The following is a 54,389-nucleotide window of genomic DNA, read 5'->3' on the forward strand; positions in this document are numbered from 1 at the left end:
CGCCCTAGCTCCTGAGTACTCGTCCTCACTACTCCTAGGGGTGGTCAAGGAAGTCACCCTCTGGGAACTCTCTGACCACCCTCCCGGGTGGTCAGAGACGTCACCCAAGAGGGTGGTCGCAGGATTCGCCCTCTCATCGAGCACCTTCGCTGAGAGGGTGGTCGGAGACGTCACCCTCTTTGAGAAGGTCAGGAGATACCGCTGGCGGGTCCCGATCTGGGCTCGGTGGCCGTCTGGGACTCGGATCAGGCCGGCTGTGGTGATCTCCTTGACCGCGCGGGAGACGTTTCGGCGGATCGACCGGCGCCGCTTCTCGGCTTCGGGATCGTTCCGGTCTGGGAGGTCGTAGCCCAGCGTGAGCGCGAGGGGCTCCCAGCCCGCCCAGTAGGCGGGTTGGGAGTCGTTGTCTTTCGCGCTGAGGGCCATGCGGATGAGTACGAGCTTCGCGCTGTGCGAGAGATCCTTGCCGATGACGATGGCCTCGGCGATCAGACTCGCTCCCATTCCGCACCTCCCTTCGCTCGCGTGAGCAGGTTCAGCCCCTCGCCTGCGTCAGGCGGCCGTGCTCGCCGACTCGGCGCCGTGCGGACCGCTGGATCGACCGCATCACGTCCTTGCGGTCCCGGACGATGAAGGCGTCGGCGTCGGCGTACCCGCGCGCGTAGCCCAGGACGGCTCGTTGGTCAGCGATCTCGCGCCGTCGGTCCCGCCCGTGGCGGCGGTCGAGGTCACCGTGGACGTATGCGACGATGAACGGGTCATCGCCAAAGGGCTGCGCGTTGACGGTGTCGGTGGTGTCGTGGACGATGGTGTTCATGTCCTTCTCCTTGATGGGGGTTGGAACGTTGCCCTCGACGCCCTGGCCGGCGTCGGGGGCGTTCTTCTTGGTGCGGGTCTGCGTTGCCATCACGCGCTCGCCTTTCGCGCCTCGGCCTCGAACTGCGCCGAGATCCACGCCTCGAGCTCCGCGCGACGGAACATCCGGCGCCGACCGAGCTTCGCCGACGGCGCGAACCGGCCGACGCTGATGAGCCACCGAACGGTGGCCGGGCTGAGGCGCGTGATCTCCGCAGCCTCCTCGACTGTCACAAGGTCGCTCATCGCCGATCGGTCCTCCCTTGAAATCCCAGAATGTGCCGCTGTAGCCGTATGAACGAGAATACACGGCAAATCCCGAGACGCAAGGCACGTGCTGAACGTTGTGGGATACGCTGGTTCCTATGGACGCAGACGAAGCCACGAGGCGCATCCCGCAGCCAACACCCGAGGAGCACTTCAGAGGCGAGATGAAGCGCCTGCGGGAGGTGCAGGGCATCAACCAGACTGACCTCGCGCGGGCGCTCCGCGATGCGGGTCTGTCGTTCCATCAATCCACGGTGGCGAAGATCGAGACCGGCGAACGGCCGGTGCGGCTAGAGGAGGCGTACGCGATAGCCCGCGCCCTCGGCAGCCACGTTGACTCGATGGTTAGGGGCCGCGGTGAGGCGCTCTGGCTGTTGGAGCAGTCACACAGGGACGTGCAGCAGGCCTACGAGGACATCAAAGACGCGGTGGTGCGCTTCGAGGGCGGGCGCGAGGGTCTCAAGTTCGAGATCGAGCAAGCGTTGCAGTCCGGAAGGATCGACGAGGGTTCCGCTGGGATCTACGGCGCCATCGTCGACGCGACACCGGTAGCCGCGCTGGAAGAAGCGCTCTCGCAACTCGAGGCGGACCTCGATCACGAGCGACACCTTGAGCACAACCGGCCATCCTGGGGATTGATCGATCGAGTCGAGGAGCGGATCGCCCGATTCCGCGAGAGCGCCGACAAGTACGTCGACGGGGCGGCGGACGATTCGGATGCTGGTGGTGACGCCGATGGCAAGCATCCAGAAGCGTGACAACGGCCGCTGGCGGGCCCGGTACCGGGACGCCGCCGGTCGCGAGCACGCGCGGCACTTCGACCGGAAGGCCGACGCTCAGGGGTGGCTCGACGAGGTCACCGCGTCGATCGTGACCGGCACGTACACGGACCCGTCGAAGGCGAAGGTGACCGTGGGGGAGTGGTGCGATTCCTGGCTCGAGGGTTACAGCGTGAAGAAGGCCTCGACGGTGAGGCAGGCGCGCACGCACATCGCGCAGATCAAGGCCGGGCTTGGTGGCCACCGGCTTCAAGGGCTGCGGGCGTCGCACGTGAAGACGTGGGTGGCGTCGTTGAAGGACGGAGGAGCGGCTCAGTCCTACGTGTACGCGCTGCACGCCCGCCTATCTCAGATCCTCACGGACGCGGTGCACGACGGGATGATCCCGCGGAACCCGTGCTCGCGGCGGACGGCGCCGCCGGCGGGGAAGCAGCGGGCATTCATCGCGTCGACGGAGCAGGTGTGGGCGCTGCACGACGCGATGCCGGTCGAGCTGCGTCCGGCGGTCCTCCTGGGTGCGTTCGTGGGGTTGCGGACGGCGGAGGTGTGCGGGCTGCGAGTCGTCGACATCGACTTCATGCGCGGCGTCATCTCGCCGACGGTCCAGTACCCAGCTGAGCCGCTCAAGACGGACGAGTCGAAGAACCCGCTACCGATCGCACGCGAGCTCGCCCTCGAGCTGGCGTCGCACCTCAAGGAGCATCCGTCGGACGGGACGTTCCTGACCACCGAGCTACAGGAGCAGGTCGGTCCGTGGCAGCTCACTCGTGCCGTGCGTGACGCCCGTGTCGCGGCCGGGCTGCCGGCCGTGTTCCGGTTCCACGACCTGCGGCACTACTACGCGTCGCTGCTCATCGCGGCGGGTGCGGACGTAAAGGTGGTGCAGGCGCGGCTACGGCACGCGTCCGCGAAGACGACGCTCGACACCTACGCCCACCTGTGGCCGGACACAGAAGAGTCCACACGAGCCGCCGTTGGTGCAGTGTTGGCGGCTCGTGCGGACTCTCTGCGGACTGCAGCATCGTCCGGCTAGCGTCTGCGCAGGTCAGACGCAGAGTGCCGATCAGATGTCGTAGTAGAGCTCGAACTCGTGGGGGTGCGGGCGCAGGCGGATCGGGTCGATCTCGTTGGTGCGCTTGTAGTCGATCCACGTCTGGATGAGGTCCGGCGTGAACACGTCGCCCTGCGTGAGGAACTCGTGGTCGGCCTCGAGGTTGTCCAGCGCCTCGGCGAGCGAGCCGGGGACCTGCTGGATCTGCGCGTGCTCCTCGGGCGGCAGCTCGTACAGGTCCTTGTCGATCGGCTCCGGCGGCTCGATGCGGTTCTTGATGCCGTCGATGCCGGCGAGGAGCTGCGCGGCGAACGCGAGGTACGGGTTGGCCGACGGGTCCGGCACGCGGAACTCGACGCGCTTCGCGGCGGCGGACGAGCCGGTCACCGGGATGCGGATGCACGCGGAGCGGTTGCGGGCCGAGTAGACCAGGTTGACCGGGGCCTCGTAGCCCGGGACCAGGCGGTGGTAGGAGTTCACCGACGGGTTCGTGAACGCGAGGAGCGACGGGGCGTGCTTGAGCAGGCCGCCGATGTACCAGCGCGCGAGGTCGGAGAGACCGCCGTAGCCCTTCTCGTCGAAGAACAGCGGCTTGCCGTCCTTCCAGAGGGACTGGTGGGAGTGCATGCCCGAGCCGTTGTCGCCGAAGATCGGCTTCGGCATGAACGTGACGGACTTGCCGGCCTCGAACGCCTCGTTGCGGATGACGTACTTGAACTTCATCAGGTCGTCGGCCGCGTGCAGCAGCGTGTTGAAGCGGTAGTTGATCTCCTGCTGGCCCGCGGTGCCCACCTCGTGGTGCGCGCGCTCGACCTCGAGGCCCACCTGCTCCAGCGTCGCGCACATGTCGTCGCGCAGGTCCGCGAAGCGGTCGGACGGGGAGACGGGGAAGTAGCCGCCCTTGTAGCGCGTCTTGTACGCGAGGTTGCCACCCTCCTCCTCGCGGCCCGTGTTCCACGCGGCCTCGATCGAGTCGAGGTAGTAGAAGCTCGAGTGCTGGTTCGTCGCGAAGCGCGCCTCGTCGAAGAGGTAGAACTCGGCCTCGGGCGCGAAGAACGCGGTGTCGGCGATGCCGGTGGAGCGCAGGTACGCCTCGGCCTTGGCCGCGATGTTGCGGGGGTCGCGCGAGTACGGCTCACCCGTGAACGGGTCGACGATCGAGAAGTTCACGACCAGCGTCTTGCGCTTGCGGAACGGGTCCACGAACGCGGTCTTGACGTCCGGCACGAGCTTCATGTCCGACTCGTGGATCGCCTGGAAGCCGCGGATCGACGACCCGTCGAACATCAGGCCGTCCTCGAACGCCTTCTCGTCGAACTGCGAGACGGGGATGTTGAAGTGCTGCATGATGCCGGGCAGGTCGCAGAACCGGACGTCGACGAACTCGACGCCCTCGTTCCGCGTGAAGGCGATTGCCTCCTCCGCGTTGTTGAACATCCGTTGCTCCTTGATCGGGTGGTGCCGTCGGGCTGCGCGGCGAACCTGCCGCTGACGTGGCGCCCACGAACCTAGGCCGAGGCGGTTTCCCCGCCGTGTACCCATTGTTTCGGTCGTGTTACGTCCCGCGTCCCCGTGTGACGTTCGTGCTACACGAGGGCACGCGGCAGCCGCCGGCGGGCGGTGTGCCGTTCGGCACGATACCGCCGTGCGCCCCCGAACCGTCGAGGCCGTCCACCGACCGGCACGTACCCTGGTCCCGTGGTTTCACGCGAGGACATGGGTTCGTGGCTCGAGGGCACCCCGGGCGGTCAGCAGGACGGTCGCGGCGCGCGGCTCGGGCTACCGCCGGACGGACCGGGTTCGCTCGCGACCCTGGGGCGGCGCGTCGTCGCGCTCGTCATCGACTGGGTGCTCGCGACGCTCGTCGCGTTCCTCTTCTTCCGGCCCGCCGTGCCGGGCTTCTTCGAGGGCATCTCGGCTCTGCCGGTCTGGTCGCAGCCGCTGGTCTTCGCGATCGAGAACGTCCTGCTGGTCAGCACGCTGGGCTTCACGGTCGGGCACCGCGTCATGGGAATGCGGGTCCGTCGACTGGCCGAGCCCGCACGCATGGTCGGCATCGGCCGCGGCGTGCTGCGCACGGTGCTGCTGTGCCTCGTCATCCCCGCGGTGGTGTGGGACGCCGACGGGCGCGGGCTCCACGACCGTGCGGCCGGCACCGTCCTGGTCCGCACCTGACGCTGGTCCGACCACGGCTGGTCCGCGACCAGCGTCCCGCCGCAGAGTCCTCCGGACGACGACGCCCGGCCGGTGAGGAGCGATCCTCGCCCGGCCGGGCGTCGTCGTGCAGCAGGAGAGGGTCGGTCAGCGACCCTTGAGGCCCTTGCGGTCCGGGCGCGCACGCGTCGGGTCGATGCCCTTGGGGATCGGCAGGCGCGAGACTCCCAGGGCGCGCAGTCGCTTGGACACCTCGGCCGTCTCCGGCTTGGTGAGCGACGGCTTGAGCTTCTGGACGGCGCGCGGGAGCTTGGGGAGCGCGACCTGCCCCTCCTCGTCGCCGACCTGGATCGTCGTGATCGGCACGTTCGGCAGCACGCGCGCGACGCGCTTGCGCTCGGCGTCGAGCTGACGCTTCGCGCGGTGCGCCGGGCCCTCGCTCACGAGGACGACGCCGGCCCGGCCGACGCCGCGGAACACGAGGTCCTGCGTGCGCGGGTCGATCGCGACGGGCTCCTCGTCGAACGTCCAGCCTCGGCGGATCGTCCCGAGCGCAGCGCGCGCCGCGCCGGGCTGACCCTCGATCTGCTGGTACGCCGCGCGCTCGGCGCGGCGCGTGAGGACGAACATCGCGCCCAGCGCGGCGAACGGGATACCGACGATGAGCGTGTAGACCCACTGGCCCCACCACAGGCCGATGCCCAGAGCGACGGCGAGGATGCCGACGAACACGCCGAGCATGACCCACGTGACCGCGGGGTCCTGCTTGCGCGTCATCTGGTACGCGGCCCACACCTGGTGGTACCAGCGCTGCTTCTTGGGCTTCTTCTGCTTCGCGACCTGCTCGCCGGCGGCGGGCGCGCCGGTGCTGTCCGAGTTCTTGCGGGCCATGCGGGTCAGTCTAGTGGGGCGAGCGGGCCAGCAGGCTCGCGGCCTCCTGGCGGGACGTCGTCGGCTCGGCGAGGTGCGCGAGCGCCGCGGGGATCTCCATGCCGCGGCGCGTCATGGCCTGGCCCCACAGGCGTCCCGCGCGGTACGACGACCGCACGAGCGGGCCGGACATGACGCCGAGGAAGCCGATCTCCTCCGCGGCGTCCGACAGCTCGACGAACTCCTCGGGCTTGACCCACCGGTCCACCGGGTGGTGGCGCAGCGACGGGCGCAGGTACTGGGTGATCGTCACGAGGTCGCAGCCGGCGTCGTGCAGGTCCTGGAGCGCGTCCTTGGCCTCGTCGATCGTCTCGCCCATGCCGAGGATGATGTTCGACTTGGTCACCAGGCCGGCCTCGCGCGCCCGCGTGAGCACGGACAGCGAGCGCTCGTAGCGGAAGCCGGGACGGATCTGCTTGAAGATGCGCGGCACGGTCTCGAGGTTGTGCGCGAGCACCTCGGGGCGCGACGCGTTCACCTCGTCGAGCAGCTCGGGGATCGCGTTGAAGTCGGGGATGAGCAGCTCGACGCCCGTGCCCGGGTTGAGCTGGTGGATCTGGCGGACGGTCTCCGCGTAGAGCCACGCGCCGCCGTCGGGCAGGTCGTCACGCGCGACGCCTGTGATCGTCGAGTAGCGCAGGCCCATCGCCTGGACGGACTCCGCGACGCGACGCGGCTCGTCGGCGTCGAAGTCGGCCGGCTTGCCCGTGTCGATCTGGCAGAAGTCGCACCGCCGCGTGCACTGGTCGCCGCCGATGAGGAACGTCGCCTCGCGGTCCTCCCAGCACTCGAAGATGTTGGGACAGCCCGCCTCCTCACAGACCGTGTGGAGACCTTCGCGCTTCACGAGCCCCTTGAGCTCGGAGTACTCCGGGCCCATGGTCGCGCGGGTCTTGATCCACTCGGGCTTCTTCTCGATCGGCGTCGCGGCGTTGCGGGCCTCGACCCGCAGCATGCGCCGTCCTTCAGGTGCGATCGTCACGGGTGTCTCCCGGTCGTCGTGGCGAGTGAGTGCCGACGTCGCGCCGAGCAGGCAGGTGGGCGGCGCACCGTTCGGGTGCGCGTGCCCTGGTACGACGCCGGACTCCGGTCAGACTACGCGCTCGCGCTCGTCGTCTCCCGCGCGTTGCTCACCCTGTGGACGTGACGTCAACGACACCCCGGTCACGACGAGCAGGACCGCCGCGACGACGGGCAGCGAGAAGGCGGTCGTCGTCGAGACGGCGTCGGCGAGCGCGCCGCCCCCCGACGCGCCCATCGCGACGCCGACGACGTTCGCGCTCGCCACGAGCGTCATGGCCGACGCCGTCCTCCCGGCGGGCGCGCGCTCGCCGGCGACGGTGAACACCGTGACCATGACGGGCCCGACGAACAGTCCGGTCGCGGCGACCGCGACGACGACCGCCGTCAGCGAGCCGCTCGCGGCGGCGAGGACAAGGCTGAGCGTGCCCGCCACGAGCCCGGTGGCGAACGTGATCCACCGGCTGCGCAGGCCCCAGCGACGGGGGAGCGCGACGACCGACAGGGCAGTGACGGCCGAGCCCACGCCCATCACGGCGTAGACGAGGCCCGCGCTCCCGGGCACGCCCGCGTCGCGGGTCAGTGCGGTGAGCGCGGCCTGGGTCCCGCCGAAGAGCAGGCCCATCGCGAGCATGCCGACGAGCACGACGGCCTCGCGCCGCACGAGCGCGAGCGTCCCGCCGTCGCCCGTGGCCGCGCTCGTCGTGCCCGTTCCCGTGTCGGACGAGGTGGCGGAGGCGTGGAGGGTCGCGCGCGCCGTCGGGTGGAGGGCGAACGCGGTGCCGAAGACGGCGATGCCTCCCGCCGCGACGAGGACCGCCACCTGGGGCGAGCCGGCCGAGGCGAGCACCCCGACGAGCGCGGGCCCGAGCACGAAGCTCACCTCGTCGGCGGTGCTCTCGTAGCTCATCGCGGCCTCGACGGTGCGCGGCTCGTCGGCGGCGAGCCGGAGCCAGCGCACGCGCGCGAGCGGACCGACCTGCGGTGCGCTCGCTCCCGTCACCGCCGCGGCGGCCAGGACCGCCGCCGTCGCGCCGGGCGCGGAGGCGGCGAGCACGAGGCCGAGCACGGCGAGCGTCGCGACGGGGACGGCGACGAGCAGGACCGGGCGCTGACCGACGCGGTCGGCGAGCGCGCCCTGGGTCGGGCCGCCGAGCGCCGTGCCCAGCGCGGTCGCCGCCGAGGCGAGCCCGCCGAGCGCGACGGACCCCGTCGTCGACGACACGAGGAGCAGGGTCCCGATGGTGAGCATCGAGAAGGGGAGCCGGGCGAGGAACGCCACGGGGAGGAACGCTCGGCCCGCGAGCTGGGGCAGGCGGGCGTAGCCGCTGCGTGTCGGCGCGCCGGGGCGGGGTGGCGCAGGGAGAGGTGAGGTGGTGCGGGCGCGCGACGTCGGGCGCGCGGGGGTGGTGGTCATGCGGTCCAGGTCCTCGGGGTACGTCCTACCGCGCGCCGACCCACCCGTACTCCGGCGCGCGAGGATTCCCTGGAGTACCCAGCCTAGCCCGCGAGCGCGTCCTGCGGGACGGCGAGGTGGGCGGTGCCCGACGCGGTCGCGGCGAGCAGCGGCGCGAGCGATTCCTCCAGCGCGGCGACGAGCAGCGGCGCGACCTCGGCGAGCGTGACCTCGCGCCCGAGCTCGGCGGTGAGCGACGTCACGTCGGCGTCCTCGATGCCGCAGGGGACGATCCGGTCGAAGCGGGAGAGGTCGGGGACGCAGTTGAGGGCGAGCCCGTGCATCGTCACGCCCTTGGCGACGCGAACGCCGATCGCGCAGACCTTGCGCTCGCGGCGGGTCTCGTCGGCCGCGACCCACACTCCGCTGCGCCCCTCGACGCGCATCGTCACGAGGCCGAGCTGCGCGCACACGCCCATGACGGCCTCCTCGAGCGCGCGCACGTACGCGACGACGTCGACCGGCTCGGCGAGCCGCACGATCGGGTAGGCGACCTGCTGGCCCGGGCCGTGCCACGTGATCTTGCCACCGCGGTCGACGTCCACGACGGGCGTGCCGTCGTCGGGCCGCTCGTCACGGCGCGTGCGGCGGCCGGCGGTATAGACGGAGGGGTGCTCGACGAGGATCAGGGTGTCCGGGCGGGTGGTCGCGACGACGTCGTCGTGCACCGCGCGCTGGAGGTCCCAGGCCTCGTGGTACTCCGTGATCCCCGGCAGCGCGAGCAGGTCCATCGGCCCAGGCTAACCCTCCTCCTGGGGTGAGCGGGGGAGCGTCTTGAGGAGCGCGAGCAGGGCCTCGCGCAGCGCGACGACCTGCGCGTCGTCGAGCCCGCGCGTCGCGAGGTCCTCGGCGGGCCGGCGACGCGCCGCGGCGAGCCCGGCGTCGCGCCCGGCCGCGGTGATCGCGACGGCACGGCGGCGCCGGTCGGCGGGGTCGTCCGTGCGCGTCACGTACCCGGAGCGCTCGAGCCTCGCCACGACCCGGCTCATCGTCTGCTCGGTCACGCCCGACTCCTCGGCGAGCACGCGCTGCGAGCGCGGGCCGGCGAGCAGGTGCATGAGCACGGGGAAGCCCGCATGGTTGAGGTCCCACTTCCCGAGGTGGGCGTTCCACTCCCGCTCGATCCGGCGCGCGACGGCGAACAGGAGGCGGCCGGTGGCCCACTCCTCGGGATCTGTAGGGGTGGGGTCGCCGACGTCCGGGTCGGCGAACGGCCCGGTGCGGTCCCTCGGTGAGTGCTCCAACGTGCATTCCTCCCTCCACCATGGCACCATTCCTCAGCATGCTGAGCAATCGGACGGGCGGGTTCCTCCGCGGACTGATCATTGTCGCAGTCATCGGTCTGTGGATGGCGATCGGCGCACTGGGCGGCCAGGCGCAGGGTCAACTGAGCAGCGTGCAGACCAACGACGCCGCGGCGTTCCTCCCCGCGAGCGCCGAGTCGACGCGCGCCGCCGAGGTCGCGCAGGAGTTCACCGACTCCGAGACGCTGCCCGCGCTCGTCGTCGCGACCACGGGCGACGGCAGCGCTCTGACGCCCGACGACCTCGCCGCGCTCGACGCCTACGCGCAGGCCGTGCCAGGTGCGCCGCTCGAGGGCACGTCGGGCGACGAGCCCGCGACCGTGGGCGACGTCTCCGTCGCCGACCCCGTCGTCGTGCCGTCCGAGGACGGAGAGGCGGCGCTCGTCGTCGTCTCGCTGGACGCCTCCGTGGCGTCCGACCGGATCGGCGCCGACGAGGACAGCGTGAGCGAGCTCGCGGTCGGCGCGCTGCGCGACCTCGCCGCCGCGGACGCGTCCGAGGGCGGGCTCGCGGGCACCTCGCTCGACGTCTGGGTCACGGGGCCGGCCGGGTTCGTGGCCGACCTCGTCACCGCGTTCGGCGGGATCGACACCGTGCTCCTGCTCGTCGCGCTCGGCGCCGTGCTCGTGATCCTCGCGATCGTCTACCGGTCGCCGATCCTGCCGTTCCTCGTCATCCTCACGGCCGTGCTCGCGCTCACGCTGGCGGGCCTCGTCGTCTACCACCTCGCCGCGGCCGACATCCTCACGCTCAACGGGCAGTCGCAGGGCATCCTCTCGATCCTCGTCGTCGGCGCCGCCGTCGACTACTCGTTGCTCGTCGTCGCGCGGTACCGGGAGGAGCTGCGCCTCGTCCGCTCGACCACGACGGCGCTGCGCCGCGCCGTGCGCGCGTCCGTCGAGCCGATCGCGGCGAGCGCCGGGACGGTGATCGCGGGCCTGCTGTGCCTCCTGCTCTCCGACCTGTCGTCGAACCGCAGCCTGGGTCCCGTCGCTGCGATCGGCATCGCCGCGGCGTTCGTCGCCGCGCTCACCCTCCTCCCCGCGCTCCTGCTCGTCGCGGGTCAGCGGTCGCGCGCGCTGTTCTGGCCGCGCATGCCCCGGTACGAGGGCACGCACGCGGAGCACGAGGGCGGCGCGGCGGACGCGCAGACCCCCGAGAGCGACGACGCGGTGAGTGTCGAGGGGCACGGCGTGTGGTCGCGCGTCGCGAGCTTCGTGGGACGGCACGACCGGCGCGTGTGGGTCGTCACGGCGCTCGTGCTCGCCGCGTGCGCGGCGTTCGTCCCGACGCTCGACGCCGAGGGCACCGGCGACTCGGAGGTGTTCCTCGCGGACGTCGACTCCGTCGCCGGCGAGGAGGCGCTCACCGAGCACTTCGAGGGGGTCTCCGCCCAGCCCGCGATCGTCGTCGCCCCGGAGGCGGACCTCGACGCGGTCGTCGCGGCGGCCGAGGGCACGGAGGGCGTCGCCGCGGCGACCCCCGTCACGGACCAGCCCGCCGTCGCCCCCGGCGCGCCCGCGCAGGGCGACCCGGTCGTGGTCGACGGGCAGGTGCGCGTCGACGTCACCACGGACGCGCCGTCCGACAGCCAGGAGGCCGTCGAGACGGTCTCGGCGCTCCGCGACGCCGTGCACGACGTCTCGCCCGAGGCCGTCGTCGGCGGCGCGGCTGCCGAGCGCCTCGACACCCAGCTCGCGGGCCAGCGCGACCTGCGGATCATCGTGCCGGTCGTCCTCGCCGTGATCCTGCTCATCCTCGTCCTGCTGCTGCGGTCGATCGTCGCGCCGGTCCTGCTCATGCTCGCCAACGTGCTGTCGTTCGGCGCCGCGCTCGGCGTCGCCGCGATCGTCTTCAACCACGTGCTCGACTTCCCGGGCGCCGACCCGGCCGTCCCCCTCTACGCGTTCTGCTTCCTCGTCGCGCTCGGGGTCGACTACTCGATCTTCCTCATGACGCGCGTGCGGGAGGAGAGCCTGCGTGTCGGGACGCGGCGCGGAGTGCTGCGCGGTCTCGCGGTCACCGGGTCGGTCATCACGTCCGCGGGCGTCGTCCTCGCGACGACGTTCGCCGCGCTCGGCATCATCCCGCTCCTGTTCCTCGCCCAGCTCGCGTTCATCGTCGCGTTCGGCGTCCTCGTCGACACGCTCGTCGTGCGGTCGCTGCTCGTACCCGCGCTCGTGCACGACGTCGGCCGCCGGGCCTGGTGGCCGAGCGCGCTCGGGCGCACCGACCGGGGGCCCCGGGAGCAGGGTCAGCCTGCGGGGACGGGCTCGGGTCAGCCTGCGGGGACGGGCTCGGCCGGGCAGTCCTCGAGCACGCGCGCCATCGCCTCGGACTCCGACGGCGTCACAGAGAGCTCGTAGACCGTCTTCACCGCGATCTGCCGCGCCACGTACGGGCAGCGGAACGCGTGGTTCGGGGGCAGCCACGCCGACGCGTCGCGCGCGCCCTTGGACTGGTTCGCGGGGCCGTCGGACGCGAGCAGGTTGAGCGGGTCGTTGGCGAACTGCCGGCGCGTCTCGTCGTCCCAGGCTCGCGCCCCCTTGCGCCACGCGTCCATCAGCGGGACCACGTGGTCGATCTGGACGGCCATGCTCGTCGCGTTGCCGCGGCGGAAGTCGATGGTCTCGCCGGTGTACGGGTCCTGGAACGTGCCCGTCCGCACCTCGCAGACCTCGCCCCGCGTCGAGAAGGTGAGGTCGGTGAGGTCGCGGGCGAGGATGTCGTTGCGGGTGTCGCACCCGTTGCCGTCGACGTCCGCCCACGCGGGACCGAAGAGCTCCCGCTCGTAGCCCGTGTCCGGGCCGGGACCCTTGACCTCGAGCCGCGCCAGCGCCTCGAGCGCGCTGCCCGGGGCGGGGTCAGGCTCGTCGTCGGCGGCGACCGACTGCTGGTTGATGACGTTCGCGACCACGATGGCGATCGCCAGCGCGATCAGGACGTAGCGCAGGACGCTCCGACGAGGGACGCGACGGCTCGTGGTGCTCAAGGGACGACCTTCCCGAAACCGATTCTCGGCCCGACCCGCGCGAGACGGTACGCAGCGCTCCATACCGGACCAACGCGCACATTCTGCCAGGTTGCGAAGAGTGCTCGGACCACTCCGCAGGGCCCCGTCGGTACCGGCCGGCGGCACGGCTAGATTGGTCGGCATGGACACCGCCGCGCGCACGCTCAGGGTCGGGATCGTCGGGTACGGAGGAGCGGGTCGCGGCATCCACGCGCGCCTCGTCCGCGAGGCCGGGCACGTCGTCACGGCGGTCGTCGTCCGGTCGCCCGAGCGCCGCGCCGCCGCGGCCGAGGACTGGCCCGACGTGCACCTGCACGACGACCTCGACGCGCTCCTCGCCGACCGGACGGCCTACGACGTCGTGGTCGTCGCGAGCCCGTCCGCCCTGCACGCCGACCACGCCACCGCGCTCGCCCGGGCCGGCGTGCCGGTCGTCGTCGACAAGCCGCTCGCGCTCGGCGCCGCGGCGTCCCGCGCCGTCGTGGACGCGGCCGAGGCAGCGGGTGCGCCCCTCACCGTCTTCCAGAACCGCCGTTGGGACCCCGAGCAGCTCACGCTGCGCTCCGTGCTCGAGCGCGGCGAGATCGGTCGCATCCACACGTTCGAGCGCCGGTGGGAGCGGTGGCGCCCCGTGCCCCAGCAGCGCTGGAAGGAGAACGACCTCGTCGGAGGCGGCCTCCTGCTCGACCTCGGGCCGCACCTCGTCGACTCCGCGACCCAGCTCTTCGGGCGCGTCACGGGCGTGTGGGCCGAGCTGCGCTCGCACACCACCCCGACCGAGGACGACGTGTTCCTCGTGCTCCACCACGAGCCCGACGCCGACGGGAACGCGGTCGTGAGCCGCCTCTGGGCCGGCTCCGTCGTCGGCGCCCCGGGGCCCCGCACGCGCGTGCTCGGCACGGCCGGCGCGTTCGTCGTCACGACGTTCGAGAACGACGCCTCGCCGTTCGAGGTCTTCGACGACGCCGCGCCCGAGGGCACGCTCGGCTGGGTCACGCGCGGGCGCGAGCGCGAGCCCGTCGCGCAGGCCCCGGGCGGTCACGCCGACTTCTACCGTGCCGTCGCGGCCTGGATCCTCGACGGGGGCCCCGTCCCCGTCGACCCGCACGACGCCGTCCGCACCGCCGAGGTCCTCGACGCCGCCCGCCGCAGCGCCCGCGAGGGTCGCCTCCTCGACGTCTGACGGCGCTCGGGAGAGCCCTGCTCGGCCGAGACAGAACCGTGGCCGCGCGAGGTAGAACCGTGGTTCCTGTGCGCGACGGCGTCCGACGGACCACGGTCCCGCCTCGGCCGACCTGGGTCCTCCCTCGGTGGGCGGACCGCGATCCGGCCTGTGGACAACGGCGCGTCGGGGTTCTCCGTGCGCTGAGATGAGTCATGCCGTCGTCGACGTCGCGCCAGCCGCGACCGCCTGTGGAGACCGTCGCGGACCTGGTGCCGGTGCTGGGCGCCGCGGGGTGGTCGGTCCGGCGGGAGCCCGGGGCACCCGGGGGCGTGGTGGCGCACGACGACGCCGGGTCCGTGTGCGAGGTCGCGCGGCTGGACGTGCCGGAGGGACCGGCGCTCCGTGCCGCGCTGGTCGAGCACCTGCACGCGCTCTCCGAGGACCATGAGCACCTCGTGGCGGTGCGTGATGTCGTCGAGGCGGGGGAGTCGTCGCTCGTGGTCCTCACCGACCACGTGGAGGGCCTGCGGCTCGACGAGCTCACAGCGGCCCGGGAACCGTTCCGGGCCGCCGAGGCGGTCACGGTGCTGGTCCCGGTCGCACAGGGCCTGGCTCGGCTCCATCGGGACGGGCGCGTGCACGGGAGCCTCGACGCGTCGTCGGTGGTCGTCACGCCGAGCGGGAGGGCGGTCCTGCGCCCGGCCCTGGCGCCCGCGCGGGGGACAGCCGCGGACGACGTGCGTGACCTCGCCCGGCTCGTGCTCGACCTCGTGCCACCTCCGGCGTCGAGCCACCCGTCCTACCAGGTGACCACCGACCCGGAGGAGGCGCGTGATCTCGCCGCGCTCCACGCCGAGCTCGCGGTCGCGCTGCGCGACGAGCCCTCCGCGCGCCCGGCCGCGGGGACCTTCGCCGCGCGCTGCTACGACGCCGTGGAGCCGCGTCCGGTCGTGATGCCCGACGCCGCGCGTCTCGTGGCGGGCGCGTTCGGTGGTCGGCGGACCGTGCGACCCGGCGTCGGGGGGTCGACCGCCGGCGGTCGCAGCGTGCGTGGCCGGACCAGGGCCGGCGGTCGGGGTGCTCGGGCCCGACGGCGGCGGACCCTCCGAGCGGTCGCCACGAGCGGGGGGATCCTCGTCGGGTGCGCGGTGCTCGTGGTGCTGCTGGTCCTCCTCGGCCCCTCCCGCACGACGACGCCCCTCGCCGACGAGCCGGCGCCGAGCGCGGCGACCACCACGGTCGAGCCGGACGCGAAGGCCGTGCTCGACCCCGACGACCCGGTCGGCGCCGCTCGCGCGCTCACCGCGCTCCGGCTCGCGCTGCTCACCGAGGGCGCGGGAGACCTGTCGTCGGTGGTGGTGGCGGGCTCGTCGGCGGAGGCGCGCGACGTCGCGGTGCTCGACGCGCTCGACGGCGTGGACGTGCTCGACGCCCGGGCGGAGGTCTTCGACGCGCGGCTCGGCGGGGACTGGTCACCCGCGCCGGCGGGGGCGGTGCCCACCGACGCGGTCGTCGAGGTGGACTACGCCGTCAGCGGGCATCGGCAGCGCACGGACGACGGCGAGCTGCACGTGCCCGCGACCCCGCGGACCACCGTCGTGCTCGTGCTCCGCTGGACCGACGACAGGTGGCGCGTCGCCGAGGTGCGGTGACGCGTACCGTCGCCGGCTCGGCCTGCCCGGCCCGGAAGGGCCGTCGGAGCAGGGAGTCAGCGGCGCTCCGCGACCCGTCGCGCGGCGTCGGCGAGGAGGGGGTCGGAGAAGCGGAACCCGCTCGCCTCGAGCACGCTCGGGAGGGCGCGCTGCGAGCCGAGGATGTCCGACGCGAGCTCGCCGAGCACGACGCGCAGCGCGACGGACGGGACCGCCAGCGCGGCCGGGCGGTGGAGCTCTCGCGCGAGCGCGCGCGTGATCTCCGCGTTCGTCGCCGGGTGCGGGGCGCAGAGGTTGACCGGGCCGTGCACGGGGGCGGTGAGCAGGTGGCGCAGCGCGTCGACCTCGTCGCGCAGCGTGATCCAGCTCCAGTACTGGGTACCGGGGCCAAGACGTCCACCGATGCCGAGCCGCAGCAGGGGCAGCAGCCTGCCGAGGGCGCCGCCCTCGGAGGACAGCACGATGCCCGTCCGGGCGTGCACGACGCGGACGCCCGCCTGCTCGGCGGGCGCCGTCGCGGCCTCCCACTCGCGCACGAGCCGGGCGAGGAACCCGTCGCCCGACGCCGACGTCTCGGTGAGCACCTGCGCGCCCCGGTCGCCGTAGTAGCCGATGGCGGAGCCCTGGACCCAGACGGGCGGCGGCGCGTCGAGAGCGGCGATGGTCCGGGCCAGGAGGCCGGTGGTCCGGGTCCGGGACGTGACCAGGGTGCGCTTGTACTCCGTGGTCCAGCGGTGGTCGCCGATCCCTGCGCCGGCGAGGTTCACGACGGCGTCGGCGCCCTCGAGCACGCGGGGGTCCAGGGTGCCTGCATCGGGGTCCCACTCGTGCTCGTCGGAGGTCTGCGGGGCACGACGGACGAGCCGGCGCACGTGGTGGCCGTCCTCGCGCAGCCGTTCGAGCAGCTCCGCACCGATGAATCCGTGCGAGCCCGCCACGACGATGTCCATGGGGCCACGCTACGGGGCCGCGACGGCCCTGCGCACCCGTGGAGCGGATCTTCTCTGCGGACCGACGCAGGGTCCGGCCACGAGAACGCCGAGAGGCCCCGACCATGACGGTCGAGACCTCCCGGCGGTGCCTCGGGGGAAGCAGCGTGTCAGAGGCCGACCTCGGCCTCGAACGCGCCCTCCTCGATGCGGTTCTTGATCGCCGTGAGGAACCGCGCGGCGTCCGCACCGTCGACCAGGCGGTGGTCGTAGGACAGGAAGATGAAGCACGTCGAGCGGATGCCGATCGTGTCGTTCCCGTCCGCGTCCGTCACGACCACCGCGCGCTTGGTGATGGTCCCCGTGCCGAGGATCGCCACCTGGCCGACCGGGACGATCGGCGTGTCGAAGACGGCGCCGCCCGAGCCGGTGTTGGTGATCGTGAACGTCCCGCCCGCGAGCTCGTCCGGCCCGACCTTGTTGGCGCGCGTGCGCGAGCCGAGGTCGGCGATCTTTCGCGCGATGCCGGCGAGGTTGAGGTCGCCCGCGTCCTTGATCACCGGGACGACGAGGCCGCGCTCGGTGTCGACCGCGATGCCGACGTTCTCCTGGCCGTGGTAGGTGATCTCGTCCTCGGCGAAGGTCGCGTTGATCTTCGGGTAGGCCTTGAGCGCCTCGACCGCGGCGAGCGTGAAGAACGGCAGGAACGTGAGGTTGGCACCCTCGCGCGCCTTGAAGTCGGCCTTCGCACGGTTGCGCAGCGCGGCGACGCGCGTGACGTCGACCTCGACCGCGGTCGTGAGCTGGGCCTGGGTGGTCAGCGCCTCGACCATGCGGCTCGCCACGAGCTTGCGCAGGCGGCTCGTCTTCTCGGTCGTGCCGCGCAGCGGCGAGACCGCCGGGACGGAAGCCTTCTTCGGGGCGCCACCGGCTGCGGGCGCCGCGGGAGCGGCTACCGGGGCGGCCTTGGCCTCCTCGGCCTTGCGGGCGGCCTCGAGGACGTCCTCCTTGCGGATACGGCCACCGACGCCGGTCCCCGAGAGGGTCGACAGGTCGACGCCCTTGTCCGCGGCGAGCTTGCGCACGAGCGGCGTGAGGTACGTGCCGCCCGCCTTGGCGGCCGGGGCCGGGGTCGCACCGGGAGCAGACGGCGCGGCCGGCTTCTCGGCGGCAGCGGGAGCGCTCGTCGCGGGGGCGGGCGTCTCCTCCTGCGCTGCCTGGGCCGGGACGTCCGCCTCGCTCGCGGGTGTGCGCGCCTCGGTCGGCGCCTCGGCGGGAGCGGACTCCTGCTTCGGTGCCTCCTGCGCGGGCTGCTCGGCCGGGGCCGCGGGGGCCGCGGCCGGGGCGGCGCCCGAACCGACGATCGCGAGCACGGTGCCGACCTCGACCGTCTCGTCCTCCTGGACGAGGATCTGCTGGACGGTGCCGGCCACGGGGGAGGGGACCTCGGTGTCGACCTTGTCGGTCGAGACCTCGAGCAGCGGCTCGTCGACCTCGACGGTGTCGCCGACCGACTTGAGCCACCGGGTCACGGTGCCCTCGGTGACGGACTCGCCGAGCGCGGGGAGCTTGATCTCCTCGCCGTCCCCGGAGGACTGCGGCGCCGGCGCGGCCTGCTGGGCGGGCGCGGGCTCGGCGGGGGCCTCCTGCGCGGCGGGCTGCGCCGGCTCGGGCTCCGGCGCGGCCTGGGGCGCGGGCTCCTCGGCCGCCGCGGGGGCGGGCGCGGCGTCGCCGCCGCCGGAGCCGTCGCCGATCACGGCGAGGTCGGTACCGACCTCCACGGTCTCGTCCTCCTGGACGAGGATCTGCTCGAGCACGCCCGCGACGGGCGAGGGGATCTCGGTGTCGACCTTGTCGGTCGAGACCTCGAGCAGCGGCTCGTCGACGGCGACGGTGTCGCCGACCGACTTGAGCCAACGGGTGACGGTGCCTTCGGTGACGGACTCGCCGAGGGCCGGCATCTGCACGTTCTCAGACATGACCTGCCTGGTCTCCTTCGATCGTTGGGGTCAGTTGTGGGCGTGCAGAGGCTTGCCGGCCAGGGCCAGGTGCGCCTCTCCGAGTGCCTCGTTCTGGGTGGGGTGGGCGTGGACCAGGGCGGCGACGTCCTCCGGGTACGCCTCCCAGCCCACGATGAGCTGGCCCTCGCCGACGAGCTCGCCGACGCGCGCGCCGATCATGTGCACGCCGACGACGGGCCCGTCCTTGCGGCGCACGAGCTTGACGAAGCCGCTCGTCGCGAGGATCTTGCTCTTGCCGTTGCCGGCGAGGTTGTACTCGAGGGACTCGACCTGGTCGGCGCCCCACGTCTCGATCGCCGCGGCCTCCGTGACGCCGACGGACGCGACCTCGGGCTCGCAGTACGTGACCCGGGGGATGGACGACTCGACGATCGGCGTCGGGTCGAGCCCGGCGATCTGCTCCGCGAGGAAGATGCCCTGCGCGAACCCGCGGTGCGCGAGCTGGAGGCCGGGCACGATGTCGCCCGCGGCCCAGATGTTCCCGACGCCCGTGTGCAGGCGCTCGTCGACGATCACGAACCCGCGGTCGAGCGTGATGCCCTGCGCCTCGAACCCGAGGTCCGCGGTGCGCGGGCCGCGCCCGACGGCGACGAGCAGCAGCTCGGCCTCGAACGTCTTGCCGGACTCGAGGGTCACGGTGACCCCGGAGTCGGTCTCCTTGACGCCGGCAAACCGGTCGCCGAGCGAGAACGCGATGCCCCGCTTGCGGAAGGCGCGCTCGAGCGCCTTCGACAGCGCCTCGTCCTCGTTGGGCACGAGGTGGGGCAGCGCCTCGACGATCTGGACGTCGGCGCCGAACGACTTCCACACGCTCGCGAACTCGACGCCGATGACGCCGCCGCCGAGCACGACGACCGACTTCGGGACGCGGTCGAGCCGCAGCGCCTGGTCGGAGGTGATGACGCGGCCGGCGATCTCGAGACCGGGCAGCGAGCGGGCGTACGAGCCGGTCGCGAGCACGACGTGGCGGCCGGTGTACCGGGTGCCGTCGACCTCGACGGTGTCCTGCGAGACGAGCCGGCCGTGCCCCTCGACGAACGTGATGCCGCGCGAGGAGACGAGCCCCTGGAGGCCCTTGTAGAGCCCGGCGACGACGCCGTCCTTGTAGCCGTTGACGCCCGCCATGTCGATGCCGTCGAACGTGCTGCGGACGCCGAACTTCGCGCCCTCGCGGGCGCCGTCGGCGAGCTCGGCCGCGTGGAGCAGGGCCTTGGTGGGGATGCACCCGTTGTGCAGGCAGGTACCTCCGAGCTTGCCGGACTCGACGAGCGCGACGGAGAGGCCGAGCTGGGCGGCGCGCAGCGCGGTGGCGTAGCCGGCGCTGCCTCCGCCCAGGACGACGACGTCGAATGGTGTGCCGGGTTCGGCCACGTGCGACTCCTTCAGCGAGGGGAGAGCGAGGGCGGACGTCCACGGCACGTCGACGGGCCGGACGAGAACCGCTGGCCCACGGTGCGTGAACGTTCTCCGGGTGCCATCTTGGCACCTCGGGCACAGGCTCCCCAATCGAACCAGGGCCTCGCGGCTGTGACGCTGGAGACAGCGGGCCCACCGTATGACCAGGGTCACGCTGTACCCTGCCGCTGTGCCCCGGCTGCCCAAGCTGTCCAGCCTGTTCTCGCGCCGCCCCGCGACGACCCCGTCCGCGACCGGCGGCTCCGCCGCGCCGTCGGACGCCCGCCGCGCGACGCTCGCCCACCTCCAGGACTTCGTGCGCACGCGCGTCGGGGTCGAGGCGTACGTCGAGCCGCCCACGCAGGACACCGGGGCGACGCTCCTGCTCATCGCGACGACGGGGGAGTGGACGCGACGCCGCGTGCCTGACGAGAAGACGGCGTTCGACGTCGCCGGCTCGCTGGGCGTGCCCGTCTACAACGTCCGCTTCACCGGCTACCCGCAGCGCATGCGGGACTGGAACTCGCGTCAGCGGCAACGCCGGAGCTCCTGACCGGTCGCCCAGGCGATCTGCCGGGTCGAGCAGGTGGTCGTGGTCCGTCTGGTCACCCGGAAGGCCACGACCACCTGCTCGGCGAGGTCGGGTCAGCGGCGGGCGCGGCCCTCGACCAGGCTGAGCAGCGTGCGGACGGCGACGCCCGTGCCGCCGACCGGCGTGTACCCGTGCGCGGAGCCCTCGTTGAACGCCGGGCCCGCGATGTCGAGGTGCGCCCACGGGGTCTCCCCGACGAACTCCTGGAGGAACAGGCCCGCGACGAGCATGCCGCCGAACCGGTCGCCGATGTTCGCGAGGTCCGCGACCTTCGACTTCAGCGACGCGCCCAGCTCCTCGGGCAGCGGCATCGGCCAGAACTGCTCGCCCGCGGCGTCGGCCGCCGCGACGACCTCGGCGCGCACGTCGTCGGCGCCCATCACGGCGGAGACGCGGTTGCCGAGCGCGACCATCTGGGCACCGGTGAGCGTCGCGACGTCGAGCACGACGTCGGGCTTCTCCTCGACTGCTGCGACGAGGCCGTCGGCCATGACCAGACGGCCCTCGGCGTCGGTGTTGAGCACCTCGACGGTCTTGCCGCCGCGGATCGTGATGACGTCCGACGGGCGCTGCGCGGTGCCCGACGGCATGTTCTCCGCGAGGCACAGCCAGCCCGTCACGGCCACGGGCAGCCCGAGGCGAGCGGCGGCGACGACCGTCTGGAGCGCGGCGGCGGCGCCGGCCATGTCGGACTTCATCGCCTCCATGCCCTTGGCGGGCTTGATCGAGATGCCGCCCGAGTCGAACGTGATGCCCTTGCCGACGAGCGCGACCTTCGCGGCGGGGCGCGACGGCGTGTAGGCGATCTTGACGAGGCGCGGACCGCGCGCCGAGCCCTGGCCCACGCCGACCAGACCGCCGTAGCCGCCCGCGACGAGCGCCTTGTCGTCGAGCACCGTGACCTTGAGGCCCTTGGCGCCGGAGTCCTTGACGGCCTGCTTTGCGACGTCGGCGAACGCGGCCGGGAAGAGGTCGTTGGGCGCCGCGTTGACGAGGTCGCGCGTCGCGTTGACCGCGGCCGCGACGACCTTGGCCCGCTCGACGGCCGCCTTGGACGCGGAGCTGCGTGCGCTCCCGGCGAGGATCTCGACGGACGCGGGCGGGCGGCTCGCGGCCGACGACGCGGCCTCGCCCGTGCGGTAGCGCGCGAACGCGTACGCGCCGAGCAGCGCGCCCTCGGCGACCGCGCCGAGCTCGGCCTCGTCCTCGACGGGGAGCGCGACGGCGACCGACGCCGTGCCGGCGAGCCCGCGCAGCGCAGCACCGGCGGCGCGGCGCAGCGCCTCGGCGCTGAAGGTGCCGTCGGCGCGCCGCGCGCCGAGGCCCACGAGGACGAGCACGTCGGCCTTGAGCTCGGGCCCGGCGGGCACCTTGCGGACCTCGTCGGCCGCGCCCGTGATGCCGAGCGCGGGTGCGAGGTCCTCGAGGGCGGCGACCACCGGGCGGGGCAGGTCGCCCCCGACGATCGCGACGCCGTCGGACGTCGTGTGGGTGCCGACGACGAGCGCGTCGACCTTGGCACCGGCGGGATTCTTGCTGGAGACGGTCAGTTCAGCCACCCCGCGATGCTATCTCCGAGGGCGCGGCCACTGCCCCCGCTCGGGCCGCGCGACCTGTGGACCGATTCCATGGCCGCGGGCCGCCCCCGGTACGCTCGGCCGCGTGGTCCTTCCCCTCCTGCTGCTCGTGGTCGCGGCGTGCGTCGCACTCGCCGGCTGGGCGCTCGTGTTCGTCGTGCGCGACCGCGCGGTGATCCTGCGCCAGCTCTGGGGGGCGGCGGCGATCGAGGGTCTGATCCTCGTGCAGGCGGTGGTGGTGGGCGTGCTGGGCGCCACCGGGACCGCGCCGAGCGACCCCGTGCTGCTGTGGGGCTACCTCGTGACCACCCTCTTCATCCTGCCCGTCGCCGCGCTGTGGGCCTTTGCGGAGCGCTCGCGCTGGAGCTCGGTCGTGCTCGCGGTCGCCGCGCTCACCGTCGCGTTCCTCGAGTGGCGCCTGTGGCAGATCTGGAACGCCTGACCTGGAGGTCCTCGCCATGAGCGCAGCTGCCGCCCCGGACGGGACGCCGCGCCCCCGTCGCACGAACGTCGGCTTCGGCCGGGTCCTCGTCGCCGTGTACGGGATCTTCGCGCTCGCGGCCTCTGCTCGCGCGGCCGTGCAGCTCCTGCGCGACTGGCACGAGGCCCCGCTCGCGTACGCGCTGTCGGCGCTCGCGGCGGCCGTGTACGTCGTCGCGACGATCGCGCTCGCGCGGGGCGGTGCGGTCGCGCGCCGGGTCGCGTGGGTCGCGGTGGGTGTGGAGCTCGTCGGCGTGCTCGCCGTCGGCGCCTTCTCGCTCGCCGACCCCGAGGCATTCCCCCGCGCGACCGTCTGGTCCGGCTTCGGGCAGGGCTACGGCTACGTGCCGCTCGTCCTGCCGTTCGTCGGCCTGTGGTGGCTCTGGCACACCCGCCCGGCAACGGCGTCGGCGAGCGTCGCCACCCCGAGCACCACCAGCACCCGCACCGACACCGACGCCCCGGAGGACGCCGCATGACCCGCCGCCGCCCGCTCCTCTACGGACTGCTCTTCGACACCGTCTTCCGACGCATGGACCCGGAGCGCGCGCACCACGTCGCGTTCGACCTCATCGGAGCCGTCGGCCGCGTGCCGGTGCTGCGTGATGTCGTGCAGGGCGCTCTCGCGCCGTACCTGGGTCGCGCGGCCGGGGGCCGGGGCAGCGTCGAGGTCCTGGGCAAGGTCTTTCCCGCTCCCTTCGGCCTCGCGGGCGGGTTCGACAAGGACGCGCGCGCCGTGCGCGGACTGACGATGCTCGGTTTCGCGTTCGTCGAGATCGGCACGGTCACGGCGCACGCGCAGCCGGGCAACGAGAAGCCGCGGCTGTGGCGCGAGCTCGACGTGATGGGCGTGCGCAACCGCATGGGCTTCAACAACGAGGGTGCGGCGGCGGCCGCCCGCCGGCTCGAGGCGCTGCGCTCGACGAGGTCGGGGCGCGCCGTGCTCGTGGGCGCCAACATCGGCAAGACGAAGGTCACGCCCGCGGCCGAGGCCGCGACGGACTACGCGACGAGCGCGGGCCTGCTCGCGCCGTACGCCGACTACCTCGTGGTCAACGTCTCCTCGCCCAACACCCCGGGCCTGCGCGACCTCCAGGAGGTCGAGTCGCTGCGCCCGATCCTCGTGGCGGTGCGCGAGGCGGCCGACGCTGCGACCACGGACGCGGGTGTCGCCCGGGTGCCGCTGCTCGTCAAGATCGCGCCCGACCTCGCGGACGAGGACGTGGACGCTGTCGCCGACCTCGTCGACGAGCTCGACCTCGACGGCGTCGTCGCGGTGAACACGACGATCGGGCACGACCGCGGGCCCGGCGGGCTCTCCGGCCCGCCCGTCCGCGCCCGGGGCCTCGCCGTCGTCGCGCGCCTGCGCGAGCGCCTCGGCCCCCGGCGCGCGATCATCGGCGTCGGGGGCATCACGACTGCGCACGACGCCCGTGACTACCTGCACGCGGGTGCCGACCTCGTCCAGGGGTACACCGGGTTCCTCTACCAGGGCCCGCTCTGGGCGGCGCGCATCAACCGGTCGCTCGCGCGCCATCCGGAGCCGGGCGAGCACGTGCGCGGCGCCGAGGCGAGGGAGGCACGATGATCCGGCCGCAGTGGGTCTGGGAGCTCGACGACGCCGAGGGCAGCGTCCTCGCCGCCCCCGTGAGCCCCGTCTTCACGACGCAGTACGACGCCGAGCAGTGGCTGGGCGAGACGTGGCGCACCTTGGCCGCCGAGGGCGTCGCGGTCGCGCGGCTCCTGCACGACGGCGCGCAGGCGACCGCGCCCGTAGAGCTCCGCTCCCGCTGACCGCGGGTGCCCGCCCACGGACGGCTCCGGGTGGCGTCAGCCCGCCACGCGGGACCATGCGGCGGCGAGCCGGGGCACCGCCCGCTCCAGCTCCTCGGGCGGGCGCGAGAACGTGAGGCGCAGCCGGTCCGCGGCGCTGGCGTCGGGGGTGAACGTCGGGCCGGCGTTGACCAGCACGCCCTCCGCGGCGGCCGCTGCGGCGAACGCCTGGGCGACCGGGGCTCCGACATCGACCCAGAGGGACAGCCCGCCCTCCGGGACGTGCACGCGCCAGTCGGGGAGCGCGGTGCCCAGGAGCCCGCACAGCTGGTCGCGCTGCGCGCGCAGCGTCCGGCGGCGCTCGGCGAGCACGCTGCCCGCGTCGTCGATCAGCTCGACGACGGCGAGCTGCTCGAGCACCGCGGTCGCGATGTCGGCGGACTGCCGCGTGCGCGCGAGCCGCGCGACGAGATCGGGGTGGGCGCGGACCCAGCCGACGCGCAGCCCGCCCCAGAACGACTTGGACGCCGAGCCCACGGTGACGACGTACGGTGACGTCCCGTCGCCGGCGAGCGGCTCGGTGACGGGGCCGACGGCGTCCGGGTCGCCGTCGAGGTCGAGGTCCGTGAGGGTCTCGTCCCCGACGACGGTCACGCGGTGCCGCGCCGCGGCGTCGCGCACCCCGGCCCGCTCCTCGGCCGTGAGCGTATAGGCGGTCGGGTTGTGGAAGTCCGGCACGAGGTACACCAGCCGCGGCGAGACCTGGCGCAGCGTGGATCCGAAGAGGTCGACGTCGAACCCGGGCGCGTCCCGCTCGCGACCGGGGTGCGCCTCCCGGTCGCCGCGCCCCACGGGGACGGGCACGAGCCGTGCTCCCGCGCGTCGGAGCGCCTCCATCGCGTGGTAGTAGGTCGGCGACTGCACGACGGCGCGGTCGCCCCCGCCGAGGAGCGTGCCCGCGAGCGTGGTGATCGCGTGCTGGGCGCCGGTCGTGACGAGGACCTCGTCGGGCGTCGTCGGCGTGCCGCGCCGGGTGTGGTGGTCGGCGATCGCCTCGCGCAGGACGCCGACGCCGTACGGCTCGTACCCGCCTCCGGACAGGTACTCGGGGAGGCGTTCGAGCGCGCGCGAGTACGCACCGTGCAGCCCGCTCGGGGCGGCGGACGTCGCCTGGGAGAGGTCGGCGAGGTCGATCGGCGCGACGTGGGGCGCGGGCGCGGGCGGAGCGTCGCCCCCGCGGGCGCGGGGCGCGCTCCGGGGCCGGGTCGCGCGGGGGAGCACGACGACGGTCCCCGATCCCGTGCGCGAGCGTGCGAAGCCCAGCTCGCGCAGCCGCCCGTACGCGGCCGCCGTGGTGGTGCGGGAGACGCCGAGCGCGACGGCGAGGTCGCGCTCGGACGGGAGCCGCGTGTGCGGGGCGAGCGTACCCGCGAGGACGGCGGCGCGCAGCGCGTCGGCCAGCGCGGTGTACGCGGGGCCGCCCGCGTGCCAGCGACCCAACAACCGCGCCGCGGCGGTGGGGGAGAGGTGGCGGTGGACGTCGACGGACCCGAGCGGGGTGAGGCTCATGGGGCCACTCTCTCTCGATTGGCTATGGATGTCGATGCCACTTGGTCGTCAGGATGGCTCGCATGAGCCCCACCCGTCGTGCCGTCCAGCTCCTCCTCGGCCTCCTCGCCTACGCGCTCTCCATGGCGATGCTGCTCCACGCGGGCCAGGGCGGGATGCCGTGGGACGTCCTGCACCAGGGCGTCGTGCTCCGCACCGGGCTGCCGTTCGGCGTCGTCGTCGGGTCCCTCAGCGTGCTCGCGCTGCTCGCGTGGATCCCGCTGCGGCAGCGGCCCGGGATCGGGACGATCGCGAACGTCGTGGTCATCACCCTGACCATCGACCCGGCGATCGCGCTCGTGACACGCCTAGTGCCCGACCCCGGCGTCGCCGCGAGCGTCGCGCTCGCCGTCGGCGGGATCGTGCTCAACGGCCTCGCGACCTCGGCGTACCTCGGGGTGCGCCTCGGGCCCGGCCCGCGCGACGGGCTCATGACCGGCCTCGTCGCGCGCACCGGCTGGTCGGTGCGCCTCGTGCGCACGCTCATCGAGGTCGTCGTCGTGTCGGTGGGCTGGGTGCTCGGCGGCACGCTGGGCTGGGCGACGATCGCCTACGCGCTGGGCGTCGGCCCGATCGTCCAGCTCACCGCGCGCTGGTTCGCGCCGCGAGGGCTCGCGGACCCGCGCCCCGCCCGGGCGCGTCGTCGGGCGCACGTCGGGACGGAGCCGCGGGAGCCGGTCGCCGCGACCACAGGCCCCCGGCCGGACGAGGGAGGCATGCCCGCGCCCGGCCGGTGAGGAGGCGAGGACGGCCCCGGCGATCGCCGCCGGGGCCGTCGTCGCGCGCGGCGCGCCGGGGTCAGACGACGCGCGTCTGCGGCGCGTTCTCGGCGGTCTTGCCCGGGTCACGCTCGACGGCGTCCCCGAGGACGTCATCGATGCGCGCGAGGAGCTCGGCCGGGACGGTCACGCCCGACGCCTTGACGTTCTCGGCGACCTGCTCGGGTCGGGAGGCTCCGACGAGCGCGGCCGCGACGTTGTCGTTCTGGAGGACCCAGGCGACCGCGAGCTGCGGCATGGTGAGGCCCAGCTCCTCCGCGACCGGCTTGAGGTTCTGCACGCGCGTGAGGACGTCGTCGGTCATGAACTGCGAGATCCCGCCGCGGCCCGCCTTCTCGTCGGCTGCGCGAGACCCGGCGGGAGCCGCCTGGCCGGGCAGGTACTTGCCGGACAGCACGCCCTGGGCCATCGGGGACCAGACGATCTGCGACAGGCCCAGCTCGCGCGAGGTCGGCACGACCTCGTCCTCGATGACGCGCCACAGCATCGAGTACTGCGGCTGGGACGAGATGAGCTGGAAGCCCATCTCCTTCGCGAGCGCGGCGCCTGCGCGGATCTGGTCGGCGGTCCACTCGGAGACGCCGATGTACAGCGCCTTGCCCTGCCGGACGATGTCCGCGAACGCCTGCATCGTCTCCTCGAGCGGCGTCTCCGTGTCGTACCGGTGTGCCTGGTAGAGGTCGACGTAGTCGGTGCCGAGGCGCTTCAGCGAGCCGTTGATCGACTCCATGACGTGCTTGCGGGACAGGCCCGTGTCGTTGGGGCCGCCCGGCCCGGTCGGCCAGTAGACCTTCGTGAAGATCTCGAGCGACTCGCGACGCTGGCCCTTCAGCGCGTCGCCGAGAACCTGCTCGGCCTTGGTGTTCGCGTAGACGTCCGCGGTGTCGAACGTCGAGATGCCGGCGTCGAGGGCCGCGTGGACGCACGCCGTCGCGACGTCGTTCTCGACCTGGGAGCCGTGGGTGAGCCAGTTGCCGTAGGTGATCTCGGAGATCTTGAGGCCGGAGTGGCCGAGGTATCGGTAGCGCATGGTCGCGAGCCTACGGCGGACGACGCCGCGTTCACACGTCGTCGTCCGGGGCCGTGGCCCGCACGGGCTCGCCGTCCGGGCCGAGCGGTTCGACGAGCGTGAGGTCTTCGGCGGCGGGGTCGATCCAGCGCTGGTAGCCCGGCCCGGTCTGCGCGGTCTCGAACCGCACCGCGACGCGCCCGTCGTCGCCGACGCGCACGACCCACCCTCGACCGTCGGTCGCGGTCTCGACGTCCAGGCCGGGCGCGAGGAGAGCGGCCGTCGCCCGGACCGGGCCCGTCGCCGGTGTCGTGGGCGCTGCCTCGACGTCCAGGCCGGGCGCGGGAGCCTCGTGCTCGTCGGTGCCGAGCGGCAGCATGAGCTGGGCGTGCTCGGACAGGGCGTGGAACGCGACGCCGAGCAGGCGGACGGGTTCGGGGACGTCGGCGAGGCGGAGGGCTCGGTGCGCGGCATCGCGCAGCGCGCCCTCGTCGGCCGTGGGCCGGGACAGGGTCACCGAGCGGGTCAGGGTCGTGAACGACGCGAGGCGCACCTTGACCACGACGGTGCGCGCCGCGACGGCGTGCCGCTCCAGCCGGGCCAGCGCGGCGTCGACCACGGGGTCCAGCGCCGCGTCGACCGCGGCGCGGCCGTGGAGGTCGGTGTCGAAGGTGTGCTCGGCGCCGGCGGACTTGCGCTCACGCACCGTCGCCACCGGCCGGTCGTCCCAGCCGCGCGCGATCCGGTAGAGGTTGGTGCCGCCCGCCTCCCCGGCCATCTGGAGCAAGGCGTCGATCGGTTGGCGGCGCAGGTCTGCGACGGTACGCACCCCGTGCTCGTCGAGTCGCGCGGCCGAGACCGGGCCGACGCCCCACAGCGCCCGCACGGGCAGGTCGAGCAGGAACGCGTCCTCGGCGGCGGCGTCGACGACCCGGACGCCACCGGGCTTGGCGGCCTCCGAGGCGAGCTTGGCGACGAGCTTGGACCGGCCGAGCCCGAGGGAGACCGGGAGTCCGCTCAGCTCGCGAGCCCGCTCCTGGATCCGCCGCGCGAACCGGTCGAGGTCGGTGCCCGGCGCCACGGCGGTCGCGACGTCCGCGAACGCCTCGTCGATGCTCACCGGCTCCACGAGGTCGGTGACCTCGCGCAAGGCGGCCATGATCCGGGCGGAGTACGCCGCGTACGCGGCGAACCGCGGCACCACGACGGCCGTCGACGGAGGGCACAGCCGCCGTGCCTGCTCCATCGGCATCGCCGAGCGTGCGCCGTACTGACGCGCCTCGTACGACGCGGTCGCCACGACGCTGCGCGGGCCGACGCCGCCGACGAGCACCGGCCGCCCGCGCAACGAGGGCCGCTGGTGCTGCTCCACCGCTGCGAAGAACGCGTCCGCGTCGAGGTGCGCGATCGTCGGCAGGGCGCGCAGCACCGGAGCGTGCGGTGCGCGGTCAGTACTCACCGCCCTACTCTGCCCCGGCCGTCCCACAGCAGCGGCCCTCGGGCCCACGAGCGGCGGCACCGTACGGTCGACGAGCCAGGTGGCGAGCGCGCCCGGGACGCGGGATGCTCCCGGGCCGTGCGGGTAGGCGGTGGCAAGACCGAGGGCACGCAGGGGACGGATCCACGAACGACCCCGTCGGCCGTCCGCTGCGGGCGACGGGGGTCGTTCGTGGCGGCTGTCAGCCGACCTCGCTCCGGACCGTGGACTGGGCGAGGGCCCACTCGAGGGCGCGGTCGGCCACGGCCTCCCAGCCCGGCGCTGCGCAGGTCCAGTGGTCCCGTCCCTCGAGCTCGACGTACTCGGTCACCGCGGGGGAGCGGTGGTAGTGCTTGGCGTTGGACCGGTTGACGGCCGGCGGCATGATGTGGTCCTCGCTGCCGGCGATGAAGAGGAGCGGTGCCCGGTCCGCGGCGTAGTCGACCCAGGTCTCCTGGGGGCCGGGCTTGAAGTTCGCGAAGAGGCCGTACTCCCATACCCACGCCCCCGGGGCGGCGATCGCGTAGCGGTCGTAGACGCGCTGTGACTCCTCGGCGCTGAGGGTGTTGGTGAACGCGTAGTGGAACTCCTCGGGCGTGAACGCGACCGCGCGCCGACGGTTCGCCGGGTTGCGCAGCGCGGGGAAGAGGGAGCGCGCCTGCGAGACCGGGGTCACGTGGACGCCTTCGGTGGGTGCGGAGTCGATCACGACCGCCGCCGCTCCCAGACCTCTGGCCAGCAGCAGCTGCGTCATGACGCCGCCGAACGAGTGGCCCATGATGATCGGTGGAGAGGCGAGCTCCTCGATGACCGCGGCGAGGTGGTCGACGGTCTCGGGGACGGTGAGGTCGGCGATGACCTGGGGGTTCTCCCGCAGTGCCTCGACCTCGATCTCGAACCCGGGGTACGCGGGGGTCAGCACGGTGAGGCCCTTGGCCTCGTAGTACGTGACCCAGTGCTCCCAGCTGCGCGGGGTCATCCACAGGCCGTGGATGAGGACGACCGTGTCCGGTCGGGCGACGTCGTTCATGGTGCGTCTCCTTGGAGTGCTCAGGCGTCGATGAAGGCGAGGAGGTCGGCGTGCAGCCGCTCACGGTCGGTGTCGGGCAGGGCGTGACCGCTGCCCTCGTAGACCTTCAGCACGGCACCGTCGACGAGGTCGGCCGTGCGCCGGCCGCCGACGGAGAACGGGACGATCTGGTCGTCGTCGCCGTGGATGACGAGGGTCGGGACGTCGATCGCGGCGAGGTCCGGGCGGAAGTCGGTCGCGGAGAACGCGGCGATGCACTCGTAGGCGGCGCGGTGGCCGCACGCCATGCTCTGGAGCCAGAAGGCGTCGCGGAACCCTTGCGGGACGTCGTTGTTGCGGTTGTGGCCGAAGAACGGGCCGTCGGCCAGGTCACGGTAGAGCTGGGAGCGGTTCGCGACCTCGCCGGCCCGGATCCCGTCGAAGACGTCGAGCGGCAGCCCGTCCGGGTTGTCCTCGGTCTGGAGCATCAGGGGCGGGACGGCCGAGACGAGCACCATCCTGGCCACGCGGGCGGTGCCGTGCCGCCCGACGTAGCGGGCGATCTCGCCGCCACCGGTGGAGTGGCCCACGAGCGTGGCGTCGGTGACGTCGAGCGCGTCGAGGAGCTGGGCGAGGTCGTCGGCGTAGGTGTCCATCTCGTTGCCGTGCCAGGTCTGGCTGGACCGGCCGTGCCCACGACGGTCGTGGGCGATCGTGCGGTGGCCGTGCTCGGCGAGGAACAGCGCCGCCGCCTCCCAGGCGTCGGAGTTGAGAGGCCAGCCGTGGCTCAGGACGACGGGGGTCCCGTCGGTCCCCCAGTCCTTGTAGAAGATCTGCGCGCCGTCGTCGGCGGTGAAGTAGGGCATCGGGTCCTCCGCAGTCGGAGTGAGGATCGGGCCCTTCGAGACTCGCCCGCCCCTCGCCGGGCCGGACCACGTGCCGCTCGTAGTCCCGAGCGAGCCGCGCCGCTCGGCGTCCTCAGGTGCCGCTGTCGGCGATCCGGTCGGCAAGCTGGCGCCGGGAGGAGATCCCGAGCTTCTGGAAGACCTTGCGCAGGTGGTAGTCGACCGTGTTGGGGCTGATGAACAGGTTGGCGCCGATCTCGGCGTTCGTCCGCCCGGACGCGGCGAGACGCGCGACGGTGAGCTCCTGCGTCGTGAGGTCGAGGTGCTGCGTCCGGCCGGGGACGTGCGCCTGTGCGTCGACGACCTTCAGCTCCGCGAGGGCCCGGGCGACGAAGAGCTCGGCTCCGCTGTCGTGGAAGCGGCCGAGCGCGAGCCGGAGCTGGCGGGCTGCGTCTCGTCGCCGCCGGGCGCGGCGCAGCCACTCGCCGTAGAGCAGGTGGGAGCGTGCCAGGTCCATCTCGGCACGCGTCGAGGCGAGCGCGTCGATGGACGCGACGTAGTGCGGCTCGGCGTCGTCGCCGGGCGCCGTCAGCGCGTGCGCGCGCTCGGCGATCCCTCGGCACCACCGTGAGCCGTTGGCGTCGGCGCGCTCGGCCAGGTCCTCGACGTAGGCGTGCGCCTCGTCGGCGTGCCCGCTGCGTACGGCCGCCTCGACGAAGTCGCCGTACTGGCTGGGCGTCACGTGCAGGAAGGGTCGCGTGACGAGCGGGAGATGGCGTTCGAAGGCGTCGCGGTAGCGGCCGTCGGCGAGGTCGCGCACCACGAGGGCCGCGACGCCCGAGGACGTGACCCCTCCGAAGCCGGTTTCCAGGGCACCCTGCGCGACCGCGAGGACGACCTCGTGCGGGGTGCCGTTCCAGGCCAGCACGGCCGCGTTCACGACGTTCTCCGCGTCGTAGCCCATGGCACGGCGCACCTCGCGGACGAGGTCGTCGGCGCGGGCGGCGCGCCGCAAGGTCCCTCCGCACAGCTCCGAGATCGCCGTCGTCCACAGGATGCTGTCGAGCTGCTGCAGCGCGCCGGCGTCCCGGGCCGCCCGCGCCGCCCGTCCCAACGCGTCCGCACGGCCGGTGCTGTCCCACAGAAAGGTGCCCAGCGACGCGATGGCGCTGTGCCTGCGCATCATCTGGTCGTCGGGCAGCGCGAGGATCGCGTCCAGGGCATCTCGTGCGGGGCCGACCGCCCGGTCGTAGGGGTCCAGGACGAGTGCGCCCAGCCCCCGCAGGATGGTCCCGGCCGGCCCTGGCGCGAGCTCCGCGCCGGCGACGAGGCGACGGCCCAGCTCGTCGGGCGTGACGCCGACCATCGCGAACTCGGCCGTGCAGCTCATCTCGAACGCCTGCAGCAGCGCACGCTGCTCGCGTTCCACGTCGTGGCCGTGGAAGTGGCGGGCTGCCTCCAGGCACGCGGCAGTCGCTCCCCGCACGCCGTCCGCGTCGCCGAGGAACATGCCGAGCCCGCTCCGGACGAGCGTCACGCGTCCCTGGGACACCGGCCCGGCCGCTGACAGATCGGCCTCCTCGACCAAGCGCTTGGCGACGTGCGCGGCACCCGCGGCGAGCGCCGCCTCCGCCGCTGCAGCCTGACGGTCCTCGCGCGCGGGGCCGGGCGGGGTGAGCTCGGCGGCCCTGGCCAGGATGCTGGCTCGCGAGGCGAAGCCGCCTCGTCGCGCGGCGAGGTCGGCGGTGTGGGCGAGCCGTTCCGCGACCGCGCCGTCCGTCCCGACGACCGCACGGGCCGCGTGCCATGCCTCCGCCTCGACCAGACCGAGCCTCTCGGCCGCGCGCGCCAGCGTGCGGTGCACGCGCCGTCGCTCCGCCCCCGAGGCAGCGTTGTAGACGGCGGCCCGCACCAGCGGGTGCCGGAACTGCACGGCGGGTGCCAGGGAGAGGAGCCCGGCGAGCTCCGCGCGGTCGCCGTCGTCAGGATCCAGGCCGGTCGCCCGCGCGGCGTCGGACACCAGGTCGACGTTCCCCGTCGGGTCCGCCGCCGCGAGCAGCACCCAGCGCTGGACGGAGGCACCGGTCTGACGCACTCGGCGCACGTAGTGCTCCTCGAGGTGGCGACCGATCGGGATCGGCTCGTCGGAGATGCCCAGGTCCGGCAGCTCGTGCACCAGCGACTCGCCGGCGAGGTCGACCAGCGCGAGCGGGTTGCCGCCCGTCGCACGCGCGATCGCCATGGCCGCCGGCGGTGCGAGCGGACGGTGCGCGGAGCGGTTGAGCAGACGCACCGCCGTCTCGGGGTCGAGCCCCGTGAGCACCAGGTGCGGGAACCCCGTCAACCTCTCCACGAGCGCCGGCTCCTCGCGTCCGGCGAACACCATCGCCACCCGTTCCGCGGCGAGTCGGCGCGCGACGAAGGCCAGGACGTCCAGGCTCTCGGCGTCGACGAGATGGGCGTCGTCGACGGCGCACACGACAGCCTGACCCGCGCTCGCCGCCGCGAGCAGGCTCAGCATGCCGAGCCCGACGAGAAAGCGGTCGGGAGGAGGGCCGTCGGACCGTCCGGACGCGACGGAGACGGCCTGGCGCTGCCTCGCCGGGATCGAGTCGAGATGAGCGTGCAGCAGGGACACGAGCCGCTGGACCGCGGCGAAGGCCATCGACGACTCGGACTCGTAGCCGTCGACGTGCAGCACGCTGAGGCCGGGCTCCTGCGACGTCGCAGCCACCAGACTCGTCTTGCCGATGCCTGGCTCGCCGAGGAGCGCGATCGCGCCGCCGCGACCGTTGCGCGCACCGCTGACCAGCGCGTTGAGTCGTTGCCGCTCGTCGACCCGGCCGAGGAGGGGCCCACCGCCATGCATACGCACAAGATAGGGAACGCGGCGGCGTCGCGACCAGACGTGTGGCGACGTCACCGCCGGTGCCGCCGCGCGGTCCGGCGCACGGGTGCTCGGTGCGTACGAGGAACGGCCGCTGCGGGGCTGAGCAGAGGCACCGGCGACCGCTACCGGCAGAAGTGCCTGCGCAGCCCGGCTCAGCCGTCAGCTCGTCGCCCAGACCCCCAGCTCGTTACCGCTCGGGTCGAGGAAGTGGAACCGGCGGCCGCCGGGAAACTCGTACGGGCCTTCGACCACCTGGCCGCCCGCGCCCTGCACGGCGGCAAGGGTCGCGTCGAGGTCCGCGGAGAACAGCAGCACGAACGGGCCGCCACGCGAGACGTCGCCCGCCTCGGCCAGGCGCAGCCCGCCCGCCTCGTCCTCGCCCGACTCCGCGGCCGTGCGGATCCCCGCGTACCCGGGCCCGTAGGGGACGAACTCCCAGCCGAAGGCCGCGCCGTAGAACGCCTGGGCGCCGGCGAGGTCGGTCACCGGGAGCTCGACGTAGTCGATCGAGTGGTGGATGGCGTGCGCGTGGTTGCTCATATGCCCATCGTCGCGCGGGCCACCCACGCCACGGGGTCACGGCGGCGGGGTTCTCCAGCGGGACGACGCGGTGTCGTCGCGCACGAACGGGGCCCTCCGGAGGTCGGTCAGCGCAGCAGGGCGTCGACCTGCCCGGTGCGGTCGTCCCGCGCTCGCGCGGCCTCGTCGACGACGAGGTGGGCGAGGTCGCGCAGGCGCATGTTCTTGTCGTTCGAGGCCCGCCTGAGCCGCAGGAACGCCTCGTCCTCATCGACGCCGTAGGTGGCGATGAGGACGCCCTTGGCCTGCTCGATCGCCCCGCGCCCTTCGGCGGCCGCCTGGATGTCGCGGAAGGCGCGTTCTTGCGCCCGGGCGGCGACGGCGTCGGTGACGTCGACGACGTAGCCCACCAGCTCGACGACGACACCGGTCCGCGGGTCGCGGCGGCCTTGTCCGACGAGGTTGACGTATCGCTCGTGCCCGCGGGCGTCCATGATGCGATGCAGGCTCGGGAAGGGCTCTCCGGTGACAGCTGCTGCGTGCCGGAGCCGGTCGACCTGCTCGCGGTCGGCGGGGTGGTCGTGTGCCAGGACGAGGGCGGTCGTGGGCACGACCTCGCCCGGTTGGAACCCGTGCACCCGGAACGTCTCCGCCGACCACCACCAGGTTCCCGTGGCCACGTCCAGCCGGTACCGGCCGACTCGCTGACCTGCTCCGGGGCTCGACGGCTTCCTGCTGGAGGCTCGGTCGCCCGCGGACATGTCGTGCTCCGTCTTCTTCGGAGGATGGGGAGCCCGGTGCAGAACTCGACTCTCTCGACGGTACGCCCGGACCGGTGGGGGCGAAAGGTGGCGAGGTCCTCTGGATGCTGTTCTACCGTGGGTTGACGGCCGACGTGCCGCAGGGGTTGCCGGTGGTGAAGAAGCCCGCGGCCGGTGTACCTCTGCGTCGTGGTCTGCCGGCGGGCCGACGCCGGGTCTAGCCGAGCAGGTGGTCGACGACGTGCCGCTCGGTGCCCCGCGCGTCCGTGATGCGGTGGGTGCTGAGGAACTCGGAACCCGTGGTCGCCGCGGTGTCCAAGAGCGCACGCACCTGTTCACGGTCCTCGGGATGCTCGTGCGCCAGGATGAGGGCGGTGGTGGGGACGACGTCGCCCGGCTCGAACCCGTGGATGCGGTACGTCTGGTCCGACCACCACCACCGGCAGGTGCGCAGATCGAGGCGGTAGTGGCCGGTCGCGTCGCCGGCTCGGGCGACGGGTAAGCGGTCGAGGGCATGTTGAGGTACGGGCATGACGGGCTCCGGCTTCTTCAGAGACAGATGAGGAGCCAGGTCCAGACTCGACGGGGCGACGCTACTCCTGCGCCGCCGGTTCTCCCAGGCGCGGAGGGACAGGGCCACGCATACCGTCGCAAAGGCGGCGCGCGAGCCCGAGCTCGTCACGCGCGGCCCGAACGAGGATGTGTGTGACGCGGGTCACAGTTGAGGTTGCCCCGGGGTCAGGGTGAACGCTCGTCGCAGACGGCAAGGAGCCGCCACCAGCGCCGAAGGAGCACCCCATGACCACCACCCCGACCGCCGTCGCCGACCGCCCGCGCGTGCGCGAGATGCTTGCCACCCTGGTGGACGACCGCGTCCTCGGCGTCTCCCTGCGCGTCCACGACGCGCAGGGAGAGTGGGCCGCCGCCGCGGGCCGGGCCGAGCTCGGTGGGACCACCGCGCCGTCGGTCGACGGCCACACGCGCATCGGCAGCAACACCAAGACCTTCACCGCTGCGCTCGTCCTGCTGCTGGTGCACGAAGGCCGCCTCGGACTCGACGACTCGGCGGCCGCGCACCTTCCCGAGCTCGGGCTCGACCCGCGCATCTCCGTCCGCATGCTGCTCCAGCAGACCAGCGGCGTCTTCAACTTCACCGGCGACGCCGCCGCCGACGGCGCGTGGGAGACAGGGATGCCGAGCAACTACGGGCCGGCGGCCCGCGAGTGGCTCGACGCGCGGTTCGAGACGCACCACCCGCAGGACCTGGTGAGGTTCGCGCTGTCGAGGGCGCCGCGGTTCGAGCCCGGCACGAGGTGGAGCTACTCCAACACGAACTACGTGCTGCTCCGGCTGCTCGTGGAGAACGTCACCGGGCGCACCCTGGCGGAGGAGATGCACCGGCTGGTCAGCGGGCCGCTGGGCCTGACGGGCACCGTCGTGCCCGACGCGTCGCCGGACCTGCCCGAGCCGCACGCCCACGCCTACGTCCGCTACGAGGAGGAAGGCCAGGAGCGGACCGTCGACGTCTCGCGCCACGACCCGTCGTGGATCTCGACGGGCGGCGACATGATCTCGACGCCCCGTGACCTCGCGACGTTCTTCTCCGCGCTGCTCGGCGGCAGGCTCCTGCCGGCCGACCTCGTCGCGCAGATGTGCGACCCGTACCCCACCCCTCTCCCGGGTATGGGGTACGGCCTGGGCGTGTTCGTCCTAGAGACGGAGGACGGCCACACGCTCGTCACCCACAACGGGGGCATGGCCGGCTACGCGACGCTGATGTTCGGAACGCCGGACGGCAGCACCGTCATGGCCGCCGCGGTGAACTGCGTCGACGACCCCGAGATGACCATCCAGAGCGCCTTCCAGGAGGTGCAGAAGTCTCTCCTCGCAGCGGTGTTCCCGGGCGACGGCGTCGCCCCCTGACCCATGGTCCGGGCATCCCTGCCCGGGGTGCCCAGACACCCCTGCCGTCGTGACCAGCGGCGACGCATACTGGGGGCATGGCAGACGGGGTCACGATCGGGCAGGCGGCGGCCTTCGTCGGCGTCACCGTGAAGACGGTGCGGCACTACCACAAGGTCGGACTCGTCGAGGAGCCCGAGCGCGACGGCTCCGGCTACCGCCGGTACGGCTCCGCCCATCTCCTGCGGCTCGTCCGGGTCCGAGCGCTCGCCGCGGCGGGCGTGCCGCTGGCGGAGGTCGCGGCTCTGCTCGACGCCGACCCCGACGCGCTCGCCGTCGGCCTCGCCGCCGTCGAGCGCACGCTCTCCGAGCGCATCGACGAGCTGACGGCGCAGGCGGCGGCGCTGCGCCGGCTCGCCGACGGTGACCGTGCCCTGCTGCCCGACGCCGCCGTCGCCCTGCTGGACCGCATGCCCGGTCTCGGGTTCCCGGCTTCGGAGGTGGCTGCGGCGCGTGAGGGCATGGTGCTGGCCCGGGCTCTGGTCCCGGACAGGTTCGACGACTACGTCGCGGGCGTCACCGAGGCCGTGGACGACCCGGCGTTCGTCGCCCTGATCCATCGGGGCGTCGAGGCGTCCGCCCTGGAGCCGGACGACCCGCGGGTCGCGGAGTACGCCGACGCGATGGCCGAGCACTTCCTCGCTCACCCGGAGCGGCTGCGGATCGTGACCAGCCTGCGCGCGCGCACCGACGCCGCGGCCCGCTACGAGCTCATCGCGCACCACGGCGAGGCGGAGGGTACGGCCGCCGCACAGGGCGTCGCGCTGGTCGAGGGCCGTCTGCGGTCCGCGGGGGTCCGCATCCCCGCGAGGTAGGCCGGACGCCTGGGCGACTGACGAGCGTCCGACGACCACCCGCCCGATTCCCGTCGACCTGCTAGAGGTTCACCGGGCGCAGGACGGCGGTGATGCCGTGCGCGATCTGCGCGTTGCCCTTGTTCAGGTCGAGCTGTGACCTGATCAGGAACGGGTCCACGTCGTTGCGGTCCTGGTCGACCAGGCGCACCAGCGGCACCCAGCGGCTGATCACGTCCACCCGCACACCGGCCCCCTGCGCCGTGGTGAGCACGGCGTCGTCCGATCGCAACGCCGTGCGGGAGTCGATCGTGGCACCCGGGACCACGTGGTACAGCAGGACCTGCTCGACCGCGTCGATCCCGACGGTCCCCGCGATCGACTCGAGCGCGGCCTGCTCCGTACGCGGCCACCGGTGCGTGAGGTCCCACGCGAAGAGCTGGAACGCGCGATCGTCCGGCACGAAGGCCGTCAGCGGCACGGTCCCGTCCGCCAGCACGGCGACCGGGCTCGAGGGCTTGGCCGCGAGCACTGCAGCCACGGCCCGGTCGAGGACGTCGAAGTCGTACGGGTCGCGATCGAACGTGTCACCGTCCGCTGCGAGCACCTGGGCCAGGCTGGTCGTCCCGGGCGTGCTGGCCGCGGCGGGCTGGGCCGCCACCACCACACTGGCCAGGCCGAGTGTCGCCGCGCCCACGGCCGCGACCAAGCATCGAAGAGCGTGTCGAAGGGTCATCGTCGAGTCCTTCCGTCTCCACACGAGGCAGTTCGCACTGCCGAGCGCCGTGGTGGCGCCCGTCCTTCCTTCCGTGCGGATCCCGCTCTCGGATGCACCTCGGCGGGAACGAGATCCGAGGTACCGACGACCTGCAGAGCAAGGCGTCCGACGCTCTGAGCAGCGACAAGGGCGAGATGGTGTCCGACGCGTCGCTGGGCGGGGTGCGACGCGGCGTCGAAGGCGACGGGGGAGAGCGCGACGACCCGAGCCCCGATCCTCGGCGTGAGGAACGGGGCCCGGGTGCGCGCTCGCTCAGCGAAGCAGGGCCTCGACGCGTTCGGCGCAGTCCGCGCCGGAGCGCGTGGCCTCGTCGACGACCCCGCGCGCGAGGTCTCGCAGGCGGACGTTCTTGTCGTTCGACGCACGCTTGAGCAGCGCGAACGCCTCGTCCGGGTCGATGCCGCGCGTCGCGACGAGGATGCCCTTCGCCTGCTCGATCGGTCCGCGTCCCTCCGCGGCCGCCGCGATGTCGCGGTGGGCCCGCTCCTCCCCGCCTGCGGCCACCGTGGGGGTGATGTCGACGAAGTACCCCAGGAGCTCGACGACCTCTCCCGTCGCCGGGTCCCGTCGGCCCTGGCCGACGATGACGAGGTACCGCTCCTTGCCGCGGGCGTCCATGATGCGGTGCACGCTGGAGAAGGGGGCGCCGGTGGCCCGCGCCTCGTCGAGGATCTGCCGCACCCGGTCGCGGTCGTCGGGGTGCTTGTGCGCCAGGACCAGCTGGGTGGTCGGGACCACCTCGCCCGGTTCGAAGCCGTGCACCCGGAACGTCTCGGACGACCACCACCAGGCGCCGGTGGCCAGGTCCAGGCGGTACTGGCCGATCTGCTGGCTCGCACCGCGCGCCAGGGCATGCTCGATAGCGTGGTCGTCCAAGAACATGTCGTGCTCCGTCTTCGCCACAGGATGAGGAGCCAGGTCCAGACTCGACCCTTCGACCGTACTCCCGGAGCGTCGGGGGGCGACAGGTGGCGTGCACCCGGAACCGGTTCTTATGGTGAAGACGCGGCCGAGGCGCCGCAGGGGGCACCGGCCCGTGAAGAAGCCCGCGGCCGGTGCGCCTCTATCGTCCCGCGCGCTCCGCTACAGCCGGTCCACGAACGAGCGCAGCTCGCTGGCGTAGCTCGCGGGCTGCTCGAACGGGGCGAAGTGGCCGCCGCGCGGCGGTTCGGTCGCGTAGACGGTGTTCGCGACGCGGTCGAGCCAGGCCCGCGGGGGCCGGACGACGTCGCCGGCGAACACGGAGAACCCGGACGGCACCTCGACGTAGCGGGCGAGCTGGTCGCGCGGGAGCGCGGCGTTGGCCCGGTAGGCGCGGAGGCCGGCCCCGGCGTTGCCGGCCGCCCAGTGCTCGGTGAGGAGGGCGAGGACCTCGTCGCGCGTGTACACGGACTCGAGGTCGCCGTCGCAGTCGCTCCACGACCGCAGCTTCTCGACCACCCAGGCCGCGAGCCCGGCGGGGGAGTCGGTGAGGCCGACCGCGAGCGACTGGGGCTTGGTGGCCTGGACGGCGGCGTAGCCACCCTCGGTCGTGCGCCACCGTGCGCTCTCGTCGAGCCAGTCGCGCTCCTGGGGCGTGAGGGACGCGGGGTCACCGGTGAAGAGGGGCAACCCGGCGTCGGTGCGATGCACGGCGATGATCCGGTCGGGGAAGTCGAGGGCGAGGAACCGGGCGACGTGGCTGCCCATGTCCCCGCCCGCGACGAGGAACCTGTCGTAGCCGAGGGCGGTCATGAGCTCGGCCCACAGGGCGGCGACCGTGCGGTTGTCCGGGGTCGGGCCGGTGGGGACGTCGGAGAAGCCGAAGCCGGGCATGTCGGGGACGATGAGGTCGAAGGTGCGTCGACCCGCACCGCCCTCGGCCGCGGGGTGACCCGGGTCGGTCAGGAGCGGCACGACCTTGCGGTACCGCCACGCGGAGTCGGGCCAGCCGTGCGCGAGCAGGAGCGGGAGCGGGGGCGCGTCACCGGGACGCGGGGCCGCGAGCGCGTGGAGGAGGTGGACCCGGGTCCCGTCGATCGTCGCGCGCCGGCTCGGGAGCGCGGAGAGCTGTGCCTGGTGCGCGGCGAAGTCGAAGCCGTCGGCCCAGTAGGCGACCAGGTCGAGCAGGTATGCGACGTCCGTGCCCGCGTCCCACCCGAGCCCGTCCGGGGCGTCGACCCATCGGGTCGCCCTCAGGCGCGAGCGCAGGTCGTCGACCACCGCGTCGGAGATCCTGGGCGTGAAGCTCTCGAGGTCGGTCACGTGCGGCGCCATGACGTCGAGGCTAGCGGGCTGCAGGACGCCCGCGGGCCGGCTACTCCGGGTAGACGCCGTGCTTCTTGTGCGTCGGCTTGGGCAGGCGGGCCCGGCGGAGCTGGAACGCGCGCATGACGGCGTACATGACGGTGCCCTTGGGGACCTCACCGAACTTCGCGAGCAGGCGCTTGCGCAGACGGCGCCACATGATGAAACCGTCCACGACGGTCAGCAGCACGATGACGTAGAGCGTCATCACCGTGAGGAACGCGAGGTCCTGGTTCTGCGCGGTGAGGAACGAGAAGACGATGAACACCAGGGCGACCGGGAGGAAGAACTCGCCGAGGTTCCAGCGCGCGTCGACGTACTCGCGGACGTAGCGCTTGACCGGTCCCTTGTCGCGCGGCGGCAGGTAGCGCTCGTCGCCCGTCTGCATCGCCTGGTACTGGCGGTCGCGCATCTCCCGCTGCTTCTCCCGCGCGGACTTCGCGGCGGCGCGGCGGTCGTTCGGCACGAGGGGTCGCTTGTTCGCGGCCTCGGAGACCTTGCGCTTGGGCGTCGGGCGGCCCTTGCCGGCCTGCTCGATCTCGGCCGCCTGCTCGACGGGGTCGGGGGCGGCGGACGTCGCGGCGGGCTTGTTGCGGGAGAACACGCCTCCAGGGTAGTCGAGCCGGGGCAGTGCCGGACGCCGGTCCCACGACCGGTCGGCAGGTGGTGTCGTACGGTGCTCGTCGTGACGAACTCACCCGACCCCACCGTCCCTGTGCCCGGCACCGCGCCCGGCACCACGCCCGATGTCGCGCCCGGCCACGAGCTCGCGGCCACCCTCCGCGACGCCGTGACCCGACTGTTTCCGGCGCTGCGCGCGGACCTCGAGTCCCTCGTGCGCGTGCCGAGCGTCTCGAACGCCGCGTTCGACCAGGCGCACGTCGCCGCGAGCGCGGACGCCGTGGCCGCGCTCCTGCGCGACGCCGGCCTGCCCGAGGTGCAGGTGCTGCGTGCCCGGACCACCGACGGCACGGAGGGCGCGCCCGCCGTCGTCGCGCGCCGTCCCGCGCCCGACGGCGCCCCGACCGTCCTGCTGTACGCGCACCACGACGTACAGCCCCCGGGGGACGCCGCCACGTGGGAGACCGACCCGTTCGAGCCGACCGAGCGCGACGGGCGCCTCTACGGCCGCGGCGCGGCCGACGACAAGGCAGGCGTCGTGGCGCACCTGGGCGCGCTGCGTGCTCTGGCTGCGAGCACAGCGCTCGGCGATCTCCCGGTGGGGGTGACGGTCTTCGTCGAGGGTGAGGAGGAGATCGGCTCGCCGACGTTCCTGCCGTTCCTCACGCAGTATCGCGACCTGCTCGCGGCCGACGTCATCGTCGTCGCGGACTCGTCGAACTGGAAGATCGGCGTCCCGGCGCTCACGACGTCGTTGCGCGGCCTCGTGGACTGCGAGGTCGAGGTCGCGGTGCTCGACCACGCGGTGCACTCGGGCATGTTCGGCGGCCCCGTGCTCGACGCCGTGACGCTGCTCGCGCGGCTGATCGCGACCCTGCACGACGACGCGGGCAACGTCGCCGTGCCCGGGCTGGTCACGGCAGCCGAGCCGACCGTCGACTACGCCGAGGCCGACTTCCGGGCGGACTCGTCGCTCCTCGACGGCACCGTGCTCGCCGGGGAGGGGAGCATCGCCGGGCGGCTGTGGACCAAGCCGGCGATCGCCGTCATCGGCCTCGACGCGCCGAGCGTGGCGCACGCGTCGAACACCCTCACCCCGCGGGCGACCGCGAAGCTCTCGGTGCGGCTCGCGCCCGGGCAGGACCCGGCCGCCGCGATGGCGGCGCTGCGCACGCACCTGGAGTCGAGCGCGCCGCTCGGCGCGCGCGTCACGGTGCGCGACGGCGAGCAGGGCAAGCCGTTCCTCGCCCCGGGCGACTCCGAGGCGATGCGGGCCGCGCGGTGGGCGTTCGCGACGTCGTGGGGCACCGACCCCGTGGACATCGGCGTGGGTGGGTCGATCCCGTTCATCGCCGACCTGCTCGAGGTGTTCCCCGACGCGGCGATCCTCGTGACCGGCGTCGAGGACCCGGACTCGCGCGCGCACGGCGCCAACGAGTCGGTGCACCTCGGCGAGCTCGAGAAGGTCGTGCTCGCCGAGGCGCTCCTGCTCGCCCGGCTCGGCGGCGCGGTCGCCTGACCCCCGCCCGCGGTCCCGCGCGGCGGCGCTCGCCCGGTCAGTCGGGGAGCGCCGTCCGCAGGTCCGCCGCCTCGGCGAGGGTCTGCTCGACGGCGGCGCGCACGTCGGGGGCGAGGTCGCCCGCCAGCACGCCGAGGTCGTCGAGGTGCGCGCGGGCCGCGTCGGGGTCGCCCGCGCGGACGGTCAGCTCGGCGAGGTAGGCGAGGGCGCGCACCCGGTCGGCGGCGTCGGCGTCCTCCCCGGCGCGCCGCAGCGCGCCCGCGAGGATCTTGCGCCCCTGGACGGGGTCACCGTGCGAGTCCGCCTGCACGACGGCGTCGTCCAGCGCTCGGGCGAGCCGCCCCGCGGGGCGGGCGGCGTAGGCGTCGACGGCGGACGCCCCGGCCGCGTCCGTGGCCGGCGCCGCCGCGGCGGGGGAGCGGCGCATCACGCGGACCCAGTTGCCGGCGGGGTCCACGAGGCTGAAGCCCGTCGTGCCGCCCGCGTTCGCACGGCGTCGCGGGCGCGTGATGCGGGGGAAGCCCGTGAGCGGCAGGCGTCCGTAGCGGGCGCGCAGCCCCGCGGCGAACGCCTCGAAGACGGGCTCCGTGTCCTCCACGACGACGATGCACGTGCTGTAGCTGTCCTGCGGCTCGATCCCGTCGAGCCCGAAGTAGTGGATGTCCACGCCGCCGCGTCGCACCGCGAGGTACGGGTTGGGCCGCAGCTGGCGGTAGGTCACGTCGAAGCCGAGCGCGGTCCAGAAGTCGCGCAGCTCGTCGATGTCCCGGCACGGCAGGGCCGGGACCATGGTCGCGTCGAACGGGTCGGTGGCGGCGTGGTCAGGGTGCGGATCGGGGTCAGGTGCTCGGTCGGCGGTCACCGAGCCATCGAAGCACCCGACCCGTGAGCGCGACCAGGGTGCCGGACGGTCAGTCGCGGTGCGCGACGTCGACCGCCCGGGACCACCGGGCGACGTCGTCGGGGAGCTCGGGCGAGGTGACGTCGCCGCCCAGGAGCCCGACGACGTCGGGCGCGGCGATCCGGTCGCCGGACCCCCGCGCGAGGAACCGGCCGGCGACGAGGCCGCGCGCGCACAGGTCGCCACCGCGCGAGAACACCTGCTCGAGGTAGACGACCCGCTCGTCCCAGCCGAGGACGCGCGTCGCGATCTCGAAGCGGTCCCAGAGCTGGAGCGAGCGGCGGTACTTCATGGTCGACGCCGCGACGACGGGGTACCAGCCCTTCTCCTTGAGCAGGGGGAACCCGCCGAGGTCGGCGATGAAATTGCTGCGCGCCACGTCCATCATCTGCAGGTAGACCCCGTTGTTGACGTGCAGGTAGAAGTCGAGGTCGCCCGGGTGCACGCGCATCCGGGTGACGGACGGCTCGAGGACGCCGCGGCCCGGCACGGCCTTGCGCGGCATCGTGCTGGCGACGAGGAGCTGGATCTGGCGGGTCACTCGGGCAGGCTACTACCCCGCACCAGCGGTATCGGGTACTTGTCGCCGCCGACGTCCCGGAGGTCTGTCATCTCCGTGTGCGAGGATGCGCGCCGTGACGACGACGAGTCCCGCCCCTCGCCCCACCGCCACCGCCGACACCGGGTCTCCCGCCCCGGCACACCCGTGGCAGGTCCGCGCCTTCCGGGCGGTCGCGATCGCCGAGGCGTTCTCCTGGGCCGGGCTGCTCGTCGGCATGTACCTCAAATGGGTCGCCGGCACGACCGAGCGCGGCGTGGAGATCTTCGGACCGGTCCACGGTGCCCTCGTGCTCGTCTACGTGGCGCTCGCCGTGCTCGTCGCCGTGCGCGTCCGCTGGTCGCTCTGGACGACGCTCCTCGCGCTCGCCGCGACGGTCCCGCCGTTCTGCACCGTCGTGCTCGACGTCTGGGCGCACCGGACGGGGCGCTACGCGGCCCCGGCGCGCAGGACGGTCGCCGCGGGCGCCTGACGCTCGCGCGCAGGGCCGGTGCGCCCGCGGCTCACACCGGCGGGTCGGGGTCGTACTGGATGCCGCGGCGCACGGCGCGCGCGACGTCGTCGCTCTCCAGGCGCGCGACGAGGTGCAGCGCCATGTCGATCCCCGCGGACACGCCTGCAGACGTGACGACGTCGCCGTCGTCGACGAACCGCGCCTCGGTGTCGACCACGATGCTCGGGTCGATCTCCGCGAGCTCGTCGTAGTGCTCCCAGTGCGTCGTCGCGGGCCGCCCCGCGAGCAGCCCTGCGGCGGCGAGCACGAGCGAGCCCGTGCACACGCTCGCGATGACCGGGGTCTGGGCGCGCATCGCGCGCAGCCACTCGAGGTGCACGCGGTCCGCGAGGAGCGAGCGCGTACCCCACCCGCCCGGGTAGACCAGCAGGTGCAGGTGGCCGACGTCGTCCGCCGAGCGGTCCGGGAGCAGGCGCAACCCCTTGGCCAGGCGCACGCCGCCGCCGTCCCCCGAGAACGTGGACACGTGCGGCTTGAGCGCGGAGTGCTCGGCCCAGGCGGACAGCACCTCGAACGGCCCGGCGACGTCGAGCTCCTCCGCCTCGTCGAAGACGAAGATCCCGACGTTCATCCCGTTCCCCGTGCTCATGCCTACCTCCGCGTGCCCCGGCGTCTCGAGGCTCTCGTCGGCTCCTGCGTCCCCGCGCCCTAGATGCCCGGCAGGGCGAGCATCTGGTCGAGCGCGACGCGCGCCCAGTGCGCGTCGTCGGCGTCCACGACGATCCGGTTCACCACGCGGCCCGCGACGAGCGACTCCATCGCCCACACGAGGTGCGGCAGGTCGATCCGGTTCATCGTCGAGCAGAAGCACACCGTCGAGTCGAGGTAGTGCACCTGCTTGTCCGGGTGGGCGCGCGCGACGCGGCGCACCAGGTTGAGCTCGGTCCCGATCGCCCAGGACGAGCCCGGCTCGGCGGCGTCGAGCATCTTGATGATGTACTCCGTCGACCCGACGAAGTCGGCCGCCGTCACGACCTCGTGCTTGCACTCGGGGTGCACGAGCACGTTCACGTCCGGGACTGCGGCGCGCATGTCGCTCACGTTCTTCGCCGAGAACCGCCCGTGCACGGAGCAGTGCCCGCGCCACAGGATCATGCGCGCGTCGCGCAGCTCGGTGTCCGTGAGGCCGCCGTTCGGCTTGCGCGGGTCGAACACGACGCAGTCGTCGAGCGACATCGCGAGCTTGAGCACCGCGGTGTTGCGGCCGAGGTGCTGGTCCGGCAGGAACAGCACCTTGCCCGTGCCGTCCACGCCGCCCACCTGGTCGAACGCCCAGCGCAGCGCGACCTCCGCGTTCGACGACGTGCACACCGTGCCGCCGTGGCGACCCGTGAACGCCTTGATGGCGGCCGAGGAGTTCATGTACGTCACGGGGATCGTCGAGTCGGCGATGCCGACCTCCTCGAGCACGTCCCACGCATCCTCGACCTGGTCGATCGCGGCCATGTCCGCCATCGAGCAGCCGGCCGCGAGGTCCGGCAGCACGACCTGCTGCGCGTCGGACGTGAGGATGTCGGCGCTCTCGGCCATGAAGTGCACGCCGCAGAACAGGATGAACTCCGCCTCGGGCCGCGCCGCGGCCTCGCGCGCGAGCTTGAAGGAGTCGCCCGTGACGTCGGCGAAGTCGATGACCTCGTCGCGCTGGTAGTGGTGGCCCAGGACGAACGCGCGCTCGCCCAGCGCGGCGCGCGCCACCCGGGCGCGCTCCACGAGGTCCGGGTCGCTCGGCGCGGGCAGGTCGCCCACGCACTCGACCCCGCGCTCGGACGCGAGGTCACGGCCCTGTCCCAGCAGGAGCAGGGCGGAAGGGCTGGGCTCGGCGAACCCGCCCTGGCGCGAGGTGTTCGGTCCGCTCACGGACGACAGCAAGGTGCTACCAGTGCTCACGGGACCATCGTCGCACAGCGCCGCCACGGTCGAGCGGGCGTCCCGCGGGGACCGGACGGGCCTTCGCCCTGGCACAATCCGGGCATGCGCGTGCTGCTCACCGGGTCCGCCGTCCCGCCCGCGCCCGACGGCGCGTGGCCGGCCGGGGAGACCCCGTCGCCACCCGCCCCCGCCGGGCCGACGCTCGACGACGTCGCGGGCTGGTGGGCGCCGCACGCCACGGTCGAGACCGTGGCTCTCGCGGCGTCCGGGCCGGCGTTCCTCGACGCGGTCTCGCCCGTCGCGTCCGAGGTCCTCGCCGGGGTGGTCCCGGGGCCGGGCGGCGGTGACGTCCCGGTCGCGGTCCGCCGTCGGACGCCGGGAGGCGACGGCATCGGCGCGCGCCGGACCGTCTACGTCGACGCCTCGCAGGTGCCCGCGGCCGGCGCGGTCGAGGTGCTCGAGCTCGTGGCGGGACCCGTCGCCGTGCCCGGGCGGTCCTCGACCGCCGTCGGGCACCTCCTCGCGCTCGCGGCCGAGGCCGCGCGCGGACCGGACGGGGCGCCAGGGCGGCTCGTCCTCGCCACCGGTGGGAGCACGAGCCACGACGGCGGGCTCGGCGCGCTCCTGGCGCTCGCCGGGGCGCCGGAGCGCGAAGGAGGACCCCCGACCGCCGTCCCGGCGGACGTCGTGCGCGCCGCACGCGCCGCGCTCGGCGGCACCGACCTCGTGGCGGCCGTCGCGTCCGACGTCCCGCTGCTCGGGCTGCACGGGGCGAGCGCGGCGCTCGACGCCCGCGGTGCTCACCCGGCGGTGGCCCAGCACCTCGAGCGCGCGCTCGGCGCGATCGCGCACGACGTGGCGTCCGCCGTCGACCGCGCGGCGGCGGAGGACGAGGAACCCGAGGGTGCGTTCGCCGGGCGGGACCTCCTCGCCGCGTCCACGGCGGGCCGTCGGCTTGCGGGCCTTCCGGGGGCCGGGAGCGGGGGCGGGCTCGCCCATGCCGTCGTGGCGCTGGGCGGCCGGCTCGTGCCCGCGCTGCGCGTCGTCGCCGACGACCTGGGCCTCGACGCGCGCCTCGCGGGCTCGGACGTCGTCGTCGTGCTGGCGGACGAGCTCGGGGCGCACGAGCTGGGGGAGGGGACGGTGCACGAGGTCGCGGCCCGGGCCGCCCAGCACGCGCTCCCGGTGGTCGTGGTGTCGCGCACCGTGGTGGCCGGCCGCCGCGAGCAGGCCGCGGCAGGGCTCAGCGGCGCGTACGCCTGGGGCGACAGCGACCCACGCGCCCTCGTGGAACGTGTCGCACGCACGTGGTCGCGCGGCTGACGACGGCGGTGCCTCAGCCGAGGTCGACCGTCCCGTCCGCGCGGACGGACCGGGCCGGGTTGTGCGCGACCTCCCACACCAGGCCGTTGGGGTCGGCGACGTGGGCGTGGCAGACACCGCCGAACTCGCCCTCCTGAAAGACGATCTCGCCGGGCACGTCGAGCTGCGCGGTCCGACCGAGCGCCCCGTAGAAGCTCCGCGCGGCGTCGAGGTCGCGCGGCGCGACCGTGACGAGGTGCAGCGACCGGTCCATGCGTCTCCCGTCGGCAGGCCGCGCCACCGGTGCGGCACGGGCTCCTTTCGACCGTACGTCGCCAGGTGGTCGTAGACTCGGGAACACGACCGGCACGAGTGGTGTTGAGGACCTGACGGGATCTCTCTCGAGAGGTCCGTAGAAGCCGGCCACCACCGGGGCAGCACTGCCCCCGACAGCGCGGAGACGAGATGAGCGAGACCACCGACATTGCCACGCACGGCGTCAACCTGACCGACGGGGCCGCGGACAAGGTCCGCACCCTCCTCGAGCAGGAGGGTCGCGACGACCTGCGCCTGCGTGTCGCGGTGCAGCCCGGCGGCTGCTCCGGCCTGATCTACCAGCTCTACTTCGACGAGCGCGTGCTCGACGGCGACGCGCTGCGCGACTACGACGGCGTCGAGGTCGTGGTCGACAAGATGAGCGTCCCCTACCTCGAGGGCGCGACGATCGACTTCGCCGACACGATCGAGAAGCAGGGCTTCACGATCGACAACCCCAACGCGGGCAGCGCCTGCGCCTGCGGCGGCTCCTTCAGCTGACCCGCCCGGCGTGCCGCGCACGCCGTGTCACGACCGTACGAGCCCGGCCACCCGCCTTGCGGGTGGCCGGGCTCGCGTCGTCGGGACGGCCTACGGGCTGGTCAGGCGCCGAGCTCGACCGTGATGGCCCAGGCGTCGGCGGCGTCGCCCGTCTCGGTGGACCGGGGGAGCGGCTCCTCGCCGACCACCGCGTGGCCGCGCATCCGCGCCCAGGCCGGGACGTCGAGGCGTGCTGCGGGATCGGTCGACCACACCGCGAGGCGCGTCCCCGGCGGCCGGTCACGTGCCGCCGCGGCGAGCCGGATCACCGGGAGCGGGCAGCGCAGCCCGCGCGCGTCGACCACCTCGGGGGCCTCGTCCGTCACAGGCCCTGCACCCCCAACGTGGCGCGCACGCGGGCGACGGCCCCGGGCAGCACGGCGAGCAGGCGGTCGACGTCCGCCTCGGTCGTCGACCGGTCGAGCGCGACGCGCACGTTGCCGTGCGTGAGGACCCCCATAGCGGCCAGCACGTGCGACGGCTCGAGCGTGCTCGACGTGCAGGCCGAGCCCGAGCCGACGGCGATCCCCTCGCGGTCGAGGTCCGTCAGCAGCGCCTCGCCGTCCACGTAGAGGAACGAGAACGTCACGACGTGCGGCAGGCGGTCGACCGGGTCGCCCACCACCTCGACGTCGGGGATCTCGGCGACGCGCGCGCGGACGCGGTCGACGAGCGAGCGCCGCCGCGCGTCCTCGGCCTCGCGGTCCGCCAGCACGGCCTGGAGCGCGACGGCGGCCGCGAACGCCGCGGGCACGGACACCCCGCCGGGCGCCCAGGGGTCGGGGTCCTCCGGGAACGGGCTGAGCCGTCGTACGCGGGACCGCACCGCCAGGACCCCGACGCCGGGACCTCCGCCCCAGTCGGCAGGGTCGGCGGCCAGCGCGTCCCACGCCTGCGGGACGTCGTCGTGACCCACGCTCGCTCCCGCGTCGACGAGCAGGGGGACACCTGAGGCGCGCGCCGCCTCGTGCACCGCCACGACGGGCTGGCGCGTGCCCACCTCGCCGTTGGCGAGCTGGAGCGCGGCGAGCGCGACGCCCGGTCGTGCGACGGCGTCGGACATCGCCGTGGCGTCGACCCGACCGGCGCGGTCGACGCCGACGACCACGCGCTCGAGCCCGCCGTGCTCGGCGGCGTGCAGGACCGCGGCACGCTCGACCGCACCGACCAGGACGCGTCGTCCGACGCGCGCCCGGCCGCCGGCGAGCGCCGCGACCCCGGTGTGCAGGGACGCCGTGTGGTTCGCGGTGAAGACCACCTCTTCCGTCCGCGCGCCGAGCGCGGCCGCGACGGCCTCGCGCGCGCCGTCGAGCAGCGCGGCGGCACGGCGGCCCTCCGAGTGCAGGCGGCGGGGGTCGGCCCAACCGTCGTCGAGCGCACGGTCGAAGGCCTCGCGCGCCAGCGGGTGCCAGGGCGCACGCCCGCCGTTGTCGAGGCGGACCCGGCGATCGGGGGTGGTGTGTGTCACATGGTCTCCAGGGTGCTGGCGGTCGCGTCGCAGGGCACGGTGCGGGCCGGGTGAGTCGGCCGGTCGCACCCGGGCGGGCGCGTCGCGGCTTCCCGCGCGGCGTCGGATCGTTGCGCTCGCGCGGACCGCGACGGGGTGTCGGCGCGCGTCCGGACGCTCCACCGGCACGGTACCGCTCCGCCGGGTCGTACGTCGGTGTGGCAAGGATCTGACAGACCTGGCGTGGGTGTGGTGAACCCGCGCTGACCGGCCAGGACGTGTGCCGCATCTCGCCCGTCCGCAGCGCGTTCCGGGCCACGAAGGGCGGAATCCCGCGCTAGGCTTCGTGTGTCGAGGACGAAGGTCCTGTGCTGGGCTCGTAAAGACGGGTTCGGGCAGGACGTGACGTGAAAGGCCCCCCTTGCACTCGCAACCCCCTAGCCGCACACGGCGCACCATCCTGCGGGCGACGGCCCTCGCCGTCGCCGTCGCTGCGGTGGCGTCCGGCTGCGCCAGCGACACGGTCCAGCGCGGGTTCCTGCCCGGTTACGAGGACGGGGAGGTGACCAACCAGACCGCCCGGATCACGTCGCTGTGGACCGGCTCGTGGATCGCCGCCCTCATCGTCGGCATCATCACGTGGGGCCTCATGCTGTGGTGCGTCGCCGCCTACCGCAAGCGCAAGGACGACCACCGGCTCCCGATCCAGACGCGGTACCACCTGCCGCTCGAGATCATGTACACGGCTGTGCCGATCATCATGGTCCTCGTCCTGTTCTTCTACACGGACCGCGACATGAGCGCGATCGTGGACAAGGACGTGGAGTCCGACATGACCGTCCAGGTCATCGGCAAGCAGTGGAGCTGGGACTTCAACTACGTGGACGAGGACGTCTACGAGACCGGCCAGCACCTCGCCGACGTCGGCGGCACCATGACGGAGGACGCCGAGATCGACGGTGCCCCCGGCACGTCCGAGGCGCTCCCGACGCTGTACCTGCCCGCGGGCGAGAGCATCCGGTTCGTCCTGGACTCGCGCGACGTCATCCACTCCTTCTGGATCCCCGCGTTCCTCTACAAGCTCGACATGATCCCGCACCGCACCAACGAGTTCGTGGTCACCCCGCAGCGCGAGGGCGTCTACGCCGGCAAGTGCGCCGAGCTCTGCGGCGAGCACCACTCCGGGATGCTCTTCAACGTCGAGATCGTCGACCGCGCCGAGTTCGAGGCGCAGATGGAGGCACTCCGCGAGAAGGGGCAGGAGGGCCAGATCCCGGTGGAGGGATTCAGCCGCCTCCAGGACCCGAACCCCGTCACTGCTAGCACGGAGGGTGAGCACTGATGGTCGCGCAGGCCGAAGTCATCCCCGGTCTCGCCCCTCGGCGGCAGACCCTCGGTCGGACCGTGATCAAGTGGGTCACGTCCACCGACCACAAGACGATCGGGTACATGTACCTGATCACGTCGTTCATCTTCTTCTGCATCGGCGGCCTCATGGCCCTCGTGATCCGTGCGGAGCTCTTCGAGCCCGGGATCCAGCTCGTGCAGAGCAAGGAGCAGTACAACCAGCTCTTCACGATGCACGGCACGATCATGCTGCTGCTGTTCGCGACCCCGTTGTTCGCCGGGTTCGCCAACGTCATCATGCCGCTGCAGATCGGTGCGCCGGACGTCGCGTTCCCGCGACTGAACATGTTCGCGTACTGGCTCTACCTCTTCGGCGGGCTCATCGCCTCGGCCGGCTTCTTCACGCCGCAGGGTGCGGCCTCGTTCGGATGGTTCGCGTACGCCCCGCTGTCGAACACGACGTTCAGTCCGGGTCTCGGAGGAGACCTGTGGGTGTTCGGCCTCGCGCTCGCCGGCTTCGGCACGATCCTCGGCGCCGTCAACTTCATCACGACGATCATCACCATGCGCGCGCCCGGCATGACGATGTTCCGCATGCCGATCTTCACGTGGAACACGCTCATCACGAGCCTCCTCGTGCTCATGGCGTTCCCGCCCCTGGCTGCCGCGCTCTTCGCGCTCGGCGCGGACCGGCGCTTCGGTGCCCAGATCTTCAACCCTGAGAACGGGGGAGCGATCCTCTGGCAGCACCTGTTCTGGTTCTTCGGGCACCCCGAGGTCTACATCATCGCGCTGCCGTTCTTCGGCATCGTGTCCGAGATCTTCCCGGTCTTCGCCCGCAAGCCGATCTTCGGCTACAAGGGCCTCGTCTACGCGACGATCGCGATCGCGGCGCTCTCCGTGACGGTGTGGGCGCACCACATGTACGTGACCGGCGCGGTCCTGCTGCCGTTCTTCGCGTTCATGACGATGCTCATCGCGGTCCCGACCGGTGTGAAGTTCTTCAACTGGATCGGCACGCTCTGGCGAGGAAAGCTCACGTTCGAGACACCGATGCTGTGGTCGATCGGCTTCCTCGTGACCTTCCTCTTCGGCGGCCTGACGGGCGTCATCCTGTCGAGCCCGGCGCTGGACTTCCATCTGTCCGACTCCTACTTCGTGGTGGCGCACTTCCACTACGTCGTGTTCGGCACCGTGGTGTTCGCGATGTTCGCGGGCTTCTACTTCTGGTGGCCCAAGTTCACCGGCCGCATGCTTAACGAGCGTCTCGGCAAGCTCCACTTCTGGCTGCTGTTCATCGGCTTCCACACGACGTTCCTCATCCAGCACTGGCTGGGCGTCGAGGGCATGCCGCGTCGCTACGCGGACTACGCGCCGTCGGACGGCTTCACCTGGGAGAACCAGGTCTCGACGGTCGGGGCGTTCATCCTCGCCGCGTCGACCCTGCCCTTCCTCTGGAACGTCTACACGACCTGGCGCAACGCGCCCAAGGTCGAGGTCGACGACCCGTGGGGCTACGGCCGCTCGCTCGAGTGGGCCACATCCAGCCCGCCGCCGCGGCACAACTTCACCTCGCTGCCGCGCATCCGCTCCGAGTCGCCCGCGTTCGACCTGCACCACCCCGAGGTCGCGGCGATGGACCACGCCGAGCCGAGCCCGAACGTCCTCGAGAAGGTCTACGGCGAGGCTGACCGTCGGGGCGAGAAGAGCGTCGCGCTCGACCGCCTGAGCGGCGCGGAGACCGCGAGCGACTCCACGACGACCACGATCGTCGACGAACCCCGCACGGGCACGACGGACGAGGAGGCCGGGAAGTGAAGGTCGAGTACAAGCTGTTCCTCTACGGGACGCCGTTCTTCATCGCCGCAGGGCTCGTCTACGGCTTCTGGAGCCACTGGGAGCCCGTCGGGTCGGTTGCCATCCTCCTGACCGGTGCGCTGGTCGCGATGATCGGTGCCTACCTCATGCTCACGGCCAAGCGCATCGACGCCCGGCCCGAGGACGACCCCGAGGGTCTCATCGAGCAGGGAGCCGGCGACCAGGGCGTCTACGCCCCGTGGAGCTGGTGGCCGCTCGCCATCGCCGGGTCCGCGGCGATCGTCTTCCTCGGTCTCGCCGTCGGCTGGTGGCTCGTCTACGTCGGGATCGCGCTCGCCGCGGTCGCCCTCGTCGGCTGGGTCTTCGAGTTCTCTCGCGGCCAGCACGCCCACTGATCGACCCGGCGTCCTCGCGCCGTCCGAACGGCCCGATCCCCGTCAGGGGACCGGGCCGTTCGTCGTTCCGTCGGCCTGCCCGGACGACGTAGCGCGCCACCTCTTCGTGACA

55 protein-coding genes are annotated in these 54,389 nt (G+C 73.3%); 21 read left to right on the top strand and 34 right to left on the bottom strand.

Annotation, left to right across the window (positions count from 1 at the left end; translation table 11 throughout):
• From AC6CH9_RS20055 to AC6CH9_RS20065, 3 genes are all read right to left on the bottom strand, one after another.
• Positions 1–504, bottom strand: a 504-nt coding sequence (locus AC6CH9_RS20055) for a hypothetical protein (protein WP_498156474.1), incomplete at its 3' end; no start/stop codon positions are given.
• Positions 505–535: 31 nt separating this feature from the next.
• Entirely contained in the window at positions 536–907 is a 372-nt protein-coding gene (locus AC6CH9_RS20060) for a hypothetical protein (protein ID WP_498156475.1), read from the bottom strand.
• Positions 907–1,101: a helix-turn-helix domain-containing protein gene (locus AC6CH9_RS20065; protein ID WP_498156476.1), complete on the bottom strand. Its 195-nt coding sequence runs from the start codon at positions 1,099–1,101 to the stop codon at positions 907–909. Before AC6CH9_RS20065 ends, AC6CH9_RS20060 begins: the two co-directional genes overlap by 1 nt.
• Positions 1,102–1,220: 119 nt before the next feature.
• Here AC6CH9_RS20065 and AC6CH9_RS20070 point away from each other — a divergent pair, with 119 nt between their 5' ends.
• On the top strand, positions 1,221–1,880 hold the full coding sequence (locus AC6CH9_RS20070; protein ID WP_498156477.1) for a helix-turn-helix transcriptional regulator: 660 nt from the start codon (positions 1,221–1,223) through the stop codon (positions 1,878–1,880).
• Positions 1,858–2,934, top strand: coding sequence for a tyrosine-type recombinase/integrase (locus AC6CH9_RS20075; RefSeq protein WP_498156478.1), 1,077 nt, complete (start codon positions 1,858–1,860; stop codon positions 2,932–2,934). The genes AC6CH9_RS20070 and AC6CH9_RS20075 overlap by 23 nt, the downstream gene beginning before the upstream one ends.
• 30 nt (positions 2,935–2,964) lie before the next feature.
• Here the strand turns inward: AC6CH9_RS20075 and glnA are convergent, their stop codons facing one another.
• Positions 2,965–4,389, bottom strand: a complete 1,425-nt coding sequence (gene glnA / locus AC6CH9_RS20080) for a type I glutamate--ammonia ligase (protein ID WP_047233942.1) — start codon at positions 4,387–4,389, stop codon at positions 2,965–2,967.
• A gap of 261 nt (positions 4,390–4,650) precedes the next feature.
• Between glnA and AC6CH9_RS20085 the strand changes: the two genes are divergently transcribed.
• On the top strand, positions 4,651–5,127 hold the full coding sequence (locus AC6CH9_RS20085; protein WP_498156479.1) for an RDD family protein: 477 nt from the start codon (positions 4,651–4,653) through the stop codon (positions 5,125–5,127).
• Between the two features lie 126 nt (positions 5,128–5,253).
• Here AC6CH9_RS20085 and AC6CH9_RS20090 read toward each other — a convergent pair whose 3' ends face one another.
• From AC6CH9_RS20090 to AC6CH9_RS20110, 5 genes are all read right to left on the bottom strand, one after another.
• A complete protein-coding gene (locus tag AC6CH9_RS20090) occupies positions 5,254–5,997 on the bottom strand; it encodes a DUF4191 domain-containing protein (RefSeq protein WP_047233940.1) in 744 nt (247 codons plus the stop codon).
• Positions 5,998–6,007: 10 nt separating this feature from the next.
• Positions 6,008–7,018, bottom strand: a complete 1,011-nt coding sequence (gene lipA / locus AC6CH9_RS20095) for a lipoyl synthase (RefSeq protein ID WP_168731714.1) — start codon at positions 7,016–7,018, stop codon at positions 6,008–6,010.
• Positions 7,019–7,126: 108 nt separating this feature from the next.
• Positions 7,127–8,473, bottom strand: coding sequence for an MFS transporter (locus AC6CH9_RS20100; RefSeq protein ID WP_498156480.1), 1,347 nt, complete (start codon positions 8,471–8,473; stop codon positions 7,127–7,129).
• 83 nt (positions 8,474–8,556) lie between these two features.
• Positions 8,557–9,243, bottom strand: a complete 687-nt coding sequence (lipB, locus tag AC6CH9_RS20105; protein ID WP_498156481.1) for a lipoyl(octanoyl) transferase LipB — start codon at positions 9,241–9,243, stop codon at positions 8,557–8,559.
• Positions 9,244–9,252: 9 nt separating this feature from the next.
• Complete coding sequence (locus AC6CH9_RS20110; RefSeq protein WP_498156482.1) at positions 9,253–9,756, bottom strand: MarR family winged helix-turn-helix transcriptional regulator; 504 nt, start codon at positions 9,754–9,756, stop codon at positions 9,253–9,255.
• A 38-nt stretch (positions 9,757–9,794) separates the two neighbouring features.
• Between AC6CH9_RS20110 and AC6CH9_RS20115 the strand changes: the two genes are divergently transcribed.
• Positions 9,795–12,182, top strand: coding sequence for an MMPL family transporter (locus AC6CH9_RS20115; RefSeq protein WP_498156483.1), 2,388 nt, complete (start codon positions 9,795–9,797; stop codon positions 12,180–12,182).
• On the opposite strand, the gene AC6CH9_RS20120 is transcribed toward AC6CH9_RS20115, so the two are convergent.
• Positions 12,095–12,808 carry an HNH endonuclease family protein gene (locus tag AC6CH9_RS20120; protein ID WP_498156484.1) on the bottom strand — a complete coding sequence of 238 codons (714 nt, stop codon included), beginning with the start codon at positions 12,806–12,808 and terminating at the stop codon, positions 12,095–12,097. The two genes, AC6CH9_RS20115 and AC6CH9_RS20120, sit on opposite strands and share 88 nt — an antisense overlap.
• Before the next feature lie 163 nt (positions 12,809–12,971).
• Here AC6CH9_RS20120 and AC6CH9_RS20125 point away from each other — a divergent pair, with 163 nt between their 5' ends.
• Both AC6CH9_RS20125 and AC6CH9_RS20130 read left to right on the top strand, forming a co-directional pair.
• On the top strand, positions 12,972–14,012 hold the full coding sequence (locus AC6CH9_RS20125) for a Gfo/Idh/MocA family protein (protein ID WP_498156485.1): 1,041 nt from the start codon (positions 12,972–12,974) through the stop codon (positions 14,010–14,012).
• A gap of 194 nt (positions 14,013–14,206) precedes the next feature.
• Positions 14,207–15,646, top strand: a complete 1,440-nt coding sequence (locus AC6CH9_RS20130) for a serine/threonine-protein kinase (protein WP_498156486.1) — start codon at positions 14,207–14,209, stop codon at positions 15,644–15,646.
• Between the two features lie 56 nt (positions 15,647–15,702).
• Here AC6CH9_RS20130 and AC6CH9_RS20135 read toward each other — a convergent pair whose 3' ends face one another.
• The 3 genes from AC6CH9_RS20135 to lpdA form a co-directional block, all read right to left on the bottom strand.
• Positions 15,703–16,596 (bottom strand): TIGR01777 family oxidoreductase, encoded by an 894-nt coding sequence (locus tag AC6CH9_RS20135; protein WP_498156487.1) that lies wholly within the window; start codon positions 16,594–16,596, stop codon positions 15,703–15,705.
• A 149-nt stretch (positions 16,597–16,745) separates the two neighbouring features.
• Entirely contained in the window at positions 16,746–18,554 is a 1,809-nt protein-coding gene (gene sucB / locus AC6CH9_RS20140; protein WP_498156488.1) for a 2-oxoglutarate dehydrogenase, E2 component, dihydrolipoamide succinyltransferase, read from the bottom strand.
• Positions 18,555–18,584: 30 nt separating this feature from the next.
• Positions 18,585–19,967, bottom strand: coding sequence for a dihydrolipoyl dehydrogenase (gene lpdA, locus AC6CH9_RS20145; protein ID WP_498156489.1), 1,383 nt, complete (start codon positions 19,965–19,967; stop codon positions 18,585–18,587).
• Positions 19,968–20,190: 223 nt separating this feature from the next.
• Between lpdA and AC6CH9_RS20150 the strand changes: the two genes are divergently transcribed.
• Complete coding sequence (locus tag AC6CH9_RS20150; protein WP_231581925.1) at positions 20,191–20,544, top strand: oxidoreductase; 354 nt, start codon at positions 20,191–20,193, stop codon at positions 20,542–20,544.
• Positions 20,545–20,636: 92 nt separating this feature from the next.
• Here the strand turns inward: AC6CH9_RS20150 and AC6CH9_RS20155 are convergent, their stop codons facing one another.
• Positions 20,637–22,142, bottom strand: coding sequence for a leucyl aminopeptidase (locus tag AC6CH9_RS20155; RefSeq protein WP_498156490.1), 1,506 nt, complete (start codon positions 22,140–22,142; stop codon positions 20,637–20,639).
• Positions 22,143–22,245: 103 nt separating this feature from the next.
• On the opposite strand from AC6CH9_RS20155, the gene AC6CH9_RS20160 reads away from it, so the two are divergent.
• The 4 genes from AC6CH9_RS20160 to AC6CH9_RS20175 are packed head-to-tail and all read left to right on the top strand — an operon-like array spanning position 22,246 to position 24,434.
• Complete coding sequence (locus AC6CH9_RS20160) at positions 22,246–22,602, top strand: hypothetical protein (protein ID WP_498156491.1); 357 nt, start codon at positions 22,246–22,248, stop codon at positions 22,600–22,602.
• A gap of 16 nt (positions 22,603–22,618) precedes the next feature.
• A complete protein-coding gene (locus tag AC6CH9_RS20165; protein WP_498156492.1) occupies positions 22,619–23,119 on the top strand; it encodes a hypothetical protein in 501 nt (166 codons plus the stop codon).
• Complete coding sequence (locus tag AC6CH9_RS20170; RefSeq protein ID WP_498156493.1) at positions 23,116–24,228, top strand: quinone-dependent dihydroorotate dehydrogenase; 1,113 nt, start codon at positions 23,116–23,118, stop codon at positions 24,226–24,228. Before AC6CH9_RS20165 ends, AC6CH9_RS20170 begins: the two co-directional genes overlap by 4 nt.
• Positions 24,225–24,434, top strand: a complete 210-nt coding sequence (locus tag AC6CH9_RS20175) for a hypothetical protein (protein WP_498156494.1) — start codon at positions 24,225–24,227, stop codon at positions 24,432–24,434. The genes AC6CH9_RS20170 and AC6CH9_RS20175 overlap by 4 nt, the downstream gene beginning before the upstream one ends.
• Positions 24,435–24,470: 36 nt before the next feature.
• On the opposite strand, the gene yczR is transcribed toward AC6CH9_RS20175, so the two are convergent.
• On the bottom strand, positions 24,471–25,982 hold the full coding sequence (yczR, locus tag AC6CH9_RS20180; RefSeq protein WP_498156495.1) for a MocR-like transcription factor YczR: 1,512 nt from the start codon (positions 25,980–25,982) through the stop codon (positions 24,471–24,473).
• Positions 25,983–26,044: 62 nt separating this feature from the next.
• Between yczR and yczE the strand changes: the two genes are divergently transcribed.
• Positions 26,045–26,758 (top strand): membrane protein YczE, encoded by a 714-nt coding sequence (gene yczE, locus AC6CH9_RS20185; RefSeq protein ID WP_498156496.1) that lies wholly within the window; start codon positions 26,045–26,047, stop codon positions 26,756–26,758.
• 61 nt (positions 26,759–26,819) lie between these two features.
• Here the strand turns inward: yczE and AC6CH9_RS20190 are convergent, their stop codons facing one another.
• From AC6CH9_RS20190 to AC6CH9_RS20225, 8 genes are all read right to left on the bottom strand, one after another.
• The gene (locus AC6CH9_RS20190) at positions 26,820–27,830 is read right to left on the bottom strand and encodes an aldo/keto reductase family protein (RefSeq protein ID WP_498156497.1); all 1,011 of its coding nucleotides are present in this window, start codon (positions 27,828–27,830) and stop codon (positions 26,820–26,822) included.
• A gap of 31 nt (positions 27,831–27,861) precedes the next feature.
• Entirely contained in the window at positions 27,862–29,268 is a 1,407-nt protein-coding gene (locus AC6CH9_RS20195) for a DNA polymerase IV (RefSeq protein WP_498156498.1), read from the bottom strand.
• 220 nt (positions 29,269–29,488) lie between these two features.
• Complete coding sequence (locus AC6CH9_RS20200) at positions 29,489–30,316, bottom strand: alpha/beta hydrolase (RefSeq protein ID WP_498156499.1); 828 nt, start codon at positions 30,314–30,316, stop codon at positions 29,489–29,491.
• Between the two features lie 20 nt (positions 30,317–30,336).
• A complete protein-coding gene (locus AC6CH9_RS20205; RefSeq protein ID WP_498156500.1) occupies positions 30,337–31,161 on the bottom strand; it encodes an alpha/beta fold hydrolase in 825 nt (274 codons plus the stop codon).
• Between the two features lie 112 nt (positions 31,162–31,273).
• Positions 31,274–34,009, bottom strand: coding sequence for a helix-turn-helix transcriptional regulator (locus AC6CH9_RS20210; protein ID WP_498156501.1), 2,736 nt, complete (start codon positions 34,007–34,009; stop codon positions 31,274–31,276).
• A 180-nt stretch (positions 34,010–34,189) separates the two neighbouring features.
• On the bottom strand, positions 34,190–34,570 hold the full coding sequence (locus AC6CH9_RS20215) for a VOC family protein (RefSeq protein ID WP_498156502.1): 381 nt from the start codon (positions 34,568–34,570) through the stop codon (positions 34,190–34,192).
• A 107-nt stretch (positions 34,571–34,677) separates the two neighbouring features.
• The gene (locus AC6CH9_RS20220; RefSeq protein ID WP_498156503.1) at positions 34,678–35,229 is read right to left on the bottom strand and encodes an ANTAR domain-containing protein; all 552 of its coding nucleotides are present in this window, start codon (positions 35,227–35,229) and stop codon (positions 34,678–34,680) included.
• Positions 35,230–35,527: 298 nt separating this feature from the next.
• The gene (locus AC6CH9_RS20225; RefSeq protein WP_498156504.1) at positions 35,528–35,842 is read right to left on the bottom strand and encodes a PAS domain-containing protein; all 315 of its coding nucleotides are present in this window, start codon (positions 35,840–35,842) and stop codon (positions 35,528–35,530) included.
• Between the two features lie 266 nt (positions 35,843–36,108).
• Here AC6CH9_RS20225 and AC6CH9_RS20230 point away from each other — a divergent pair, with 266 nt between their 5' ends.
• The gene (locus tag AC6CH9_RS20230; protein ID WP_498156505.1) at positions 36,109–37,233 is read left to right on the top strand and encodes a serine hydrolase domain-containing protein; all 1,125 of its coding nucleotides are present in this window, start codon (positions 36,109–36,111) and stop codon (positions 37,231–37,233) included.
• A 77-nt stretch (positions 37,234–37,310) separates the two neighbouring features.
• Entirely contained in the window at positions 37,311–38,087 is a 777-nt protein-coding gene (locus tag AC6CH9_RS20235; protein ID WP_498156506.1) for a MerR family transcriptional regulator, read from the top strand.
• A 61-nt stretch (positions 38,088–38,148) separates the two neighbouring features.
• Here the strand turns inward: AC6CH9_RS20235 and AC6CH9_RS20240 are convergent, their stop codons facing one another.
• The 4 genes from AC6CH9_RS20240 to AC6CH9_RS20255 form a co-directional block, all read right to left on the bottom strand.
• Positions 38,149–38,802: a fasciclin domain-containing protein gene (locus tag AC6CH9_RS20240; protein WP_498156507.1), complete on the bottom strand. Its 654-nt coding sequence runs from the start codon at positions 38,800–38,802 to the stop codon at positions 38,149–38,151.
• A gap of 294 nt (positions 38,803–39,096) precedes the next feature.
• Entirely contained in the window at positions 39,097–39,726 is a 630-nt protein-coding gene (locus tag AC6CH9_RS20245) for a PAS and ANTAR domain-containing protein (protein WP_498156508.1), read from the bottom strand.
• Between the two features lie 201 nt (positions 39,727–39,927).
• Positions 39,928–41,100: an alpha/beta fold hydrolase gene (locus AC6CH9_RS20250; RefSeq protein ID WP_498156509.1), complete on the bottom strand. Its 1,173-nt coding sequence runs from the start codon at positions 41,098–41,100 to the stop codon at positions 39,928–39,930.
• 40 nt (positions 41,101–41,140) lie between these two features.
• Positions 41,141–41,734: a DUF3043 domain-containing protein gene (locus tag AC6CH9_RS20255; RefSeq protein WP_053371256.1), complete on the bottom strand. Its 594-nt coding sequence runs from the start codon at positions 41,732–41,734 to the stop codon at positions 41,141–41,143.
• 81 nt (positions 41,735–41,815) lie between these two features.
• On the opposite strand from AC6CH9_RS20255, the gene AC6CH9_RS20260 reads away from it, so the two are divergent.
• On the top strand, positions 41,816–43,270 hold the full coding sequence (locus AC6CH9_RS20260; RefSeq protein ID WP_498156510.1) for a dipeptidase: 1,455 nt from the start codon (positions 41,816–41,818) through the stop codon (positions 43,268–43,270).
• Positions 43,271–43,307: 37 nt separating this feature from the next.
• On the opposite strand, the gene AC6CH9_RS20265 is transcribed toward AC6CH9_RS20260, so the two are convergent.
• Positions 43,308–44,132 carry a DUF8817 family protein gene (locus tag AC6CH9_RS20265; protein ID WP_498156511.1) on the bottom strand — a complete coding sequence of 275 codons (825 nt, stop codon included), beginning with the start codon at positions 44,130–44,132 and terminating at the stop codon, positions 43,308–43,310.
• A gap of 49 nt (positions 44,133–44,181) precedes the next feature.
• Complete coding sequence (locus AC6CH9_RS20270; RefSeq protein WP_498156512.1) at positions 44,182–44,712, bottom strand: acyl-CoA thioesterase; 531 nt, start codon at positions 44,710–44,712, stop codon at positions 44,182–44,184.
• Positions 44,713–44,806: 94 nt separating this feature from the next.
• On the opposite strand from AC6CH9_RS20270, the gene AC6CH9_RS20275 reads away from it, so the two are divergent.
• A complete protein-coding gene (locus AC6CH9_RS20275) occupies positions 44,807–45,202 on the top strand; it encodes a DUF3817 domain-containing protein (protein ID WP_498156513.1) in 396 nt (131 codons plus the stop codon).
• 31 nt (positions 45,203–45,233) lie between these two features.
• Here the strand turns inward: AC6CH9_RS20275 and AC6CH9_RS20280 are convergent, their stop codons facing one another.
• On the bottom strand, positions 45,234–45,833 hold the full coding sequence (locus AC6CH9_RS20280) for a DJ-1/PfpI family protein (RefSeq protein ID WP_498156514.1): 600 nt from the start codon (positions 45,831–45,833) through the stop codon (positions 45,234–45,236).
• A gap of 59 nt (positions 45,834–45,892) precedes the next feature.
• Positions 45,893–47,101, bottom strand: a complete 1,209-nt coding sequence (gene nadA / locus AC6CH9_RS20285; protein ID WP_498156521.1) for a quinolinate synthase NadA — start codon at positions 47,099–47,101, stop codon at positions 45,893–45,895.
• Between the two features lie 114 nt (positions 47,102–47,215).
• On the opposite strand from nadA, the gene AC6CH9_RS20290 reads away from it, so the two are divergent.
• Positions 47,216–48,436 (top strand): glycerate kinase, encoded by a 1,221-nt coding sequence (locus AC6CH9_RS20290; RefSeq protein WP_498156515.1) that lies wholly within the window; start codon positions 47,216–47,218, stop codon positions 48,434–48,436.
• Positions 48,437–48,449: 13 nt separating this feature from the next.
• On the opposite strand, the gene AC6CH9_RS20295 is transcribed toward AC6CH9_RS20290, so the two are convergent.
• On the bottom strand, positions 48,450–48,689 hold the full coding sequence (locus tag AC6CH9_RS20295) for a VOC family protein (protein WP_498156516.1): 240 nt from the start codon (positions 48,687–48,689) through the stop codon (positions 48,450–48,452).
• Positions 48,690–48,880: 191 nt separating this feature from the next.
• Between AC6CH9_RS20295 and erpA the strand changes: the two genes are divergently transcribed.
• Complete coding sequence (gene erpA / locus AC6CH9_RS20300; protein WP_047234275.1) at positions 48,881–49,231, top strand: iron-sulfur cluster insertion protein ErpA; 351 nt, start codon at positions 48,881–48,883, stop codon at positions 49,229–49,231.
• A 101-nt stretch (positions 49,232–49,332) separates the two neighbouring features.
• Here the strand turns inward: erpA and AC6CH9_RS20305 are convergent, their stop codons facing one another.
• Positions 49,333–49,596: a sulfurtransferase TusA family protein gene (locus AC6CH9_RS20305; RefSeq protein WP_498156517.1), complete on the bottom strand. Its 264-nt coding sequence runs from the start codon at positions 49,594–49,596 to the stop codon at positions 49,333–49,335.
• Positions 49,593–50,738 carry a cysteine desulfurase family protein gene (locus AC6CH9_RS20310; protein ID WP_498156518.1) on the bottom strand — a complete coding sequence of 382 codons (1,146 nt, stop codon included), beginning with the start codon at positions 50,736–50,738 and terminating at the stop codon, positions 49,593–49,595. Before AC6CH9_RS20310 ends, AC6CH9_RS20305 begins: the two co-directional genes overlap by 4 nt.
• A gap of 400 nt (positions 50,739–51,138) precedes the next feature.
• Here AC6CH9_RS20310 and ctaC point away from each other — a divergent pair, with 400 nt between their 5' ends.
• Genes ctaC through AC6CH9_RS20325 form a run of 3 tightly spaced genes read left to right on the top strand, consistent with a single transcriptional unit; the run spans position 51,139 to position 54,277 of the window.
• A complete protein-coding gene (gene ctaC, locus AC6CH9_RS20315; protein WP_498156519.1) occupies positions 51,139–52,059 on the top strand; it encodes an aa3-type cytochrome oxidase subunit II in 921 nt (306 codons plus the stop codon).
• Complete coding sequence (ctaD, locus tag AC6CH9_RS20320; protein WP_498156520.1) at positions 52,059–53,882, top strand: aa3-type cytochrome oxidase subunit I; 1,824 nt, start codon at positions 52,059–52,061, stop codon at positions 53,880–53,882. Before ctaC ends, ctaD begins: the two co-directional genes overlap by 1 nt.
• A complete protein-coding gene (locus tag AC6CH9_RS20325; RefSeq protein ID WP_047234280.1) occupies positions 53,879–54,277 on the top strand; it encodes a cytochrome c oxidase subunit 4 in 399 nt (132 codons plus the stop codon). Before ctaD ends, AC6CH9_RS20325 begins: the two co-directional genes overlap by 4 nt.
• Positions 54,278–54,389: the final 112 nt, after the last annotated feature.

The sequence above is a fragment of the Cellulosimicrobium sp. GQ32 genome, assembly GCF_059758455.1.

Bases quoted from the DNA above. Each gene is read 5' to 3' on its own strand.
- yczR (WP_498156495.1), bottom strand. From the start codon at position 25,982: ATGAGCCTCACCCCGCTCGGGTCCGTCGACGTCCACCGCCACCTCTCC.
- AC6CH9_RS20215 (WP_498156502.1), bottom strand. From the start codon at position 34,570: ATGAGCAACCACGCGCACGCCATCCACCACTCGATCGACTACGTCGAG.
- sucB (WP_498156488.1), bottom strand. From the start codon at position 18,554: ATGTCTGAGAACGTGCAGATGCCGGCCCTCGGCGAGTCCGTCACCGAA.
- AC6CH9_RS20100 (WP_498156480.1), bottom strand. From the start codon at position 8,473: ATGACCACCACCCCCGCGCGCCCGACGTCGCGCGCCCGCACCACCTCA.
- AC6CH9_RS20200 (WP_498156499.1), bottom strand. From the start codon at position 30,316: ATGAACGACGTCGCCCGACCGGACACGGTCGTCCTCATCCACGGCCTG.
- erpA (WP_047234275.1), top strand. From the start codon at position 48,881: ATGAGCGAGACCACCGACATTGCCACGCACGGCGTCAACCTGACCGAC.
- AC6CH9_RS20295 (WP_498156516.1), bottom strand. From the start codon at position 48,689: ATGGACCGGTCGCTGCACCTCGTCACGGTCGCGCCGCGCGACCTCGAC.
- AC6CH9_RS20280 (WP_498156514.1), bottom strand. From the start codon at position 45,833: ATGAGCACGGGGAACGGGATGAACGTCGGGATCTTCGTCTTCGACGAG.
- AC6CH9_RS20240 (WP_498156507.1), bottom strand. From the start codon at position 38,802: ATGACCCTTCGACACGCTCTTCGATGCTTGGTCGCGGCCGTGGGCGCG.
- AC6CH9_RS20075 (WP_498156478.1), top strand. From the start codon at position 1,858: ATGGCAAGCATCCAGAAGCGTGACAACGGCCGCTGGCGGGCCCGGTAC.
- AC6CH9_RS20125 (WP_498156485.1), top strand. From the start codon at position 12,972: ATGGACACCGCCGCGCGCACGCTCAGGGTCGGGATCGTCGGGTACGGA.
- AC6CH9_RS20130 (WP_498156486.1), top strand. From the start codon at position 14,207: ATGCCGTCGTCGACGTCGCGCCAGCCGCGACCGCCTGTGGAGACCGTC.
- yczE (WP_498156496.1), top strand. From the start codon at position 26,045: ATGAGCCCCACCCGTCGTGCCGTCCAGCTCCTCCTCGGCCTCCTCGCC.
- AC6CH9_RS20225 (WP_498156504.1), bottom strand. From the start codon at position 35,842: ATGCCCGTACCTCAACATGCCCTCGACCGCTTACCCGTCGCCCGAGCC.
- AC6CH9_RS20205 (WP_498156500.1), bottom strand. From the start codon at position 31,161: ATGCCCTACTTCACCGCCGACGACGGCGCGCAGATCTTCTACAAGGAC.
- AC6CH9_RS20060 (WP_498156475.1), bottom strand. From the start codon at position 907: ATGGCAACGCAGACCCGCACCAAGAAGAACGCCCCCGACGCCGGCCAG.
- AC6CH9_RS20210 (WP_498156501.1), bottom strand. From the start codon at position 34,009: ATGCATGGCGGTGGGCCCCTCCTCGGCCGGGTCGACGAGCGGCAACGA.
- AC6CH9_RS20290 (WP_498156515.1), top strand. From the start codon at position 47,216: ATGCGCGTGCTGCTCACCGGGTCCGCCGTCCCGCCCGCGCCCGACGGC.
- AC6CH9_RS20230 (WP_498156505.1), top strand. From the start codon at position 36,109: ATGACCACCACCCCGACCGCCGTCGCCGACCGCCCGCGCGTGCGCGAG.
- AC6CH9_RS20235 (WP_498156506.1), top strand. From the start codon at position 37,311: ATGGCAGACGGGGTCACGATCGGGCAGGCGGCGGCCTTCGTCGGCGTC.
- AC6CH9_RS20245 (WP_498156508.1), bottom strand. From the start codon at position 39,726: ATGTTCTTGGACGACCACGCTATCGAGCATGCCCTGGCGCGCGGTGCG.
- glnA (WP_047233942.1), bottom strand. From the start codon at position 4,389: ATGTTCAACAACGCGGAGGAGGCAATCGCCTTCACGCGGAACGAGGGC.
- AC6CH9_RS20135 (WP_498156487.1), bottom strand. From the start codon at position 16,596: ATGGACATCGTCGTGGCGGGCTCGCACGGATTCATCGGTGCGGAGCTG.
- lipB (WP_498156481.1), bottom strand. From the start codon at position 9,243: ATGGACCTGCTCGCGCTGCCGGGGATCACGGAGTACCACGAGGCCTGG.
- AC6CH9_RS20070 (WP_498156477.1), top strand. From the start codon at position 1,221: ATGGACGCAGACGAAGCCACGAGGCGCATCCCGCAGCCAACACCCGAG.
- AC6CH9_RS20115 (WP_498156483.1), top strand. From the start codon at position 9,795: ATGCTGAGCAATCGGACGGGCGGGTTCCTCCGCGGACTGATCATTGTC.
- AC6CH9_RS20090 (WP_047233940.1), bottom strand. From the start codon at position 5,997: ATGGCCCGCAAGAACTCGGACAGCACCGGCGCGCCCGCCGCCGGCGAG.
- AC6CH9_RS20065 (WP_498156476.1), bottom strand. From the start codon at position 1,101: ATGAGCGACCTTGTGACAGTCGAGGAGGCTGCGGAGATCACGCGCCTC.
- AC6CH9_RS20165 (WP_498156492.1), top strand. From the start codon at position 22,619: ATGAGCGCAGCTGCCGCCCCGGACGGGACGCCGCGCCCCCGTCGCACG.
- AC6CH9_RS20175 (WP_498156494.1), top strand. From the start codon at position 24,225: ATGATCCGGCCGCAGTGGGTCTGGGAGCTCGACGACGCCGAGGGCAGC.
- ctaD (WP_498156520.1), top strand. From the start codon at position 52,059: ATGGTCGCGCAGGCCGAAGTCATCCCCGGTCTCGCCCCTCGGCGGCAG.
- AC6CH9_RS20170 (WP_498156493.1), top strand. From the start codon at position 23,116: ATGACCCGCCGCCGCCCGCTCCTCTACGGACTGCTCTTCGACACCGTC.
- AC6CH9_RS20250 (WP_498156509.1), bottom strand. From the start codon at position 41,100: ATGGCGCCGCACGTGACCGACCTCGAGAGCTTCACGCCCAGGATCTCC.
- AC6CH9_RS20190 (WP_498156497.1), bottom strand. From the start codon at position 27,830: ATGCGCTACCGATACCTCGGCCACTCCGGCCTCAAGATCTCCGAGATC.